Origin of the sequence: Halodesulfurarchaeum sp., assembly GCF_036626455.1 — an archaeon.
Classification (GTDB): Archaea; Halobacteriota; Halobacteria; order Halobacteriales; family Halobacteriaceae; genus Halodesulfurarchaeum.
On record NZ_JAZKRK010000013.1, the window covers coordinates 1 to 53,017 of the forward strand.

Annotated in this window: 48 protein-coding genes and 1 tRNA gene; 27 read left to right on the top strand and 22 right to left on the bottom strand. The window is 60.2% G+C overall.

From position 1 onward, the window contains the following. Window positions 1-449 precede the first annotated feature (449 nt). The 3 genes from V5A26_RS05645 to V5A26_RS05655 are packed head-to-tail and all read left to right on the top strand — an operon-like array spanning window position 450 to window position 4,383. Window positions 450-1,553, top strand: coding sequence for a thiamine ABC transporter substrate-binding protein (locus V5A26_RS05645; RefSeq protein ID WP_332320629.1), 1,104 nt, complete (start codon window positions 450-452; stop codon window positions 1,551-1,553). A 20-nt stretch (window positions 1,554-1,573) separates the two neighbouring features. Next, entirely contained in the window at window positions 1,574-3,355 is a 1,782-nt protein-coding gene (locus tag V5A26_RS05650; RefSeq protein WP_332320628.1) for an ABC transporter permease, read from the top strand. Beyond that, window positions 3,352-4,383, top strand: coding sequence for an ABC transporter ATP-binding protein (locus V5A26_RS05655; protein WP_332320627.1), 1,032 nt, complete (start codon window positions 3,352-3,354; stop codon window positions 4,381-4,383). Before V5A26_RS05650 ends, V5A26_RS05655 begins: the two co-directional genes overlap by 4 nt. A 14-nt stretch (window positions 4,384-4,397) precedes the next feature. Here the strand turns inward: V5A26_RS05655 and V5A26_RS05660 are convergent, their stop codons facing one another. Together V5A26_RS05660 and V5A26_RS05665 are read right to left on the bottom strand one after the other, a co-directional pair. Beyond that, a complete protein-coding gene (locus V5A26_RS05660) occupies window positions 4,398-5,072 on the bottom strand; it encodes a class I SAM-dependent methyltransferase (protein ID WP_332320626.1) in 675 nt (224 codons plus the stop codon). 63 nt (window positions 5,073-5,135) lie between these two features. After that, window positions 5,136-5,735, bottom strand: a complete 600-nt coding sequence (locus V5A26_RS05665; RefSeq protein ID WP_332320625.1) for a hypothetical protein — start codon at window positions 5,733-5,735, stop codon at window positions 5,136-5,138. A gap of 100 nt (window positions 5,736-5,835) precedes the next feature. Between V5A26_RS05665 and V5A26_RS05670 the strand changes: the two genes are divergently transcribed. Both V5A26_RS05670 and V5A26_RS05675 read left to right on the top strand, forming a co-directional pair. Then, the gene (locus V5A26_RS05670; RefSeq protein WP_332320624.1) at window positions 5,836-6,123 is read left to right on the top strand and encodes a hypothetical protein; all 288 of its coding nucleotides are present in this window, start codon (window positions 5,836-5,838) and stop codon (window positions 6,121-6,123) included. Between the two features lie 63 nt (window positions 6,124-6,186). After that, window positions 6,187-6,771, top strand: coding sequence for a DUF7090 family protein (locus tag V5A26_RS05675; protein ID WP_332320623.1), 585 nt, complete (start codon window positions 6,187-6,189; stop codon window positions 6,769-6,771). Between the two features lie 39 nt (window positions 6,772-6,810). On the opposite strand, the gene V5A26_RS05680 is transcribed toward V5A26_RS05675, so the two are convergent. Genes V5A26_RS05680 through V5A26_RS05690 form a run of 3 tightly spaced genes read right to left on the bottom strand, consistent with a single transcriptional unit; the run spans window position 6,811 to window position 8,634 of the window. Next, window positions 6,811-7,593, bottom strand: coding sequence for a Zn-ribbon domain-containing protein (locus V5A26_RS05680; RefSeq protein ID WP_332320622.1), 783 nt, complete (start codon window positions 7,591-7,593; stop codon window positions 6,811-6,813). 2 nt (window positions 7,594-7,595) lie between these two features. Next, window positions 7,596-7,985 carry a DUF2073 domain-containing protein gene (locus V5A26_RS05685; RefSeq protein WP_332320632.1) on the bottom strand — a complete coding sequence of 130 codons (390 nt, stop codon included), beginning with the start codon at window positions 7,983-7,985 and terminating at the stop codon, window positions 7,596-7,598. Window positions 7,986-7,989: 4 nt separating this feature from the next. Next, complete coding sequence (locus V5A26_RS05690; RefSeq protein ID WP_332320621.1) at window positions 7,990-8,634, bottom strand: Era-like GTP-binding protein; 645 nt, start codon at window positions 8,632-8,634, stop codon at window positions 7,990-7,992. A 1,070-nt stretch (window positions 8,635-9,704) separates the two neighbouring features. On the opposite strand from V5A26_RS05690, the gene V5A26_RS05695 reads away from it, so the two are divergent. From V5A26_RS05695 to V5A26_RS05705, 3 genes are all read left to right on the top strand, one after another. Beyond that, a complete protein-coding gene (locus V5A26_RS05695) occupies window positions 9,705-11,189 on the top strand; it encodes a Cdc6/Cdc18 family protein (RefSeq protein WP_332320620.1) in 1,485 nt (494 codons plus the stop codon). A gap of 134 nt (window positions 11,190-11,323) precedes the next feature. Beyond that, on the top strand, window positions 11,324-11,701 hold the full coding sequence (locus tag V5A26_RS05700; protein ID WP_332320619.1) for a helix-turn-helix domain-containing protein: 378 nt from the start codon (window positions 11,324-11,326) through the stop codon (window positions 11,699-11,701). Continuing rightward, window positions 11,698-11,973, top strand: coding sequence for a DUF7521 family protein (locus tag V5A26_RS05705; protein WP_332320618.1), 276 nt, complete (start codon window positions 11,698-11,700; stop codon window positions 11,971-11,973). The genes V5A26_RS05700 and V5A26_RS05705 overlap by 4 nt, the downstream gene beginning before the upstream one ends. Before the next feature lie 87 nt (window positions 11,974-12,060). Here V5A26_RS05705 and V5A26_RS05710 read toward each other — a convergent pair whose 3' ends face one another. Continuing rightward, a complete protein-coding gene (locus V5A26_RS05710; RefSeq protein WP_332320617.1) occupies window positions 12,061-13,134 on the bottom strand; it encodes a S26 family signal peptidase in 1,074 nt (357 codons plus the stop codon). A gap of 58 nt (window positions 13,135-13,192) precedes the next feature. Here V5A26_RS05710 and V5A26_RS05715 point away from each other — a divergent pair, with 58 nt between their 5' ends. The 3 genes from V5A26_RS05715 to V5A26_RS05725 all read left to right on the top strand — a co-directional run bounded on the left by V5A26_RS05715 (window position 13,193) and on the right by V5A26_RS05725 (window position 16,800). Then, window positions 13,193-14,722: a DNA-directed DNA polymerase II small subunit gene (locus tag V5A26_RS05715; protein WP_332320616.1), complete on the top strand. Its 1,530-nt coding sequence runs from the start codon at window positions 13,193-13,195 to the stop codon at window positions 14,720-14,722. Between the two features lie 127 nt (window positions 14,723-14,849). Further along, window positions 14,850-16,028 carry an aspartate kinase gene (locus tag V5A26_RS05720; protein WP_332320615.1) on the top strand — a complete coding sequence of 393 codons (1,179 nt, stop codon included), beginning with the start codon at window positions 14,850-14,852 and terminating at the stop codon, window positions 16,026-16,028. Between the two features lies 1 nt (window position 16,029). Beyond that, on the top strand, window positions 16,030-16,800 hold the full coding sequence (locus tag V5A26_RS05725; RefSeq protein WP_332320614.1) for a lipoate--protein ligase family protein: 771 nt from the start codon (window positions 16,030-16,032) through the stop codon (window positions 16,798-16,800). On the opposite strand, the gene lipA is transcribed toward V5A26_RS05725, so the two are convergent. Next, complete coding sequence (gene lipA, locus V5A26_RS05730; protein ID WP_332320613.1) at window positions 16,773-17,693, bottom strand: lipoyl synthase; 921 nt, start codon at window positions 17,691-17,693, stop codon at window positions 16,773-16,775. The two genes, V5A26_RS05725 and lipA, sit on opposite strands and share 28 nt — an antisense overlap. Before the next feature lie 151 nt (window positions 17,694-17,844). On the opposite strand from lipA, the gene V5A26_RS05735 reads away from it, so the two are divergent. Continuing rightward, window positions 17,845-19,185, top strand: coding sequence for a tryptophanase (locus V5A26_RS05735; protein WP_332320612.1), 1,341 nt, complete (start codon window positions 17,845-17,847; stop codon window positions 19,183-19,185). Between the two features lie 18 nt (window positions 19,186-19,203). Here V5A26_RS05735 and V5A26_RS05740 read toward each other — a convergent pair whose 3' ends face one another. Both V5A26_RS05740 and V5A26_RS05745 read right to left on the bottom strand, forming a co-directional pair. Continuing rightward, window positions 19,204-19,863, bottom strand: a complete 660-nt coding sequence (locus V5A26_RS05740; RefSeq protein WP_332320611.1) for a metallophosphoesterase family protein — start codon at window positions 19,861-19,863, stop codon at window positions 19,204-19,206. A gap of 32 nt (window positions 19,864-19,895) precedes the next feature. Beyond that, window positions 19,896-20,468, bottom strand: a complete 573-nt coding sequence (locus V5A26_RS05745) for an IMP cyclohydrolase (protein ID WP_332320610.1) — start codon at window positions 20,466-20,468, stop codon at window positions 19,896-19,898. Between the two features lie 105 nt (window positions 20,469-20,573). On the opposite strand from V5A26_RS05745, the gene V5A26_RS05750 reads away from it, so the two are divergent. Together V5A26_RS05750 and V5A26_RS05755 are read left to right on the top strand one after the other, a co-directional pair. After that, window positions 20,574-20,646: transfer RNA gene (locus V5A26_RS05750), tRNA-Gln, on the top strand. Between the two features lie 241 nt (window positions 20,647-20,887). Continuing rightward, window positions 20,888-21,556: a helix-turn-helix domain-containing protein gene (locus V5A26_RS05755; RefSeq protein ID WP_332320609.1), complete on the top strand. Its 669-nt coding sequence runs from the start codon at window positions 20,888-20,890 to the stop codon at window positions 21,554-21,556. A gap of 166 nt (window positions 21,557-21,722) precedes the next feature. On the opposite strand, the gene V5A26_RS05760 is transcribed toward V5A26_RS05755, so the two are convergent. Together V5A26_RS05760 and V5A26_RS05765 are read right to left on the bottom strand one after the other, a co-directional pair. Then, a complete protein-coding gene (locus tag V5A26_RS05760) occupies window positions 21,723-23,318 on the bottom strand; it encodes a Na+/H+ antiporter NhaC family protein (RefSeq protein ID WP_332320608.1) in 1,596 nt (531 codons plus the stop codon). Between the two features lie 103 nt (window positions 23,319-23,421). Beyond that, window positions 23,422-25,632 carry an APC family permease gene (locus V5A26_RS05765; RefSeq protein ID WP_332320607.1) on the bottom strand — a complete coding sequence of 737 codons (2,211 nt, stop codon included), beginning with the start codon at window positions 25,630-25,632 and terminating at the stop codon, window positions 23,422-23,424. Between the two features lie 332 nt (window positions 25,633-25,964). Here V5A26_RS05765 and V5A26_RS05770 point away from each other — a divergent pair, with 332 nt between their 5' ends. Further along, the gene (locus V5A26_RS05770) at window positions 25,965-26,435 is read left to right on the top strand and encodes an Lrp/AsnC family transcriptional regulator (protein WP_332320606.1); all 471 of its coding nucleotides are present in this window, start codon (window positions 25,965-25,967) and stop codon (window positions 26,433-26,435) included. A gap of 65 nt (window positions 26,436-26,500) precedes the next feature. Here V5A26_RS05770 and V5A26_RS05775 read toward each other — a convergent pair whose 3' ends face one another. Both V5A26_RS05775 and V5A26_RS05780 read right to left on the bottom strand, forming a co-directional pair. After that, complete coding sequence (locus tag V5A26_RS05775; protein WP_332320605.1) at window positions 26,501-27,052, bottom strand: DsrE/DsrF/DrsH-like family protein; 552 nt, start codon at window positions 27,050-27,052, stop codon at window positions 26,501-26,503. A 364-nt stretch (window positions 27,053-27,416) separates the two neighbouring features. Next, window positions 27,417-27,965, bottom strand: coding sequence for a hypothetical protein (locus V5A26_RS05780; protein ID WP_332320604.1), 549 nt, complete (start codon window positions 27,963-27,965; stop codon window positions 27,417-27,419). A 151-nt stretch (window positions 27,966-28,116) separates the two neighbouring features. On the opposite strand from V5A26_RS05780, the gene V5A26_RS05785 reads away from it, so the two are divergent. After that, window positions 28,117-29,289: an inorganic phosphate transporter gene (locus V5A26_RS05785; protein WP_332320603.1), complete on the top strand. Its 1,173-nt coding sequence runs from the start codon at window positions 28,117-28,119 to the stop codon at window positions 29,287-29,289. A 7-nt stretch (window positions 29,290-29,296) separates the two neighbouring features. Here the strand turns inward: V5A26_RS05785 and V5A26_RS05790 are convergent, their stop codons facing one another. Together V5A26_RS05790 and V5A26_RS05795 are read right to left on the bottom strand one after the other, a co-directional pair. Beyond that, entirely contained in the window at window positions 29,297-30,493 is a 1,197-nt protein-coding gene (locus V5A26_RS05790) for an inorganic phosphate transporter (protein WP_332320602.1), read from the bottom strand. Continuing rightward, window positions 30,490-31,380: a universal stress protein gene (locus tag V5A26_RS05795; RefSeq protein ID WP_332320601.1), complete on the bottom strand. Its 891-nt coding sequence runs from the start codon at window positions 31,378-31,380 to the stop codon at window positions 30,490-30,492. The genes V5A26_RS05790 and V5A26_RS05795 overlap by 4 nt, the downstream gene beginning before the upstream one ends. Window positions 31,381-31,519: 139 nt before the next feature. Between V5A26_RS05795 and trpB the strand changes: the two genes are divergently transcribed. From trpB to V5A26_RS05815, 4 genes are all read left to right on the top strand, one after another. Then, complete coding sequence (gene trpB, locus V5A26_RS05800; protein WP_332320600.1) at window positions 31,520-32,671, top strand: tryptophan synthase subunit beta; 1,152 nt, start codon at window positions 31,520-31,522, stop codon at window positions 32,669-32,671. Window positions 32,672-32,774: 103 nt separating this feature from the next. After that, entirely contained in the window at window positions 32,775-33,863 is a 1,089-nt protein-coding gene (locus tag V5A26_RS05805) for an NADH:flavin oxidoreductase/NADH oxidase (RefSeq protein ID WP_332320599.1), read from the top strand. Between the two features lie 42 nt (window positions 33,864-33,905). Beyond that, window positions 33,906-34,901, top strand: coding sequence for a thymidylate synthase (gene thyA, locus V5A26_RS05810; RefSeq protein WP_332320598.1), 996 nt, complete (start codon window positions 33,906-33,908; stop codon window positions 34,899-34,901). Next, on the top strand, window positions 34,898-35,386 hold the full coding sequence (locus V5A26_RS05815) for a dihydrofolate reductase (RefSeq protein WP_332320597.1): 489 nt from the start codon (window positions 34,898-34,900) through the stop codon (window positions 35,384-35,386). Before thyA ends, V5A26_RS05815 begins: the two co-directional genes overlap by 4 nt. A gap of 60 nt (window positions 35,387-35,446) precedes the next feature. On the opposite strand, the gene V5A26_RS05820 is transcribed toward V5A26_RS05815, so the two are convergent. After that, entirely contained in the window at window positions 35,447-35,647 is a 201-nt protein-coding gene (locus V5A26_RS05820) for a ferredoxin (RefSeq protein WP_332320596.1), read from the bottom strand. Window positions 35,648-36,222: 575 nt separating this feature from the next. Here V5A26_RS05820 and V5A26_RS05825 point away from each other — a divergent pair. From V5A26_RS05825 to pdo, 3 genes are all read left to right on the top strand, one after another. After that, entirely contained in the window at window positions 36,223-37,803 is a 1,581-nt protein-coding gene (locus V5A26_RS05825; protein ID WP_332320595.1) for a spermidine synthase, read from the top strand. Window positions 37,804-37,952: 149 nt separating this feature from the next. Beyond that, window positions 37,953-39,227 carry a hydroxymethylglutaryl-CoA reductase, degradative gene (locus V5A26_RS05830; protein ID WP_332320594.1) on the top strand — a complete coding sequence of 425 codons (1,275 nt, stop codon included), beginning with the start codon at window positions 37,953-37,955 and terminating at the stop codon, window positions 39,225-39,227. A gap of 224 nt (window positions 39,228-39,451) precedes the next feature. After that, a complete protein-coding gene (gene pdo, locus V5A26_RS05835; RefSeq protein ID WP_332320593.1) occupies window positions 39,452-40,093 on the top strand; it encodes a protein disulfide oxidoreductase in 642 nt (213 codons plus the stop codon). A 407-nt stretch (window positions 40,094-40,500) separates the two neighbouring features. Here pdo and cgi121 read toward each other — a convergent pair whose 3' ends face one another. Both cgi121 and V5A26_RS05845 read right to left on the bottom strand, forming a co-directional pair. Next, the gene (gene cgi121 / locus V5A26_RS05840; RefSeq protein ID WP_332320592.1) at window positions 40,501-41,031 is read right to left on the bottom strand and encodes a KEOPS complex subunit Cgi121; all 531 of its coding nucleotides are present in this window, start codon (window positions 41,029-41,031) and stop codon (window positions 40,501-40,503) included. After that, a complete protein-coding gene (locus V5A26_RS05845; RefSeq protein ID WP_332320591.1) occupies window positions 41,028-43,313 on the bottom strand; it encodes an ATP-dependent DNA helicase in 2,286 nt (761 codons plus the stop codon). Before V5A26_RS05845 ends, cgi121 begins: the two co-directional genes overlap by 4 nt. A 119-nt stretch (window positions 43,314-43,432) precedes the next feature. Here V5A26_RS05845 and V5A26_RS05850 point away from each other — a divergent pair, with 119 nt between their 5' ends. Both V5A26_RS05850 and V5A26_RS05855 read left to right on the top strand, forming a co-directional pair. Beyond that, entirely contained in the window at window positions 43,433-44,098 is a 666-nt protein-coding gene (locus V5A26_RS05850) for an Sjogren's syndrome/scleroderma autoantigen 1 family protein (protein WP_332320590.1), read from the top strand. 1 nt (window position 44,099) lies between these two features. Further along, on the top strand, window positions 44,100-44,504 hold the full coding sequence (locus V5A26_RS05855; protein WP_332320589.1) for a universal stress protein: 405 nt from the start codon (window positions 44,100-44,102) through the stop codon (window positions 44,502-44,504). Window positions 44,505-44,514: 10 nt separating this feature from the next. On the opposite strand, the gene V5A26_RS05860 is transcribed toward V5A26_RS05855, so the two are convergent. The 4 genes from V5A26_RS05860 to V5A26_RS05875 are packed head-to-tail and all read right to left on the bottom strand — an operon-like array spanning window position 44,515 to window position 50,151. Beyond that, window positions 44,515-46,965, bottom strand: a complete 2,451-nt coding sequence (locus V5A26_RS05860) for a DEAD/DEAH box helicase (protein ID WP_332320588.1) — start codon at window positions 46,963-46,965, stop codon at window positions 44,515-44,517. Window positions 46,966-47,009: 44 nt separating this feature from the next. Then, window positions 47,010-47,570, bottom strand: a complete 561-nt coding sequence (locus tag V5A26_RS05865) for a dolichol kinase (protein ID WP_332320587.1) — start codon at window positions 47,568-47,570, stop codon at window positions 47,010-47,012. Continuing rightward, window positions 47,567-49,306, bottom strand: a complete 1,740-nt coding sequence (gene glyS / locus V5A26_RS05870) for a glycine--tRNA ligase (RefSeq protein ID WP_332320586.1) — start codon at window positions 49,304-49,306, stop codon at window positions 47,567-47,569. Before glyS ends, V5A26_RS05865 begins: the two co-directional genes overlap by 4 nt. Further along, window positions 49,303-50,151: a CBS domain-containing protein gene (locus tag V5A26_RS05875; protein WP_332320585.1), complete on the bottom strand. Its 849-nt coding sequence runs from the start codon at window positions 50,149-50,151 to the stop codon at window positions 49,303-49,305. Before V5A26_RS05875 ends, glyS begins: the two co-directional genes overlap by 4 nt. 183 nt (window positions 50,152-50,334) lie before the next feature. On the opposite strand from V5A26_RS05875, the gene V5A26_RS05880 reads away from it, so the two are divergent. Next, complete coding sequence (locus V5A26_RS05880; RefSeq protein WP_332320584.1) at window positions 50,335-52,170, top strand: ABC transporter substrate-binding protein; 1,836 nt, start codon at window positions 50,335-50,337, stop codon at window positions 52,168-52,170. A 284-nt stretch (window positions 52,171-52,454) separates the two neighbouring features. Continuing rightward, the coding region (locus V5A26_RS05885) for an ABC transporter permease (RefSeq protein WP_332322265.1) at window positions 52,455-53,017 on the top strand (563 nt) is incomplete at its 3' end.

A 53,017-nucleotide genomic window follows, 5' to 3' on the forward strand; every position in this document is an offset into this window, starting at 1 on the left:
ACTCGAAACCTTCGACCAGTGCCTCGATGGCCTCCGATTGGTCGCCAGCGGGGTCAAAGGGGGCGTCCACCCGAAACGGCCGGTCCAGTTCGGGCCGGTCTGGGGCGAGTGGGCCTGCCGTATCGCTCATTACCTGGATTTAGACGCCCAGTAATTTACATCCGGCCCAAGCGGAGATTCCGCTGAGTGTTTATCGTAGCGAGCAGGTGACACGGCGAGACACGGCCACAGTGTGCCACGCCACCGGGAATCCCAGCGGCCGAGGATTCGCCAGCAGTCTGCGATGACTGGCCGGAGTTGCCTCGCTATTTTCGGGCTGTGGCCGGCGGTTCACTCACATGGGCTGGGTTGGGCCGGTTGTCCCTGATAAACAATGGGCCCGGAGGTTTGCCGGCAGCGAGTCGCTCCCAACGTGTGACTTTTGTACCACCGGGTAAAACAACCTGGTAATGAAACGACGAACGTTTCTCAGATCCGCCGGTGCGGCCGGTGTTGCGGCCTTTGCAGGCTGTGCTGGGCCCAGCGCTGACACAAATAGGACGACGACAGGAACGACAAGCGGGAGTGATGCCCTGTCTGGGACACTTAGTGTCGCCACCTACGAACCCTTCATCGACGCCCCCAGCGTGAGCCCAGGCAATTGGATCAAAGAGCACTTCGAATCGACCTACCCCAATGCGACAATCGAATGGCTCACACCGGATTCGGAACTCAATCACTTCGTCCAGCAAAAACAATCAGGGGTCGGCGTGTCCGCAGATGTCTACGTCGGCGTCAACGCCGACGATCTGGTCCGGGTCGACGAACAGTTGGGCGACACGGCGCTCTTTGACCCGATTGCGAGTGGGCAACTCTCGAACGGCGATTCGGTCATCGAGGACTTGCGTTTTGATCCGGGCGGGCGGGCGATCCCCTTCGACACGGGATTCATCAGTCTGGTCTACGATGCAGGAGCAATCGAAACCCCGGAAACCTTCGCGGATTTAACCCGGCCCGAATTCGAGGACACGTTGCTCCTCCAAAACGCCCAGACGAGCGATCCCGGTCGGGCGTTCCTCCTTTGGACGATCGCGAACCAGGGCGAAGCCGAATATCTGGACTATTGGCAGTCCCTCGTTGACAATGGAGCGCAAATCCTTGGGGACTGGAACGCGGCGTATACGGCCTACTCGAACGAGGAACGGCCGGCAGTCGTCTCCTACTCGACCGACCAGGTCTATGCCCATCGGAATGACCAGGATATGGAACGCCATCAGATCGGCTTCCTGAACGACCAGGGCTACGCCGTGCCTGAGGGAATGGCCCGCTTTGCCGACGCGGAGAATCCGGAATTGGCCACCGCCTTCATCGACTTCATGCTCTCGGCGGCGGTTCAGTCCGAGATCCCAGTTCGGAACGTCGCGTTCCCGGCGACGACAACCGCCGATCCGCCGGCAGACTTCCAGGAATACGCATATCGACCGCCGGAAACGGTAACCCACACCTACGACGACCTCGTCGGGTCGCTGGATAGTTGGGTCGAAACCTGGGCCCAACAGATCGCAAGTGGGTAAGACAGGTGGCCAAATCAGGGATGTCCCGAGCGGTCGACCGACTGCCGACGTGGTCAGGCGAGTACCTGTTGCCAGCAGCGGTAGTCTCGAGCGCGGCCATTCTTCTGGTAATGTTTTACTACCCCATCGGGACCGTGTTCGCCCAAGCATTGGGTGGAACGGTCGAGGGGACGGGGCCGATTGTTGCGGTACTCGGTTCGGAGTTCTACCTTGGAGCGGCAAGTGACATCTTTGCTCGTCCCGGGGCCGTTCCAGGCGGTATTCTCGACTGGGTGCGGGCCGGCTTTCCATCGATCGAGTTCGGGCTCATCGGATTTACCGTCTACCAGGCCCTGCTCTCGACTGTTGCGAGCCTCGCCCTCGGCCTTCCAGGTGCGTATCTTCTCTCCCAATACTCGTTTCCGGGCCGGGACACGCTCCGCTCGCTCACGATGCTTCCCTTCGTCCTGCCCTCTATTATGGTGGCGATCGGCTTCGTTGCCATGTTCGGGGACCAGGGAGTGTTGAACGACGCCCTCGGACTCCTGGGCCTTGGCTCGGTTTCGCCGATGTACACTCTGGAAATCATCGTCCTGGCCCACGCGTTTTACAACGCACCACTCGTCACGCGCATCGTCACTGCGGCGTGGGAGGGCATTGACCGTCGGATGCTCGAAACCGCTCGTGGGCTGGGGGCCGGGCCGATCCGCTCGTTTCTCGACGTCACCCTCCCCCAACTCCTTCCGGCAATCCTGACCGGAGCCCTGCTCACGTTTCTCTTCACGTTCATGTCTTTCCCCATCGTGCTGGCTCTCGGGGGGTTGCAACTGGCCACCGTGGAAGTCTGGCTGTACGCCCACGTCCAGCAACTCGAACTGGCACAGGCCGCTGGCCTGGCCGTCGTCGAGACGGTGATTACACTCTCGTTGACCTACGCCTACCTCCGATACGAGAGCGGCCAGGGCGGTCTCTCCGGGCTTGGTCGCGGGCCGGACCGAAAACCGCTCTTCGGCTCGCTTCGGGACCCCAAACGGATCGGATTACTGGCCTACGGTATGATCGTGGTGGTGGTCTTCCTTGGCCCGCTTTTGAGCATGATCATCGAGAGTGTGACCGGGCCGTCAGGGCTCACGATTGAGCACTACAGCTTCCTCCTCGAACGGCAACTCACCGGCGCCCCGTTCCAGGTCAAGCCCCTGCCAGCGATCGTCAACTCCCTGTTCTTTGGCGCTGCGACCTTGCTGGTTGCCGTGCCCATGGGAGTGACAGTGGCCGTCATCGAATCGAAGCGGTTCGTCGGCAGTCGGGTGTTAGATGCAGTGCTCATGGCCCCGCTTGCGGTCAGTGGGATCGTTCTCGGACTGGGATTACTCCAGGGGGTCGTGTTCGGAACGGAACTGCTGGGGCATCGGATTGCCGTGACCGGACCAGTCGCAATTGTGGCGGCACACGCGGTGGCCGCCTACCCGTTCGTCGCTCGAACCGTGTCCCCACTGCTCCAGCGAGTCGATCAGCGACTCCTCGAATCCGCCCGCGTGCTGGGAGCTACTCGAGCGCGCGTGCGGATGGACATCGAAGTCCCGCTAATCGTCCCCGGAATCGTCGCCGGGGCGGCACTGACCTTCGCAATCAGCATCGGGGAATTCGATTCGACGGTCATCTTGGCTGAAGGCAGTGCGAGTTACACGATGCCCGTCGCTGTCGAGCGGTACTTGGGAAACCGAACCCTCGGTCCGGCCACGGCTATGGGAACCGTTCTGCTCGCCGTGACCGCAGGGAGTTTCGTCGTTATCGACCGCGTCGGGGGCTGGTGGGAGCCATGACGGCCCTCGAACTGCGAAACGTCTCGAAGACCTTTGCTGGCGAACAGGCACTCGATTCGGTGTCACTCGCCGTCGAAGACGGGGAGTTTTTCACCCTGGTCGGCCCCTCCGGCTGTGGGAAAACGACGACACTCCGGCTTATTGCCGGGCTCACAGAACCCAGTGCTGGCACCGTCAGGATCGGTGGCAAACCGATGGCCGGAGTTCCGCCAGAGGACCGAAACGTCGGAATCGTGTTCCAGAACTATGCCCTGTTCCCACACATGACCGTCGCGGAGAACGTCGCGTATGGGCTGAAGTTTCACGATCCACCTCGTGGCGTCTCGACTGTCGACCGGGTCCAGGAACTCCTCGAACTCGTCGATCTGGCAGCCATGGGCGATCGAGAGCCAGAAACTCTTTCAGGGGGGCAACAACAGCGGGTGGCGCTGGCTCGCGCCCTGGCACCAGGCCCTGAACTCCTACTTTTGGACGAGCCGATGAGCGCACTCGACGCGCGTCTCAGAGACCGACTGCGGCGAACTGTTCGTGAAATTCAGTCTGAGTTGGGCATCACGACGATATACGTAACTCACGATCAATCCGAGGCGCTTGCGGTGAGCGAGCGAATCGCCGTCATGAACGCCGGTCGGGTCGAACAAGTTGGCAACCCCGAGGCCGTGTATCGGGAGCCAGCAAACCGGTTTGTCGCCTCATTCGTCGGTGACAATAACCTCTTCGAGGTGCAATCGGTGACGCGGAGCGTGGCAACTGTCGAAGGTGGTGCAGAGATCGCGGTCGGGGAGGAGGTGGACCCGGGAGATATCCTTGCTGTCAGACCCGAAGCGATGCATCTGGGATCGGACGACACCGTCCTGGAGCCTCGGCTGGAGAGCGTGGAGTTTCAGGGAACCGGCTACACCCTTCACTGCCGCCTGGGAACCCGGGACTTGCTCGTGAAAACTGCTGGACCCCCGACAGAACCGATGCAAGTTGGATTTTCAACCGGGGCGGTGCAGGTGCTGCGAGAGGTCGAACCGGAGCGATAAGGACCGACGCCTCCTCAGGGAACAACACCAACGGTAAGAAGCGTGCCGTAGGTTCGGTAGCGTTCGACCATCGCCGCTCGGGTGTCAAACGATTCGGTCGGGAACTCCTCGGCCGGCGGGATCTCGACCTCTCGGTCCGGGATATTGTCCTGGGCGGCAACGTGTAAACCCGCCCGTTCGAAGGCCTGGCGGTATTCATCGCGGCTCAAACGGGACATCGGAACCTCGATGAACGCTTCCCATTCGTGGGAGTGAACGTTCTCCTCGTAAAAGTCGACGGCGCAGTAAAAGGTCCCTCTTGGTCGGAGGACGCGCTTGAGTTCCGTGAGGACCGAATCGATGTCGGCGTAATAGATCGCTTCCATCGAGAAGGCGTGGTCGAGGGAGTTCGATTCGAAGGGGAGTGATTCGAAGTCACCCCTGAGAAACGCGATCGAACTGTCCTCCGTGTATCCCGCTGCATTGGTCACCATTTCGACGGAGGCGTCAATCCCGTACCCGCGGCCGATCGAACGCTCTCGGAGCGCCCGGAGGGCGTACCCGCTCCCGGTTCCCAGATCCAACACGGCATCGCCGTCCTCGACGGGCATCCGCGAGAGCGCTTCCTTGGCGGTGTGCCAATGACGTTCCTCCATCCCCCTGTCACGGCCGTCCGCAGCCCACGCGTCGAATTTTTCCCGTACACTCATATCGAACCACCGCCAGTCATGCCACAAACCAATCGGGCCAGCAAGAAAACCGCTCCGCCCGATTTATCGATCAGCGTCCTCCGGGTCCTCTCCGCCATCCGAATCCAACGGGAAAGCCAGGTCGGAGTCCTCCGACCCGCCATCGGCCGGAACGGGTCCGGAGCGAGTCGAGTCGCGTGCGGGCGTTCGAGACCGTGATTGCCATCCCTGTTCGGTTCTTGTACCCGAACGGTTCGATTTGGGAGTTGTAATTCCATCCAGGAGCGCTGCAAAAACTACGACGATAGCACTACCATAACCGAGGAAGAGTGTCGTTCCCAGCAGCCCGTCGAAGGACACTGAGGCGGGTTGCAGCCCGCCCGTGAGAAATGATAAGACGACAGTTCCGCCCGCTAGCAGTCCCCCGCCAACGGCGAGTCGTTTTGCCCGGCGGTTGCCGGTGGTCGTCCATGTCGCTCCGATGAAGACGATTGGCGGGACTAGGGCCCCAATCCCGACGGCGATGGATTGGGCCGATTTAAGTGGCGTGCCGACACGCACCAAGATTTCAGTCAGGAATCCAGCTCCACCCACAGCGAGTACGGTTGTGCCCGCGAGGAGCAAAGCGACTGCGCTCCCCGTTCGAAACAGTCGCCTCGTTCCGGTCGATTCCCGGGTCGGCATTCGTAGGTGTCAGTAGCCGGAGGGGGGCCAAATAACCCCGTGTCAGCGTCAGACAGGTGTCTGACGCAATTTTAATTGGGTTTGGGTCAGATGGAGCAGTATGGCATCGGCGGTCAAGTTGTCCGTCCGAACCGGGATCGTCGGGTCCTGGGCCGTCCTCTTCGGCGGCACACTTGTTTTGGGCTTAAATTGGGTTCTGGGCCTTATAAGTGCCAATGGAAGCAATTCCGTCCCGCTGGCCGCTGCCGGATTCCCCATCGTGGCGCTCGCGGAAACGGCACTGATCAACGTCTACAACGGAAGTGCATTCACCGTCTTGATCGGGGTATTGCTCGTTACCGCCGGATGGTATCAGTTGCTTCGATTGTCAGCCACTGACCCGGTCTGAGTTGGTATAAGTAAACCCCTGACAGAGGCTAGTGCTTACAAGGCATCGACGGGTCTCAACGGTATGGACTACGCGCTCGAAATCGAAGGGGCACCACAAACTGTGCCAGCGGGGACGTCGATCCTGCTGGAACACCCCAGTATCGGCGGATCCGATCCCATCGACACGGGGTTTCTCTCGGCGGGTTCGGAGCCGGCACTTGTGGTTTCCACCCGTACCACAGCCCGCGAAGTCGCCGAGAAACTCGACCATTATGGTGTCGATCCCAGGCAAATACACATCCTTGATGCGGTGAGCATCGATCGGGGGTATTCACGACGGGATAAGCCGCGTGTTGAGTTCGTTCCTTCTCCTGACGATGTCGACGGAATCGTAAAAGAAGTCCAACTGTTTTTCGAGCGCGACGACGGTGGGAGCCGGCTCAGTTTTGATTCGGTCTCGGAGCTTGCCTATTACGCGGGCGAATCAGCCGCCGTCGATGGGCTCGATCGACTCACGGAACTGCTTCGACAGCATGGAGCTATCGGGTTGTTTCACGTCTCCCCGGAAGTCCACGACTCGGCCATTCAGGAGGAATTCGAAGCAGCCTGTGACGGTTTAATTTCTCTCGACGAGTCCGGGTCCATCTCGGCGGATTTTGACTTCTGAAAACGGCCGGTCTGGTTATAAGCAAAACGAATACTCCGATTACGACCGATCGGGGCTGTCCGCACCGTCCCGCCACGTTTCCGGAACTTCGATCACGTATTTGCCGTCCTCCCGAAGGGCGACGATATGTTCCTCGCGATCGTACAGTTCCATCAAATTGAGTTCGTACTGGCCCGGTTCGACGATACGAATGCTTTCGAACTGATCGTTGAGTTCAGAGCGAAGAGTTTCGAGGTCGGTATTTGCCGCTTTATTCGGTTCTTCAGCCACCCGACCATCCTCTCGTGGGGGCTCTGTTGAGTCCGGGCTCGAACTAGCGGAACCAGTTTGGGTGTCAGTTTTCGATTTTCCCGGCTGGCGTTCTGAGTCAGTGGGACGTGTTCCAGTTGTCGACCCTCCCGAGTGAAGTTCGGAAACATCCGCGACCTCACCCCTAGCAGACGCCTGGGCCCTGTCTTCGAGCGACTCCGTGTCTGTGGACCCAGTTTCGATAGTCTGTTTTTCTGAGGAATCAGTTTCGGCCGACTGTTCGGACCGTTCCGCCTCCAGTTCGCTCGGTGTGTCATCCGTGGTCTCGCCCTTGTCTTGGTGGGCTGATACGTATTCACGAACGGTCGAGGCCGCTCGACCCATACGACCAGTCACCGAATCCTCCGAAACTGGGGGTTCAGGTGGCTCCGTTGCCTCGGGTTCGTAATCTTTCGGATCGGCCCCTTCGGGAATGTACTGAAACGTGTTCCCACCACAGTTCGGACACCCTGAAAGCATCTCCTTCGAACCGTCGGGAAACGTCGACTGACAGGACGTACATTGGTGGGGCATCGCTATTTCCCCGAAATGAGTGCGCGAATGAGGGTGTCGTCTTTCTGGAGCGAGTGGATCTGATTGGCCGGTCCGATGACGGTAAGTTTCGCATTCGACGGTTCGGATCCGATGAGTCGGGAGAGAAAGCCGCCTCCGGTGGCCGTTTGCTGGGGGAAACTCTCGATTTCGATCCCCGAGAAGTCATCGGGATTGATCTCCGTCATGGTCACTTCGATGAGTTTCGACTCCTCGTCCGGGGTCAGTCCCTCTTCGAGGATGACGATGTTCCCGGATCTGACGTCGTCCAGGATCATCCGGATCTTTTCCATCGAAGTCTTATCGTGCATGCGCTGGCCCGAGATCAACTCGATTTCAACCCCGTCTGCCGAATCGTGTTCGATTCCTGCCATCATGTCACCCGAAGTACGCGGCGATCTTGTCGTAGACTTCGTCCATGTTGTCCCCCTCCAACGCGGAGAGCGGCACCGTCTCGTGCTGGGGGAACGCGTTTTCGATGCGATTGATCTGGGCCTCATCGAGATCGATCTTGTTCGCGAAAATCAGGACCGGCAGGTCCCGGGATTCGATGATACCGATAAGCATCGTATTGACCTGGGTAAACGGGTCCTCAACGGAGTCAAGGACATAGATAACCCCATCGACGTCTTCGCGAAGCCAGTGCATCGCTTCCGCGACACCCTCAGTGGCTTCCCGGGAGCGGCGCACAGCTTCGTCTTTTTCGATATCGTGCTCGAGGAATTCGGTGTAATCGACTTTCGTCGTCACGCCTGGAGTGTCGACAATGTCGATGGTCACCGTCTGGCCGTTTCGCTCGATCTCCACGTTTTCTTTTCGTCGAGCTCGTCGAGTCTCGTGCGGGATGCGGGATTCCGGTCCGATTGCATCGCCGGTCCAATCCCGGGCGATCCGATTGGCAAGTGTCGTTTTGCCAGCGTTCGGTGGTCCATAGATACCGATTCGTTTCGGCTCAGCATCGCTCGCGAACAACGTGTTCGCAACCTGCGAAATACTGTTGCGCAAACTTCCGAGCAGTCCCATTTATGGCCCCTCTTGTACGTCCCGAGGTTTGAAGTCTCCGGACACGCCTATTGCTTAGGGGCCATCCTCTTAAGTGCATGTATGGATTGAGTAGCCGAACAAAACAAACGATAAACCTGTTGAGTGGAGATCGCTACTTTAAGTGATCGTTGTGAGAGTTTGTAACCCACTGTCCTTCCTCCGAGCCAAATCGAACACTCGATTGTAACAACATGGATAATACGTTGTTATTGTCACAAGGACACAGATGCCCAGTGGTATTTTTGATTTAATATGGCAGCTGCAACACAAAATATGAAAAGAAAACCGTGGGATAAAACCGTTATCGGAGTCAAAACGTCCGTTTTGTATAACGAAATAGAGAATGTTTCTTGATTTTCTCTTAACGTTCCACCCCCAACCCCTTGGTTTCCACTGGAAACCAAAACTAACACAAATAAACAACAACCCACAAACAAATAACACAAAAACCCAACATGTAAAAAATACACAATAGTTTATGGTGGAGTTTGACCTAGTTTACGGTTACTGTTATTCAAGACTATACATAAAACTTTTTGTTTTGATGAACGGGTTGTGGTGACGGTGTTTTTCGTCTCCAGTTGAAACAAAGGGGTGGGGGGCTAGTACTGTATGAACTGGCACCAATCCACAAAACAAATCGGGTTGTTAATTATCGCTTACGGAACAATAAAAACAAATACCTCCCGCTTTCACATTTGAGTCCCGACTCACTGAAACAAATCATAATCCAACTCCAAATTGTTCACACCTGGATCACTACTCAGCCTACAACCACATCCCAAGTTATCACTCGTGCATCGAACACCGCTCTCGTATCAATCGACACGGTTTGCCCGGTTTCTGAGCCACGGTGTTTTCCAAAACAACACACTCTGGGCTGTATGGACCGATAGTTTTTTATCTATCCCACACCCCCGGTTTCATCTGCATCAACTGCACAGGGGAGGACCCATTTCGCACACTTCAAATCCATATTTACGGGGTTACAGCCGATCTGATGGGGGGTATGGATTCCTGTCGCACTTGAACCGAAGGGGCCGTTTCACATGGTAGAGGACACCCACGCACCCGATAATGTCGGGACCGAACGCGATTTCGAAGTCGAGCTTGACGAGGTACTGGAAACAGAAACAGAGACCGACCAGGGGTTGTTCGATGACCTCCTCTCGGGGAAACCGATTTTCGAGAACAAGGAAGTCCTCCGTCCATCCTATACTCCCCATGAACTCCCCCACCGGAACGACCAGATCAACAAGATGGCAACGATCCTCGTGGCTGCCCTCCGGGGGGAAACACCGTCTAATATCCTCATTTACGGGAAAACCGGGACCGGGAAGACCGCGAGCGCGAAGTACGTGAGCCAGGAACTCGAGAAAACCTCCGAGAAATACGACGTCCCGTGTCGGGTCGAGTACATCAACTGTGAAGTAACGGACACGCAGTATCGAGTCCTCGCACAGTTGGCAAACACCTTTATCGAGCGGAACCAGGACTACGTCGAAAACAGATTGGTGGACTTACGGGACCTCGAAGACCGGGTGATAGCCGATTCAACAGCTCTGGAGGAGACCGAATACGATTCGAAGGCGGATCTGGAAGCCGAAATCAGGAATCTCGAAGCGGACCGCGAAGAGATGAAACCTGTCCCGATGACAGGGTGGCCCACAGACCGGGTCTACACCACCTTTTTCGAGGCCGTCGATTACGTCGAACGGGTTGCTGTCATCATGCTCGACGAGATCGACAAACTAGTCGAGAAAAGTGGGGACGACGTTCTCTATAATCTGTCGCGGATGAACTCCTCATTGGATAACTCCCGGGTTTCGATTATTGGGATATCGAACGACCTGAAATTTACCGATTTCCTCGATCCGCGCGTGAAATCCAGTCTAGGCGAGGAAGAAATCGTGTTCCCGCCCTACGACGCAAATCAACTTCGGGATATTCTCACACACAGGGCGGAGGTGGCGTTCAAGGCTGAGGTCCTTTCGGAGGACGTCATTCCACTCTGTGCTGCCTTTGCAGCCCAGGAACACGGCGACGCGCGACGCGCCCTCGATCTACTGCGCACGGCCGGGGAACTGGGCGAACGCGAACAAATCTCGGAAATCACCGAAGAACACGTTCGGAAGGCCCAGGACAAGATCGAACTCGATCGTGTCGTGGAAGTCGTTCGAACTCTCCCGACCCAATCAAAACTGGTGCTTTACGCGATCGTGCTTCACGAGAAAAACGATGTTCGGAACATCAACACTGGTGAAGTGTACAACATCTACAAGCGGCTCTGTACGGAGATCGAAGCCGACGTGTTAACCCAGCGTCGGGTGACTGATCTGATCAGCGAACTCGACATGCTCGGGATCGTCAACGCGGTCGTGGTGAGCAAAGGACGATACGGGCGGACCAAAGAGATCAGCCTCTCGGTCCCCGTCGAGGAGACCGAAACCGTTCTGCAGGCTGACTCGCGGATCGGTGACGTGGGTGACGTCTCGCCGTTCCTCCAGGCCCGATTCGACGGAGACCACGGATGAGTAAATCCGAAATCGCTCGATATTGCCAGCCAGACGGTCTCCGCGAGCGCTAATGGACGGTTACCCGACCCTCAGGACCAGGGTGGTCGAAAAGCCGACGGAGTTATTACCGTGACACCACCACCCTCTTATTGATGGTAGCTGGTCCGTTGGGAGGTGTCGAAGACCCCGATTCCCAAGCGATATTCGACGCCTTGGAGGACAGCGACTGCCGTCGGATCATCGAGCACCTCGAGGAACCACAAACGGCAAAAGAACTTTCTGAGGACTGTGATCTGCCGCTCTCGACGACGTACCGCAAACTGGATATTCTCACAGAGGCTTCGCTTCTCTCCGAGCGGACAGTCATTCAATCCGACGGGCATCACTCGACACAATACGAAATGGCCTTCGAACAGGTAGCGGTACATCTAAACGAGGAGCACGAACTCACCGTCGGCATACACCGAGAGGCAGAATCTACTGACGAACGTCTCGAGTCGTTATGGGCGGAGGTACGCCGCGAAACATGAGCGAAATCACTGGGCTTGTTGTCGTATTGAAATCCATCACCGTCGTGCTTGGGGGGTTGATTACGTTGTTCGCCTACCGGGCGTATCGGAGGACGAACGCCATCCCGTTGCGATGGCTTTCGATCGGGTTTGCGACGATTACCCTCGGCGCGATGCTTGGTGGGTTCATCGACCAATTGTTGGTGATGACCCGGGAGTGGGCGCTCGTCATGGAAAGCAGCCTCGCCGTCGTGGGCTTTGCAGTCATCCTCTATTCGTTATACGTGAAGTAGGGCAATCCTGCCGTATCCGGGTAATACCTCCCATTTGTCTTTGTTGGCGGGCCTCCAGTCAAATCTCTGGAGCCAAATGGCTCCGGGTCACACCGCTGGAAGGGCACCGGCCGTAACACTCAATCCAGGCAGTTCCAGTTCCGAGGCTGCAAGCCGGATCCACCCGACCCACGGGATTCGAACGGTCGCTGTTCCGCGGACCCATTCAGGCTCGACGACTGTGCTAATGCCCCGCTCCTGGTCGTAGTAGTTGTTCGTAGTAGGGTTGTCACCCTTCGTAATGAACCCCTCGGACGGGGCCGGGCAGGCGCCCAATTCGGCGCAAGAGTCCGCCTGGATTACGTCTGGATCGGCTCGGTCGTACCAGTTCTCGCCTGCTTCGACGTAGAGATGGGCCCGGTGGATAATTGGGGTGGCCGAATCAGACCCATAGGGTTGATAGACGATGACGTCCCCTGGGCCACCGAATCGGTTGTAGTCCTGTTCCGCGCCAGTTTCTGCAGTTACGATACCCGTTCCCCCCGCGTTGTATTCGGGAGATAGCCGGTCTTCGGCCATCACCAACACGAGATCACCTTTCTGGAGATGTGGGTCCATACTATTACTCTCCACGGCAACAAGCGGGGGCCACACGCCGCTGATCGCAAAGAGCAGGAATCCGACAGCGAAGACGATAAGGATGCTGACCAGCGTATCTCGCAGGAAGGCGATCCACTGGGAATCGGTGTCTCTGAACCAGTTGAAGGCAGGTCCCACTCCAGCTCGGGGATCGGGGTCCCCGTTTGAGTGATGTGTCTTGGGCCGGTCCGGTTCCCTTTCGGCTTCGAACCGGTCGGTATCCTCGACCCCGTCTGTGTTCTCGGCCTCGTCGGGCACGCCTGTTGATTTAGTGATGAACCCCCGTTCTGCGGGGGTCTGTGGTGACGGTTCCTGGTCTGACTGGAAGGGAGCCTGATCGCCTAAATCGAATGGTTCCTCGCTCTCGGGCGAGTCGACATCCTCGTCGGGACCGGACGAATTGGCCCCATCGTCACGATCTGGGGAGTCGACATTCTCGTCAGGACCGGACGAATTGGCTCCATCGTCACGATCTGGCGAGTCGACATCCTCGTCACCACCCATGCCCCGCACTACTGCGGTTTCCCGTTTTAAAGTTCGCATGGGCAACCGGCCACCTGTAGTCGCTATCCTTTTGGGCGACTCACCCGTCACTCAGTGCGTGCCACGATCCTTACCGGTACGGATCGTCAAACGGCTGACTGCAGCTGGCCTGAACGCCGATCGGGAAGCGGTCACGCTGCTAGCCGGGGCTGGGGATCCTGCACAGGCGGTCGAGGCGGTTCTCGATCGGATCGACCAGGAGGCCGTCACCGTGACGACAGCTGATGTCAGGCCCGTCCTGGACGACGACCGAGTGCGGACAGATACCAATGTTTCAACTGGAGGGCAAAATGGCAATAATCAAACGACAGAGGCGGATTCTACAGCAGAAATAAAGGGGGTGAAAACAACAGAATCGACGTCGTCCCGAGCGGAGCGTGATCCCGACTCGCCGAGTGTCTCTGAGGACGTGACCGGCGCGAGTACGGGGACGGGGGTCTACGAGGACTTCGTGGCCGTGTTTCGGGATCGGTACGACCGCCTGTCCTCGATCTTACGCGGGCGTGTCAACCACCGGCCGACCGACGCCCTCGAATCGATGGCGGGAGGCGCTGACGGGGCCCTCATTGGTCTGGTGACAGACGTCCGCTCGACCCGGAACGGCCATCACCTCGTCGAACTCGAGGACACGAACGGAACCTTTCCGATCCTCGTGATGAAGGACCGCCCCTTTGCTGACGCGGTGGACGAACTCCTCCTGGACGAAGTCATTGCCGTGGAAGGGACCCTGTCCGACGATTCGAGTATTTTGTTCGCGAATACCATCCACTTCCCCGACGTGCCCCGAACGTTTGACCCGTCGACTGCGGATCGCCACGTCCAGGCCGCACTTGTGAGCGACCTCCACGTCGGCAGCCAGGAGTTCCTGAATGGGGCCTGGTCGAGGTTCACCGATTGGCTGCATACCGCCGCGGCCGACCCCGTCGAATATCTCCTCATCGCCGGTGACATGGTCGAAGGTGTCGGCGTCTATCCCGATCAGGATGAGGAACTCGACGTCGTGGACATTTTCGAACAGTATGAGCGCTTTGCCGAGCACCTCAAAGCAGTGCCCGGGGACATGGAAATCGTGATGATCCCCGGAAACCACGACGCGGTTCGGTTGGCCGAACCACAGCCGGCGTTTGATTCTGAGCTTCGGGAAATCATGTCCGCCCACGACGCGACGATCACCGGTAACCCTTCGATGGTCACGATAGAGGGCGTATCCGTACTCATGTACCACGGGGTGTCACTGGACGAACTGGTCGCGGAACTGCCCCTCGAATCGGTCAGCTACGAGCACCCCGCCCAGGCCATGGCCCAGTTGCTGAAAAAGCGCCATCTCGCACCGAAGTTTGGTGGGGAAAACCGGATTGCGCCGGAGAAACGCGATTACCTCCTCATCGAGGACGTACCGGACGTCCTCCATTCGGGCCACGTCCACAAACTCGGGGTAGATGCCTATCACAAGGTTCGCCTGGTCAACTCAGGCTGTTTCCAGGGCCAGACGGCCTTCCAGCGCAGTGTCAACATCACGCCGGATACCGGAACGGTTCCGATACTCGACCTCGACACCCTGGATGTGACTGTTCGGAAATTCACGTGAATTGTCACAGCTAGGGACCGATTTCCAGCCACCAATGGTCGCTTCGGCGGTCGAAGGACACAGTTATCATCGATGACGCGTTATTCGGGGCTATGCACCTCTCTATCACATCTCGGGGGCAATTGGTATGCGGGTAGTCACCAAGTTTGGGGGCACGAGTCTCGGCAGTGGCGAACGCATCGACCGGGCGGCCGACTCCATCGCGAAGGTGGCTGACGCCGGTCACGAGATCGCGGTCGTCGCGAGCGCAATGGGGGATAGGACGGACGATCTGCTTGATGCGATCGAGTTTGACGCGACCGACCGGGACGAAGCCGAAATCGTATCGATGGGCGAACGGACGAGTGTTCGTCTCCTCAAAGCTGCATTGACTGCTCAGGACATCGACTCGGTGTTTCTCGAACCGGGCGATTCCGGCTGGCCGATCGTCACGAACGATATCGGGGAAGTGCTCCCCGAGGAAACCCGAAAGCGGTCAAAAAAACTTGCTGACAAACTCGGAGAGACGGTGCCGATTCTGACTGGCTTTCTCGCCCAAGATCTGGATGGCAACATGACAACCCTCGGTCGGGGTGGGAGCGACACGACGGCGGTCATGCTTGGGCAGTACATGACCGCCGATCAGGTGGTCATCGTGACCGACGTCGAAGGTGTCATGACTGGGGACCCGAACGTCGTCGAGGGTGCCCAAAACGTCGGCGAGATCACTGTTGACGAACTGCGGAACCTCTCCTTCCGTGGGGCGGAGGTGGTCGCACCGAGCGCATTGAGTTACAAAGACGAGGACCTCACGGTTCGGGTGATACACTACCAACACCGGAACATCCTCTCTGGCGGGACGACGATTGAGGGGCAGTTCGAACATATGGTGGACATGCGCGAGGACCCCCTTTCCTGTCTCACCGTTGCCGGTCGCGCTATCCGGAACACACCGGGCATTCTCCATACACTGTCTGGAGCGCTCTATGACGCCGGAATCAACGTCGACGCGGTCGCTTCGGGGATGGATTCGATCACCGTCTACGTCGACGAATCCGTCGCCGAGACCGCCGAAACCGTGCTGCACGACAAGATCATCAAAAACAACACCCTCTCGAGTGTGACTGTAACGGATAAAATCGCGGTTATCCGAGTTCTGGGCACCGAATTTCCCGATCAGCCTGGTGTCGTTGCCGGGATCGTCGACCCGCTTGCCGATGCCCACATCAACCTCGTCGACGTGATCACCTCCGCGACCTCGGTCGCGGCCTTCGTTCCCTGGGAAAACCGCGAGGCCGCTCTCGAAATCATTCAGGACGCCTTCTAATATGGAGTGGCGCCTCATCCGTTCTGGTCAGTTCGATGCCGCGACGAACATGGCTATTGACGAGGCGATTCAGGAGCGGATCGCAGCGGGCGCTGACTCCGTTATCCGATTATATCGCTGGGACCCGGCTGCGGTCAGCATCGGGTATTTCCAGCGACTCCGCGAAGAGGTTGATATCGAGACCTGCAAAGCCGAGGGCATCGACTACGTCAGGCGACGAACTGGCGGTGGAGCGGTCTTTCACGACCCCGAAGGCGAACTCACGTATTCGGTTATCGCGCCCGAGTCGGTGTATCCTGCGGATGTCGAAGCCAGCTATCGGGCGATCATCGGTCGGGTGATCGACGGATTCGAGCAGGTCGGGATCGACGCCGACTTCGCCCCGATCAATGACGTCGAGGTGGACGGACGGAAAATCTCCGGCAACGCGCAGACGAGGCGGGACGGGGTGCTCCTCCAGCATGGAACGCTGCTCTACGATCTCAACCCAGAACAGATGTTTTCCGCTCTCTCGGTCGACGCGGCGAAAATCTCCGAGAAACATCTCGAAAATGCCCGGGATCGGGTGGCGCCTGTTCGGTCTTTGGTCGACGCGTCACGCGCGGATCTCAAAGCGGCCATGATCGATGCCTTTACCAGCGACCGTTCGGTTCGAGCATCTGACTATCTTGACGCCGAACGTGAACGGGCAGCGGAACTTGCAACGAAAAAATACCGGACCGATGCGTGGAACTTCGACCGTGATCAGGGGTCGCTCACTGATCCCAACTGATCCGGTTCGAGCCCCGACTCCATCGCGTTCTCGACGAACAGTTCACCGGCCCGATAGGAGGACCGCACAGTCGGTGCCGAAGCGACATACTGGAAGCCAACCGATTCCCCGTACTCCTGGTAGCCTGCGAACTGCTGCGGTGGGACGTAGGATTCGACCGCGGGGTGATCATTCGAAGGGCGGAGATATTGGCCGATCGTCAGGAAGTCGACGGCTGCCCCGCGAAGATCGTCCATCGCCGCTTTCATCTCGGCTTCGTGCTCGCCGAATCCGACCATGAGTGAACTCTTTGTGAAGATCTCCGAATCGAGTTTCTTCACGCCTTCCAGGACTGACAGGGATTGATAGTAGGCCGCACGGGGATCACGAATCTCGCCCTGTAACCGTCGTATAGTCTCCAGATTGTGTCCGATAACGTCGGGGCCGGCGCGCACGATTTTCCGCAAGGCGGGTGTTGAGCCCGCGAAATCCGGGATGAGGACTTCGATTGTCGTTTCCGGTGTCACCTCTCGGATCGCTTCGATACAGGCCGCGAAATGGCCAGCTCCGCCATCCGGCAGGTCGTCGCGATCGACGGAGGTGACGACGACGTAATCGAGGTCGAGGTCGTCGACAGCCGCAGCGAGACGGTCCGGTTCGCCCGGATCCGGTGTGTCTGCAGCGGGTTTGCCACTCGGCACGTCACAGAAGTCACAGTTCCGGGTACAGGTGTCCCCAAGAATCATGAACGAAGCCGTCCGCTCCTGCGCCCAGCATTCCTCGCGGTTCGGACAGGACGCCTCCTCACAGACTGTCGTCAACGATTGGTCCTCGATGGTCTCAGAAACGGCGTGGTGTTGACGGTCCACGCCGGAGAGCGAATCACGAATCCACTCCGGCTTGGGCTGGGCCATGGCCCCGCTAATGTGGGCCCGAGTATAACTCCAGTGGAACTGGCAGAAGTGCGTTCTGTCGGACAACTCCGCTCGTCCTCGTCACAGGTCGCGCATTGTCGCACAGAAACCGCCAGGAACATGTTTGGGGCTCTCGCCCTGCGCCTTTGCTATGCGCTCGTATCTCTCCAAAATGGTGACGAGCACGCAACTCCCCGAACGGGAGGAGCGGGCCGAACATATCGCAGATGCCGGGTACAACGTCTTCAATCTGTCATCCAGTGACGTCTTCATCGATCTGCTGACTGACAGTGGGACCGGGACGATGAGCGACGAACAGTGGGCAGCGCTCTTTCGTGGTGACGAGGCCTACGCGGGCAGTTCGAGCTTCGAGGCCCTCGAGGATGCGGTGAAGTCCGTCATGGGATTTGAGCACGTCGTTCCCGCCCACCAGGGCCGCGGAGCGGAAAACGTCCTGTATGGCACCCTCTTCGAGTCAGATGACGTCGTGCCCAACAATACCCACTTCGACACGACCAGAGCCCACGTCGCCAATGCCGGTGCCGAACCGGTCGATTGTCCGGTCGATGGTGCGATGGACCCCGATGCGTCGGGTGATTTCAAGGGCAACCTCGACATCGACGCCGTCCGCTCGCTCGTCGAGGACCGGGGCGCAGCGTCCGTTCCCGCGATCATTCTGACGATAACGAACAACTCGGCCGCCGGCCAGCCGGTGAGCGTCGAAAACACCCGGAAAGCCAGCGATCTTGCTGACGAACTTGACGTCCCGCTGGTCATTGACGCATGCCGATTCGCCGAAAACGCGTACTTCGTGACTCAGCGCGAACCGGGATACGAGGACGCCACTGTCGCTGAGGTGGCTCGGGAACAGCTCTCCTACGCCGATGCCCTGGTCATGAGCGCGAAAAAAGACGGTATCACGAACATCGGTGGGTTCGTGGCCGTTCGCGACCCGGAACTGTTCGAGCGGGTCAAACAGCGGGCGATCCTCTATGAGGGGTTTTCGACATACGGGGGAATGGCGGGTCGGGACATCGAAGCGCTCGCGGTCGGGCTCCAGGAAGCGGTCGAGGACGAATACGTCGCCCAACGAATCGGGCAAACCCAGGAACTGGGCGAGCAACTCGCAGCGGCGGGTGCTCCGATTTACCAGCCTCTCGGGGGCCACGCGGTCTACCTCGATGCCGAAGCGCTCCTTTCCCATCTACCCCTCGCGAAGTATCCGGGACAGGCCCTCGTCGTCGAACTTTATCGTGAGGGTGGCGTTCGGGGCGTCGAACTTGGGAGTTTCGCCTTCCCCGACACCGATCGACCGGAACTGGTCCGACTCGCCTTGCCCCGGCGGACCTATCACCGGGAACATCTCGATCACATCGTCGAGACGGTCACGGCCGTCATGGAACATGCCGAGTCGGTGCCCGGGTACGAGGTGGTCTGGGAACCGCCGCGAAAGGAACTTCGCCACTTCTCGGCCGAACTCGAACCGGTGTGAGCCGGCCATTCGGTCCGCTTAGCGCCCGTCACGGAGCCGTTCTGCGGTTCGAAGCGGGAGATCTGCCTTGGCGACGGCTCGCTCGACGCGGCTGATATCGTAGGCCACCCGCCGCGTGTCGACCGCCAGCGCATCGAGATCCAACAGAGCATAGGCTGCATCGGGGTTTCCATCCCGTGGCTGTCCGACGCTGCCCGGGTTCAGCACGATCCCGTTGGCCGTCTCTTCGACGTGCTGAACATGCGTGTGACCGATCACCAGGACCGATTCGTCCCCGAGCAAATCCGGCCCGAACGCGTCCGGGTAGGTGTAGCGATCGGGATCCTCAGGATGACCGTGGACGATTTTGACCTGTCCGTCGAAGCGTGTGCGTTCTATCGGGAGGGATTCGAGATACGTCAATTGGGCCGAGGAAAGCTGCTCGCGCGCGTATAACACTCCTTCACGAGCCATTCGGTTCCCTCGGAAATTCTGATCGCTCGCGGCCATCCGGTCGTGGTTGCCCTGAATGCACGGGACATCCAGGTCCCTGATCGTCTCGACGGCGGCCGCGGGCCAGGGATTATAGCCCACGAGGTCCCCGGCACACACGAGTCCGTCCACTGGGGGCATATCCTCGAGGACTGCGTCGAGGGCAACCCGGTTGGCGTGGATGTCGGAAATGATCCCGATTTGCATACCAAGGTGTTCGAGGCCGAGCCGAATGTGGTTTACTTTGAATCCACTGTCGCGAGCTCAAAGCCGGACTCGGACAGTGTGACTCCTGTTGCGGCGACTGCATGCTCGAAGTCAGCTGTATAGGCCGTTTCCGCAGCCTCTTCGGCTGAATCGACGTCGAACGCATACGGTTCCGGGGCGTCTTTCTCGTAGGTCGCGACGAGGGTCGCCTCGGAGACCGATCGAACCAGTAACGCGTCGCGGCGGACGATGCCGACAAACGACGTCGCCCCGAGCACACCGGCGATTCGGGGCGTGTCGTAGTCGTCTTTTTCGTAATCCAGGGCGAAGAGACCGGAGACAAGAGCGTCCCGGGGCGGGTAGCCGAGATCGAGTTTCTCGGCGATCGGATCGACGTGTGAACCATTGCCAATAACCATTGCATTGCCCCCTGGCTTCACGCAGTTATATGAGATATAAGGGTTGTCCGTCTTCGGAGCGTCCGGGGTCGGGACGACTGTCACGGCATCGCCTCGGTTTACCATCGTGCGATTCGGAAAGGATCGGGAGGAGACCCGATACGCGGCGGTGTCGGGACCGACGACGATGAAGCGACCGATGTACATGCTCGGGAAAACTGCTATCAGGAGCAAAAGTGTAGCGAAACGGGGCGTGGCCGACTCGAACGCGGAACGGTTAAGGGCGCCCATCGAATATTCTCGACCGCGTACAGTCCCATGGGGTAGTGGCCAATCCTGTTGCCTTCTGGGGGCAACGACCCAAGTTCGAATCTTGGTGGGACTATTTGTCCGTTTGATTCGGAGACCGTTCTCCCAGCTCGGTTGCCCAGTTCGAGTGCCATGACTTCCCAGCTCGACTGAGCGGGTCCATTGATGATGTCCCAGCGGCCCGGTGGGTAAACCCATTTTCCAAAGTTGCGAAAAACGGCCTTGAGGAAAGGAGGCCGCCAGATCACTCTGTCAAACACCCCTGCAGAATGGGAGACGCACAAGGGTTTAACCCGGAAAAGGCACTATAGGCCGACATGGCTGTAATCGCGGAACTGGCCCTCCCACATCAGCAGTTCGAGTTGGGACGAATTTTGGCTTCGGGGCCGACGACCTTCATCGCCCTCGAAACCATCGTCCCGCTTGGCCAACGGTCGGTCCCCTTCTTTCGGGTCTACGACGAACGAGACTCTTTCGAGCGAACTGTCGGGGGCCACGATGCTGTCAACGAGATTCAAGTGGTCACCGAGACGGCTACCGAAACCCTCTACGCTCTCGACTGGGAGGTTTCTGGGGACACGTTTTTTGCCGGACTGATGGACGCTGAGGCGTCGGTACTGGGGGCCCAACAAGTCGAGGGCACCTGGGAGTTCGCGCTCAGGTTCCCCTTCCACGACGCACTCACCGAATTTCAGGACTACTGTGAGGAGATGGGGCTCCCGATCGAAACCGAGAGACTGTTCAACTCGACCCGCCCCGAAGCTGGCCCGTGGTACGGACTCACCCCGCCGCAACGCGAATCCCTCACCCGGGCGGCCGAAGCGGGATATTATTCGATCCCGAGAGAAATCTCGACGACTGAACTCGCTGCGGAGTTCGGGGTCTCGGATCAAGCGATGACCGAACGCCTTCGTCGTGGCATCGAAGCACTCGTCTTGAACACGCTTTCGGCCGGGGAGGCCATGACGGACGAAACAGCCGAGTGAATCAGTTTACTCCACCCGCCGACCAGGCCGGCCCAGCGCCCACGACCCTGATTTGAATCAGACTAACTGGTGGGGTGTCCGGACCCGCCTTGCGGGCCCCTGCAGACTCGAACAGTTCTCCGAATCGTTCTTCACGACTCGGTTCACCAATTGGATCGCCTTTGCTTCAATCGTCCATGGAATCAACAGCCGAGTCGGGCGGTGTCGGGGCGGGGTCAATAGACCGCCGGTTCGCGTCGATCGCCGAAAGGCCATACACCAGGCCGATCAGGACGAGTACGCCAACTCCAAGGAGGAGAACGGGCGAAAGTCGAGTGAATCCCCATACGATCATCAGGCCGGCGGCGACAAATGCGACCGTGACGGCGTAGTACAACTGCGTCCGAACGTGATCGATGAGGTCTGCCCCGGTGAAGGTCGCTGAGAGGACGGTCGTATCGGAGATCGGCGAGGTGTGGTCACCGAAGATCGCTCCCGAGAAGACCATGCCGACGACGACCGCGACCATGGTGTGCGTGCCCGCGAGTTCCCAGGCGACCGGGATGACGATTGGGGTCATGATGCTCATTGCGGCCCACGCGCTCCCCATCGCGAAGGCGACGAACCCGGTCACGAACAAGACGATGACGGGGAGGACTGCGGGCGAGAGCGTCTGGGTGGCCCACGCGGCAACGTATTCCCCGGTCCCGAGGGCGTTGGCGACGTTCCCGATCGACCAGGCGAGGACCAGAATCGTCACGGCGGTCAGCATGAGCGAGAAGCCGTCGATCGTGGCGTCCACACTTTCGCCCAATGACAGGTGGCCGTCGAACCAGCCGAGGAAATAGGTCGAGACCACCATTGCGAACGAACCGAAGATCAGTGCCATCGCGTAGTCGCCGCCCGTGAACATTTGCTGCAACGTGGCTCCCGGTTCATAGCCGCTCCATAGTGCGGAGCCGATGGTAACCAGGATGAGAACCCCGATCGGGAGGAAAAAGGATCGAAGCCGTGGATTATCGACGTTTGGCTCACCGAGTTCGGACGCGACGTCCTGCATCGGGCGGGCGTCCTCCCGGTTCACCAGTCCGGACGTTGCCGCCCGGTGTTCGGCCCCGAGCATCTCCCCGTAGTCCCGACCGGACAAGACGACGATTCCGACCATCACGATGGCGAGGATCGCATACATGTTGTAGGGAATTGACTGGAGGAACACCCCGAAGGCGTCAGGAATGGCGGCCGCAGCAAGGTCCGTCGCCTCGTAGCCGCTCTCTATCATGGAGAGTTGATAGGCAACCCAGGAGGAGATCCCCAACGTCGATACCGGGGCCGCTGTCGAGTCGACGATGTAGGAGAGTTTCTCCCGGGAGATTTGGAGGCGGTCGGAGACGTCTTTGACGCTACTCCCGACGATGGCGGTGTTGGCGTAGTCATCGAAGAACATCACGATCCCCAACAGCCAGGCGACGACCCCGACTTTGCGTTGGGTGTCGAGATGTTTGATGGTCCAGTCCCGAACGGCGTGAGAGCCACCGAGCCGCCAGATCATGGCGATGGCCGATCCCAGAAGCAGCAGGAAGATCATGACCTTTGCGTGGAAGGTGCTATCGCCGATGGCTTCAGCGATCCAGGTGAAGGTCTGGCCGACCCCGAGCCCCCCGGTCGCGATGACGCCCCCCATCCAGACGCCCAGGAACAACGAGAGGACGGCTTTCCGGGTAAGAATTGCTAATAGAATCGCGAACAACGGTGGAACGAGCGAAAGCGCGCCGAAATCTGCCATGGACCCGCGTTAATCCTGCAACGGGCTATAAGCTTCGAAGAGCGCAGAAGTTGTCGGCTGGACGGCAGCAAGGCCGCCCGATAGCCCGTGAGCAACACCGCCGTCAGAAGACCCGGTTCCCGATGAACCGCCGGACGAAACTGGGCCGCTCGCCGTTCGGCGTCACCAACACGCCGGTGGCGTCGGTCCCGGCGATGATCCGATCCGACGGCCGACCGAATATCGCGCCCCGGAGTTCGCGCGGCTCGCTCCCAGTGACCACCACGTCCGAGTCCTGCGTGCCCTCGATCAGGCCACTTGGGGCATTCTCCGCCTCGACTATTTCGATCGACACCGGCGTCGAAACCCGGCTTCCGACCTCCTCCAGGTGATCCCGCGTTGACCGTTGCTTCTGTTCGGTCGCCGACGGATCGAGCGCTGTCATGAGCTCGACTTCCGCGTCGTGCGCGTCAGCGATGGCGGCCGCCACGACCAGCTTTGTGGCGTCGCCACGACCGTAGTCGGTGAGTAGCGAGACCCGCGAGACGTTCTCGAGCCCCCGATCCTCGACCTCGAGGACATCACAATCCGTATGGCGTTTGATCCACCCTTCGTCGCTCCCGAACAGGGGGGCGTGGTGCTGCTCGCCCCGTCGCTCGAGGAGGATTCCGGCCATTCCGTGGTGATCGGCGTGATTGACAATGGCGTGTTTCGTGTCGTGGGAGGTGGCGGTGCCGTATTCGACCGGCACCTCGGCCGTCTCCTCGAAGGCTGCCATTCGTTTCTCGAAGGAATCGTCGCCGGATATCGTGCGGTCCCTGGCGGTCTCCAGCGGGACCTGGTCGGGCACTTCGTCGAAGCGGGTCGCCCGGATCGTGCCCCCTCGCTCCGTTGCGATCGCCTCGGCGACGGCCAAAAGCGTTGGCTCCCGTTCAGTAGGGGTGTTCTCTCTGACGGCCACGAGGATGTCGGAGCTACTCTCGTCCGCGAGGACCGCCTCGGTCTCGTCGATTGCTTCCTGGCCGAGCTGCCGCCGGATCGCGTCGGTCATTGCCCCCTCCCGCTCGATGTCACTCTGTGTGCGCACATAGGTGGAATACCAGACGAGTGAGCCCAGCACGATGACGACGGCCCCGGCCAAGGGGACCACTCCCATGAACGGGATCAACACGATTCCGCCCACGATCCCGAATAGCTGTGGAATCGGGTAGAACGGCGTGTGAAAGCTCGGCTCGTAACCGGGGAGATCAGCCTCCCGGAAGGCGATGAGCGCGACGTTAATGAGAACGAACACGAGTATTTTAAAAGCACTCGCCAGTTTCGCGATCTCCTGAATCGGGACGAAGGCGACCATGAAGAGCAATATCCCGCCCGTGATCGTGATCGCCTGAACGGGTGTTCCGAATCGCTCGCTCACCTCGGCAAACGAGGGTGGTGCGAGGCTGTCCCGGCTCATCGCGAGGGGATATCGCGAGGAGGACAGAATCCCAGCGTTCGCCGTGCTGATGAGCGCAATGACGGCGGCGATCACGACGATGATGACTCCACCGGATGCGAGTGTTTCCTCCGCGGCCAACGCCATCGGGATGTTCGATCCCAGCATGTCTTCGGCCGGGACCACTCCGACCATGACGATGACCAGGGCCACGTACAAAAGCGTCGTAAACGCGAGCGACCCCAATATCCCGAGTGGGATGTTCCGGTCGGGATTCTCGATCTCTTCGGCGACGGATGCCACTTTCGTCACCCCGGCAAACGAGACGTACACAAACCCGGTTGCAGCGAGCAACCCTCCGATTCCGCTTCCGAAAAAGTTCCCGTAGTTTGCCGGATTGACAGCCGTGGCGCTGCCCGCCGCGAACCACGTGAGTGCCCCGAGCATGACCACGACGATGGCTACCTGCAACCGTCCGGTTTGCTTGACACCGACAATGTTGATCACGATAAGGACGAACCCGGCCACGAGCGCAACCGGCTTCACCGGCAGATCGAAGAGCAAGACGAGGTAGGGTGCGCCACCGATGAGTGCGAGTGCCCCCTTGAACGTCAACGAAAACCAGGTACCGACGCCGGCGATCGTGCCCAGCAGCGGCCCCATCCCGCGCTCGATGTAGAGATACGTGCCCCCGGATTCCGGCATCGCTGTCGCCATCTCGGACTTGCTGAGCGCGGCTGGTAGGACGAGGAGACCAGCGAGCAGGTAGGCCAGGATGACCGCCGGTCCGGCCATTTTCAGGGCCAAGCCCGGCAGGATGAAGATCCCACTCCCTACCATCGCACCGATACTGATCGCGAGGACGGCCGGTAACCCCAGGTCCCGTTCGAGTTCCTTCATTCGAACCGGTCACCTCGAACGGAAAGACGACGCTTGTGCTGGCTTCCCGGCAGACGCACGATTCGGTTCGTATTCGGCTCAGACATCATGGGGCCTGATTATGGGGATGATTTACAGCAGATTCCGAGAGACACCCACCGTTCACCCCCGACTTATCGACGATTCCTCATAAAGTACCGGATTGTATGACCAATCTGCCAGAAAATTACCGATATTTTGCAAAAAGTGTCTGCAACACGATTGGCCTGGTCCCCTGACAGCCCTCGTTAATGGCTGGCCAGTCAGCCCGACCGGAGCAACACTAATATGACCGACCTTAGGAAGAACAGGTAATGACCGATGGGGCGCTCGATACGATCGACCGGCAGATTTTAGCGGCACTGCAGGGGAAGGCGAGACATACGTCCTCGAGCGAGGTGGCCGAACAGCTCGACATTTCGGCGAGTACCGTTCGCTCGCGGCTCTCGAAACTCGAAGATAGGGGTATAATTCGGGGATACTACATCGACATCGATTACGACGCGGCGGGATACCCGCTGTATACGAAAATCATCTGTACAGCTCCGGTCGCGGAGCGTGACGCGATTGCGAAACAAGCCCAGGATATCCGCGGTGTCACTGCCGTTCGGGAGGTCATGACGGGGGAGCGAAACGTCTACGTGAACGCGATCGGGACCGATCACGACGATCTGAACCGCATCAGCACCGAACTGGACGAACTCGGCCTGCAGGTGGTCGACGAACAACTCGTCCGGGACGAGTACATTTGTGCGGAGACCGGCTTGCTGGAAACATCGGAGTAAGTGACGGGAGGGGAACAAAACGTCCCGAAAACCCGAATTACGGAATCAAACGACCAGAACCCGAGTTACACTAACAGTTGCACGTCGGATTTTGCCATCTCGCGCAGCGCGTGTGCGGCGCCAACGCCAGTCTCGACACCGTCGATGAACTCCTCGTCGTCGTATTCCATCAGGTCCATCGTCATCTGACAGGCCTGGAAGTTCACGCCGTTGTCGAGGCCACGCTGCACCAGCTCGGGAACCGTCTCGGTCCCGACATCGTCGATGTTGTCTCGCATCATCTTTGCCGTCATACGGTCCATGCCGGGGAGCATGGCGACGATGTTCGGGACGGGCATGCTGGGATTGCCCACAGAGGACATCTTGAGGTTTTTGTGGTTCTCCTCGTGGAGCATGTCGAGGCCCCAGAACGTGGAGAAGACCGTGACCTCCCAGCCGAAGGCTGCGGCCATCGGGCCCAGAATGAGCACCGGGTAGGCCATGTCGAGGGTCCCTTTGGTGGCGATGATGACCATCCGGGTTGGCCCCTCGTCGTCGTGTCCGTGGTCGTCAACTTGTGCTTCGAGTTCGGTGATCCGCTCCTGAAGATCTTCGATGGTAGGTTCGTCAGTGGACATGTTCTGTGGGATGTTCGAGGTGACCTGGGTGTGGATCCTGTGTGGGATCGAACCGGCCCCTGTCTTGAATACAGTCTACAACTTCGCAATGGATTGCATAAAAGCGCATGGCCGATTTTCCGACTCTGGGAGCGTCTACGAAATTCCTTTCCGTTCATCTGGTTCAGTGTCGGACGGCTGCAATGGGAAGTATAGTGAGTAGTGCACGAAAAGCACACACAGGCGAAAACGGTCTTTTCGGGACGGATATCGTCACTTCTCGCTGGCACTCTGTGTGGGCTGTCAGCACCATTGTAATCGTTTTGGCCCACTATCGCCACCGATTCGGATCTCCATCGCCCTGAATTCAGTCGGGTCAGTCACTCTACTCCTCGTCAGTCTCGGATTCCTCGGCACGGGTATCCGTTTTTTCTTCAGGAGTCTCCGTCTCCTCGGACTCCACCACCTTGTCCATTACTTCCCCGACTTCCTCGCTGACTGTGTCTTCGACTTCCTCGCTGACCCGTACCTCCACTTCCTCGGCGACGTCCTCGCCGACTTCCTCGCTGACTTTCTCTTCGACTTGTTTGGCGACCTCGTCTATTTCATCGTTGATGGTCTCCTCGACGGTCTCGCCGACCTCCTCACTGACTTTCTCCTCGACTTGTTTGGAGACGTCGTCCATTTCCTGGTTGATGGTTTCTTCGACCTCCGCGGTCACGCTTTGCTCGACCTCTTGGGCGACATCTTTGGTCATCCAGTCCGGATCGAAGCGGGCCATCTTCCACCCGATGTGGACCACGTAGGAGGCAAGGACCCCGAGTCCGAAGGCGATTCCGACGATCGTTTCGACCACGAGTATGAGCGCGATTGCGATGAAAATCAAGATCCCGTAGGTGAGGTCGATGACGAAGTCGACCCGGTTCGGATTCATACCGATCTCACCCCATGAGCTGGCTGCTTGACGATTCTCTCCTGCATACACTCTGATTTGGGGCCCAGACACAAAACTATCGTCTCGATGTACTGAACCGAACAATCGTGGATGACACACCGCTTAAGATAGTTCGGGGCGATGTCTCTGTATGATCGAACTCCTTCTTTTCCTGGGAATTGTGGTTTCGCTGTTCGTCGGTTTCAACATCGGCGGGGCGACGACGGGGCCTGCCTTTGGCCCTGCTGTTGGTTCGAACGCGATCTCAAAGACCGGCGCCGCAGTGCTCATGTCCGGGTTTTTCTTCATCGGTGCGTGGACGATCGGACGGCGTGTCGTCGCGACGCTGGGTGAGGAACTCATCACGGATACGGGGGTGTTTACCATCGAAACGAGCATCGTCGTGCTCTTCTTCATCGGGGGCGCGCTGTTCGTCGGGAACTACTTCGGCGTCCCGGCCTCGACCTCGATGACTGCGGTGGGGGCGATCGCTGGACTTGGGGTTGCGACTGGGGAACTAGACTGGGCGGTGATGGGCGAGATCGCGGTCTGGTGGATCGTCGCCCCGATCGTCGGCTTTTGGGTGTCCGGAATGATCGGTCGATATCTGTACCCGCGGATCAACCGCTGGGTGGCGATCGACAACACGCCAGGAACGCTGATCGAAATCGATCGCTCCGGAACGCTCCCTTCGGTTTCCATGGGTCCCAATACAACCCAACGGGAGCTATACGGGGGAATCGTCGTCATCGCTATCGGGAGTCTGATGGCTTTTTCCTCCGGTACGTCGAACATCGCCAACGCCATCGCCCCACTCGTGGGTGCCGGTGTCGACATGAATATGATGATTATTCTGGGGGGTATCGCGGTCGCCGTGGGGGCATTCACCATCGCCCGGCGAACCCTGGACACGCTTGGCAGCGATATTACTGATCTGCCACTTACGGCGGCGATCATTGTGGCAATCGTCTCCTCGGCGATTGTGACCGGGCTCTCGGCGATCGGCATTCCCGCGTCCTTCGTGATCATTGCGACCATGTCGATCGTCGGGCTCGGGTGGGGGCGGGCGACCCGACCGGCGACGATTCCCGACGTGGTTCACGGGGAAAGGACTGAAGGGGTCTCAGTTGGCGCCCTCGCCGCTGAGGAACCGGGCGATGAATTGCCAGCGATCGGTGAGGAGGATCCCGAAGACATCCCATCGGCGGCTGATCTGTTCGATCCATCGACAACCGGGCGTGTGGTCGTCATGCAAAACGTGGTTCCCTTACTCTCGACGGTGGGGGCCTACGCCACGTTTACGATTCTGTTCACGTTCCTCTGATAACGAGTTAGGCCCCGAAAATTACGTGTAGAGCGGTATTGACAGCGTATCCGGTCACGACTGAGGTCCCGAGTGTGATGAGCCAGAAGCTGACTGTCACTCCGATTTTGCGTCGGGACACTCCGGCCGACCCGGCTGCCAGGCCACCGCCGATCACGCCCGAAATGATGATGTTATTGAACGAGACTGGAATGCCCAGCGCGATCGCTGTCTGCGCGATGAGAAACCCAGGGACGAGCGCGGCGATCGATCGTCGGGCGCCGAGTTGGGCGTACTCCCTGGAGGTCGCCTGGAGGAGTCGCGGGGCGCCCATCCAGGCTCCGGCCAGGATCCCGATCGCTCCGATGGCAAGCAACACGAAGCCGGGAAGGCCGAGTTCGACGCCGTAGAGATATTCCAGTGGGCCCGTTGCGAGCCCGACCTGACTGCCACCACTCGAGAACGCGACGACGCTGCCAATGACGACGAGAAACGTGCTCACTCCTTGTTCGACCGAGGCCTGTGTCCGGCGCCTGATGAAGACAAAGCCGACGAGGGCAAAGCCAACAGTCGTGAGAACCACCATCGGGTCGATTCCGGCGATTGACGATGTGGGAAGCTGCCAGGCGACGAAACGAGCCACTGAATTCTGCGTGACTGTCGGCGGGCCGGGAATCACTCCAAGTTCGATGTTTGCAAGCACACCCGAGACCAGGCCTGCGAGCACCGGAATGCTGACCGCATCCGGGATGTCCTCCCGGCGGAGCAATGTGGCGGTAATATAAGCCAGTCCCCCCGACACTGGCGGAACCATGAGCCAGAACAAACCGATCCCCTGAAGGGTCCCGATACTCGGGTCCCCACCCAGCGAAATCCCGACCCCGACCATCGCGCCGGTGGTTGCAAACGCCGCGGGGACTGGATAGCCGGAGAAGATCCCGATGGCCATGAACGTCGCCGCAGTGAGGAGACCGGCCGTCGCTGCCAGGGGCGTTATCGCCACCCCGTCAATGAGTCCCGTCCCGATGGTTTTCGAGATGCTACCGCCCTGTAGCACCGCTCCGGCGCCAGCCAACAGCCCGATGAGTAACGCTGCCCGCATCGTCGAAATGGCGTTGGCACCGATCGCGGGAGCAAAGGGTGGCGAGTTGCTGTTCGCGCCCAGCGTCCAGGCGGTGAAAATGCCAATAAGGGTCGCCAGTCCGACGAGTCCCCAGGCGGTCACTTTTTCCCACTAAGCATGGCCTGAAGGCGTCCGAGAACTCCTATTGTTCCATGCTCCCCTCGTGCGATGAGTACTGTTTTGTCGGTCCGATTGACGACGTGTCGCGGGACGGACCCGACGAGTCGCCCGCGTAACACGCCCTTCCGTGTCGCTCCGAAGACGACGACATCGTGCGCCTCGGCCGCATCAACGATTGCATCCTCGATACTGTCGGCCATTTCGACGTGCGTTTCGACGTCCATCGAGTCGCCAAGCACGCCCTCGAACGTTTCAACGCCTTCTTCGACGAAGGACTGAGCCGACTCCCTATCGGTCTCTGCACGTCCCACCGAAAACACTGTTAGCTGGGCCTGGTTCTCCGTGGCGATCGCACCGCCAGCAGTCACTGCTGCCCGGACGTGAGGACCGCCGGCCACCGGGACGAGAACCGACCCAACTCCCCCTGCCTCCCGGCCTATTCGCTCGGCATACACGTCGGTTGGGGCCCGCTCGAAGACAGCATCAACTGTCGTCCCAAGCAGCGCGTCGGATCGACTCGGCTCGCTGTCCCAACCGATGACCAACGCTGTGGGATCGGTCCGTTTCACGGCTGAGACCACTCCTTTTGCGACTGTCCGGGCAACGACTAGATCTCGGACGATTTCGACGCCCTCCGGTTTCGGGGCCTGGTCCAGCAGTTCGTGACTGTCGGCGGCGAACTCCTCGATAATCGTCTCGTCCGAAAACATGCCAAACGGCGAATCTCGCGACTTGACTTCGACAGTCATCAGTCTCACCCGCCCTGTTCGCTGGCGGGCGAGGTCCGCCGCCGTTCGAACGAGTTGAGGAACGTGCTCCGGTTCCGCAACAGCCACCAGTACGTCCCCTTCCGGTCCCCGCTCAGACATATGGAACGATACGGTCCAATATCGGATAAGCGTTCGCGGCCAGTCACGGCGATTCAGCCGCTTCCAGCACTCCGAAACAGATGCACGACTATGTGCAGCAGTGAACACATATTTGGCACTCGGCGTGTTCCTCTGGACTATGCCCGACGGACGATTCGAGGAATACGGCGGTCGACACGTCCCAGAACCGCTCGAGGAGCCACTGCAGCAACTCGCGATGGCCTACGACGAGATCCGGGAGGACCCGGACTTTCAGGCGGAACTGGCCCACCTTCGAGCGGAATTTGCCGGCCGTCCGACGCCGCTCTACCACGCCGAAACCCTCAGCGAGCAATACGGTGTCGAGATCTATCTCAAACGGGAGGACCTCTTGCATGGCGGCGCCCACAAAATCAACAACGCCCTTGGTCAGGGCCTGCTCGCGGTCCGAGCCGACAAGGACCGCCTCATCGCTGAGACCGGGGCTGGTCAACACGGCGTCGCAACCGCGATGGTTGGGGCCGCACTTGGCCTGGACACAGAGGTATACATGGGCAAGACGGACGCAAACCGACAGCGGATGAACGTCTTCCGGATGCGGTTGCTCGGGGCCGAGGTCAACGAGGTCACGACCGGCGATGCGGGGCTGGCCGAGGCCGTCGACGCGGCTCTCGAGGATTTCGCCCACAATATCGACGATACCCATTATCTCGTCGGGAGTGCTGTCGGTCCTGACCCCTTCCCTCGGATGGTTCGGGACTTCCAGTCCGTGATCGGGACGGAGGCTCGCGAGCAGTTCCAGGACCGGGTGGGCGAACTGCCGGATGCCGCTGTTGCCTGTGTCGGTGGCGGGTCGAACGCGATCGGCCTCTTCCACGCTTTCCGGGACGATGACGTTGCCTTCTATGGTGCTGAGGGTGGCGGCGAGGGAAGCGATTCGAACCGCCACGCGGCCCCACTGGCCGCTGGTGAGGATGGGACACTCCACGGGATGGCAACTCGAGTTCTGGACGAGGACACCGAGGTCCACTCCGTCTCAGCGGGCCTGGACTATCCAGGAGTAGGTCCCGAGCACGCGATGTTCCGGGCAATCGGTCGCGCAGAGTACCAGGCTGTCGAGGACGACGCCGCACTCGAGGCCTTCCGGAGGCTTTCGGAGACGGAGGGAATTATTCCCGCGCTCGAATCGAGCCACGCTATCGCACTGGCGGCCGATATCGCTGACGAGCACGACACGATCCTGATCAACCTCTCGGGCCGCGGTGACAAGGACATGGACATCGCGGCCGAGGCTTTCGACTTCGAGGGCTGATCGACGCGTTCGGGCTCTCTGGCTGAGGGGGTGGACTTCGAGCAACGGCTAATCACCTGTTTTGGACCGAACGATTATCCCCGACTCGCACCCAGTTTTGGGTATGTCCACAGGAGTGTTCTCTTCGCTCTCGCTTCGCTCGGTGACTGCTCGGAACCGAATCGCGATGTCCCCGATGTGCCAGTATTCGGCCGGGACCGATGGCTTCGCGACCGACTGGCATCGCGTCCACTACGGCTCGCGCGCTGTCGGTGGGGCCGGACTGGTCATCGTGGAGGCCACCGCTGTTGAACCGCGCGGCCGGATCTCGCCCCACGATCTCGGGCTCTGGTCCGACGCCCACTCCGACGCACTCGCCCCGATCGCGGAGTTCGTCGCGGACCAGGGCGCTGTCCCGGCGATTCAACTCGCCCATGCCGGTCGAAAAGCATCGACGGCTCGTCCCTGGGAGGGGTCAAATCCGCTTCAACCCGACGACGGCTGGTCGGTGGTTGCGCCAAGTGACCAGCCATTTCCCTATGCCGAGGCGGACGCGCCGCCGACGGAGCGACTCACCCCTGCCGATATCGACGACCTCGTCACGTCATTCGGGGAGGCCGCTACCCGGGCGGTTGATGCCGGGTTCGAAGCGGTGGAGATTCACGGTGCCCACGGGTATCTCATCCACGAATTCCTCTCTCCGGTCACGAATCAGCGCACAGATGCCTACGGCGGGGACTTCGAGGGACGGACCCGGCTCGTTCGGGAGGTTTACGAGGCCGTTCGGAACGCCGTGGGCGAGTCGGTCCCGGTCTTCCTTCGGGTCTCAGGCACCGACTGGCTGCCCGACCGGGATTCCTGGACGATCGAACAGACCGTCAGGCTGGGATCGGCGTTGGCTGCGAAGGGCTTGGACTTTCTCGACGTGAGCAGCGGCGGTATTCATCCAGACCAGACGATCTCGTATGCGGGTCCGAACTATCAGGTCGCGCTTGCCGAACAGGTCCGCGAGGAGACGGACGTGCCGGCGGTGGGGACAGTCGGCCAGATCCAGACACCCGAACAGGCCGAGGCCATCGTCAGAAACGATCGGAGTGACGTCGCCATCGTGGGGCGGAAGTTCCTTAACGACCCGTACTTCCCGCTTCGGGCGGCCCAAACCCTGTACGACGCCGAAGCGGAGATCCCCGTCCAGTACCAGCGGGGCTGGTAACCCCCTGAACGTTTATGCCGCCGCCACGCCCGAGATCGTACCATGGAGCAGTATCTCGACCTCGTCGACCGAGTCCTTCGGACGGGGACCTACGAGGAAAACCGGACGGGTGTCGACACGCTCGCTGGCTTTTCCCATCACTACACGGTAGACCTCCAGACAGGGTTCCCCTTGCTCACGACCAAAGACCTCTCGGGAGGTCGGTGGAACTCGCTTGTGCACGAACTGGTCTGGTATCTCTCCGGCGAGGAACATATTCGCAAGCTCCGGGAGGAAACCGGCATTTGGGACGCCTGGGCCGATGAAGAAGGGCGTCTGGATACCGCTTACGGTCGCTTCTGGCGGCGCTATCCCGTTCCAGACGAAGACGCTCGACTCCCGGGGGAGTCCTGGCCGGACTCCGACAGCGCCTACCTGAACGATGAGGGTACCTTCGATCAGATTGCTTACGTCCTCGATGGCCTCCGGAACAACCCACGGAGTCGGCGATTGGTTGTCAACGCTTGGCACCCTGCAAATGCCGCCGATTCGACGTTGCCGCCCTGTCACTACACCTTCGCTTTCTCTGTCCAGAACGGCCGACTGAACACCCACCTCCAGCAACGCTCCGGCGACATCGCTCTGGGTATTCCCTTCAACATCGCCTCATACGCCTTGTTGACCCATGCTGTCGCTCAACAGGTCGGTTTGCCGGTCGGGGAGTTCGGTCACAGCGTCGTCGACGCGCACATCTATCTTGGGGACGGAGACCGGGGCGCGTGGTACAAAGACGCGATTCCGGACCTCCGTGAGCGCCTCTCGGCCGTCGAGGAACCCGCCGATTACGCCGCAGTGAGGGACTGGGTTGAGGAGTCCGCACCTCCCGACCCGGAGGGGTACGACCACGTGCCGGGCCTCCTTACCCAACTGACACGGTCACCCAGAGAACGACCGGAAATCGAGGTGGCTGACCGCCCGTTGTCCGAACTCGAAGCCGAGGATATCACGTTACGTGACTACGATCCGGCACCGGCGCTGTCTTTTGCGGTGGCCGAATGAACATCGCTATCGTCGTCGCTGTCGCACAGAACGGCGTGATAGGGGACGAGAAATCGATTCCGTGGCAGTATCCCGAGGACCTTGCGTACTTCAAAACCCTCACTGTAGGCCATCCGGTGATCATGGGGCGGCGCACCTACGAGGCGATTACGAAGCGGCTCGGCGAACCGCTCCCAGATCGGCTGAACATCGTTCTCTCCTCCCAGGACCTCGATCTCCCAGACGGTGCCGTTCAGGCGGGCAGTATCGAGGCGGCGCTGGAGGTCGCGGCGGAAACGGGGTCAGAAATCGCATACGTGATCGGCGGAGCATCGGTCTACGAACAGGTTCTGCCACGGACCGACCGCCTTCATGTGACCGAAATCCCGGAATCGCCACCTGGCGATACCCATTTCCCGGAGTGGGACCGCTCGGAGTGGGAGGAAGTCGAGCGTGAGGAACGCGGCGAGTTGGTGTTTCGAACCTACGAGCGGATTAGCAAGTAGCGCGGTCGAGGGCGCCGTCGCTGTCGATTGTGGCTGAGAAAACACGAACTACCGGATGCGTTACTCGGAGACGGTGATCGCATCGACCGGGCAGGCCTCGGCGCCTTCCCGGGCACGATCCACTACGTCGCCTTCGACTTCTTCCATCCCGTCGACCACGTAGGCAAAGCCATCGTCGCCCATTTCGTAGATGTCGGGATGCATCGATGCACAAACCTGATCGCCGATACAGAGGTCTTGATCGATTTCAACTGTCGCCATGATGGTAGTACCCAGTTTTCGGATTGTGACTTCTCTTATTTAAGACACCCTATCTTCTCGCCGACTTGGGTGACAAAATCACACAAACGTTCGGGGCCGAAACTCCGGTCTGGACCTCCTAACTAACGGTTCGCACGGGACAAGTGCCCTTGTCGGAGCCGAGACCCTATTCCACGGCGAAAACTCGAGTCTGGCCCGCTAAATGGTTCGCTGAAGTGGAACCAGTCAAGGGGGTGGGTTCACGGTCGGGGAACCCGCCGAAACCGCGCCAGTCAGGCTACTCTCAGCCCAGGAACGGGCATCTCGACCGGAAGAGCAGTACAAAATCACCAGATGTCATCGGGGTGATGACGGAAAAGGTGGCAAAGAACCAATTATCGTTGACCCGTGCGCACATCGATGCCGGGTCAACACATCTGCGGATATTTCAATATCTCCAGTTGAAACAAAGGGGTGTTCGGTCGACGGGTGGTGGTTTTGGCGTCGCTCGACCGACACCGATTGCCAGTACGGTACAACCGGCATGGGAGCCGTCAGTGACAACCGTTTTGGCCGCTGTCTCTCCTACCCCTGCTATGGACGGCTTCGACCGACTCAACGGATACCGCCCTGAGAAGCCGGCGCTCGCGGTTTTGGTCTCCGGAGTCGCGAGTATGGGACTAGAGATTCTCGCAGGGCGGATGATTGCCCCCGAATTCGGAAGTTCGATCTACACCTGGGGGAGCATTATCGGTGTCTTTCTTGCTGCGCTCAGTCTGGGATACGCCCGCGGTGGACGCCGAGCCCCCCGCCACGCTCGAATTTCGACGTTGCAGACTCTCTTACTCTGGACGACGGTCTATGTCGCGTTTCTCCTCTTTGCCGGGGAGTTTCTGATCCGCCAGAGCGGGACCCTCCCGATTCCGGCCCGGTATAGCTCGCTTGTCCCGGTGACAGTCCTCTTTGGCCCACCGACCTACCTCCTGGGGTTCATCAGCCCATACGCCGCCGAACTCTCGACGGCCGAAAGTACAGGGGAAGCCTCGGGTCGGGTCTACGCTCTTGGGACTATCGGGAGTATTGGCGGCGCCTTCGGGACCACGTACGTCCTGATTCCGACCCTCTCGATCGATTGGATCGGGTTGTTCTTTGGGGGGATTCTGCTGTTCACGGCCGCATGGCTTGCCTGGCCGGACCGGTCTCTCCGGAGCGTGCTTCGTATCGCCCTCGTCGTCGCCCTCCTGATCGGAGCGGTCGTGGCCCCCTCGTTCGGGATGGTCCTCTCCGGGAATACGGTCTACGAGACCCAGACCGCCTATCAGGACCTGCGAGTCGCCGACCAGGACGGCGTTCGCACCCTCTATCTCGATGGTGTCTCCCACAGTGCGCTCGATCTTTCGGATCCGGACCGGCACGTCTTCACGTACACGCGTTACTTCCACCTGCCGCTGCTCTACACCGAAGACGTCGAAAACGTCCTGTTCATCGGCGGTGGTGGATTCACCGGGCCGAAAATCTTCGCCGACAGGTACGACGTCGATGTCGACGTGGTCGAGATCGATCCGGCGGTTGTGAGTGCTGCTGAGGAGTACTTCGGGCTCGAACCGGGCCCGAACCTGTCGGTCCACACGATGGACGGCCGGCAGTACCTCCGCGAAACGGACACCGAGTACGACGTCATCATCCTCGATGCCTATCGACGGGATACGGTCCCATTTCACCTCACTACGACCGAGTTTTTCGACCTCGCGGGAGACCGGCTTGACTCGGATGGCGTGTTGCTCGCGAACATCATCTCGGCACCGAGTGGGCCGGGAGCGGACTTTTTCAGAGCCGAGTACCGGACGATGGAGACCAGTTTCGCCGACGTCACCGCGTTCCGAACGGCCAAACCAGGGGTGGTGCAGAACATCGAGATTTTGGCAACCACCCAATCTCACTCACTAACGACAGAAGAGCTCCGCGAGCGAGCGGAGACCCGCCCGATTGGCTACGAACTCGATGACGCGTTGGACCGTCGAATCGACACTGTTCGAACAGACGACGTCCCGATCCTCCGGGACAATGACGCGCCCGTTGATGCCCTTCTGGACCCGATGCTTGGCCAACGGTACGTGGTCGAATCGGGGGCGTCTGGCAGTCCCACGAACGAGACTATGTCGACAGCAGCTCCCTGATCCGGCGAGTGAGCATGATAACCGCCGTTGATCCGGCGATTGGGCACGACAACAGCCGTTGATTCGGCGAGTGGGCAGTACCGCCGGCGCCGTGTCGCAGCGTTTGCCATCAGGGAGGTTTTTTAGTCGTACCCACCGTCCCATGTTCCATGGACTCGCGCATTTCCGGGTTTTACAAGCTCCCGGTCGCAAAACGACGAGCGGAAATCGCTGAACGGGCCGACCTTTCCGAGGAGGCCGTCGAAGCGATTGGCGGCACAGGTCTGACGGAGGACCTGGCAGACACCGTCAGCGAGAACGTCATCGGGACCCTCGAATACCCGATCTCGGTCGCGACGAACTTCCGGATCGACGGCGAGGACCGCTTGATTCCGATGGCCATCGAGGAGACGAGTGTGGTGGCCGCCGCCTCGTATGCGGCCCGGATGACTCGGACCGAAGGCGGATTCGAAACCGACGTCGATGCGCCTCGGATGATCGCCCAGATTCAGGCGGTCGACGTGACGGACCCGCAGGCCGCTCGGATGCGGATTCTCAAGGAACAGGACCGACTGAAGGAACTGGCTGACGAGCAAGACCCCACACTCGTGAAGTTCGGTGGCGGCTGTGAGGACATCGAGGTGCGAATCGTTGACAGCCCAAACGGACAGATGGTCGTAACTCATCTCATCGTGAACGTCCAGGACGCGATGGGGGGCAATGCGGTCAATACGATGGCCGAGGCGCTGGCCCCGGAAATCGAGGAGTTGACTGGCGGGGACGTCGAAATGCGGATCCTTTCGAATCTGGCGGACCGACGGCTTGCCCGTGCGACCTGTACGATCCCGCCCGAAGAACTCGCCGACGAGGACAGTGAATTCACCGGCGAGGAAGTGCGTGATCGGATCGTCGACGCCTGGGCGTTCGCGATGGGAGACCCCTACCGGGCGGCGACTCACAATAAGGGCATTATGAACGGTATCGACGCGGTCACGACGGCCACGTTCAACGACTGGCGGGCAATGGAGGCTGGCGCACACGCGTACGCGGCCCAAGATGGGTACGATTCCCTGACTAGCTACGAGGTCGACGGGGACGGGAACCTCGCTTGCAGTATCGAACTCCCGATTCAGGTTGGGACTGTGGGTGGCGCAACAGGCCTGCAGCCGGTGGCCCAGGCCGCGATGGAGATCCTTGACGTCGATTCAGCCCCGGAGATGTCCGGCGTCCTCGCCTCGGTTGGCCTCGCCCAGAACGTGGCCGCGCTTCGGGCCCTCGTGAGCGAGGGTATCCAGCAGGGCCATATGCAATTGCACGCGCAGAACATCGCGATACAGGCCGGTGCCGAGGGCGACCAGATCGACGAGGTCGCAGAACGGATGATCGAAGAAGAGACAATCGGCCAAAGCGATGCCGAGCAATTCCTCTCGGAACTCGAAGAGTAACAATCACACGGGCTGTGGGCAGCGGTTCACTTGGGGCCAGTATTCAAACGAAGCGCAATACCGATATGGAAATGTGTGTCAATCATACCCACGTAATTAGTTCTCATACACGAGAAAGGCGGCCAGTAACCCCGGAAGGTCCCGTTTGTCGGCACCGACACCCTCACTTGGGTCCGTCCCAGCACAACACATATTAATACCTGGGGCGGTAGTGTTGAACCAAGATGGCAATACTCTCCGACGAGAACCGTGACGACGTCAAGGAAGTCTTCGAGCAGATGGACACGGAACTTACCGCACACGTCTTCACAGCCGACAACTGTGAGTACTGCGATGAGACCGTCGAACTCAACGAGGAACTCGCGGAACTCACCGATCTCTACACCGTCGAGGTCCACGATATGAACAGCGAGGCGGCCGAGGACTGGAACGCGACGAAGTACGACAATGCGCCGGTCACCGTGCTGACCGACGGCGAGATCCGTGGAGTCCGGTACTACGGTATCCCGTCCGGTCAGGAGTTCGGCGCCTACGTTCGTGACATTGTCGCCGTTTCCACCGGCGAGAGTGGCCTGGACGAAGACATCAAGACGGAACTGGCCGAAATCGACGAGCCGGTGAACATCAAGGTCTTCGTCACGCTGACCTGCCCGCACTGCCCGCAGGCAGTGGAGACCGCACACAAGTTCGCGATCGAAAATCCGAACATCACCTCCGAGATGGTCGAGTCCCAGGAGTTCATGGAACTCTCCCAGGAGTTCGGTGTCCGCGGGGTCCCGCAAGTCAACATCAACGACGAAGCCAGCGAATTCACGGGCGCTCAACCGCCCCAGCAGTTCCTCGATCAGGTCAAGGCCGCTCTGTAAGGCGAGTCAGACAGTCCAACCGCTTCTTCCACTGCATCACGACGCCGAACCGTCAGACCATTGTCTGACACACGCGGGCTTCGTTTCAACTGGAACATCCCTGGTTCCGGCGGGAATGGCCACATGTGCCGCCAACAGTGCCATTTTGAGGTACATAAACCCCTGTTGCAAAACCACATGACGTCACCGCGATGGGAACCCCTCCATTTCGACTGGAACAGCTGACACACCATACCCACTTGGGACGTGACTGGCTGTCTGGGAGATTCGACTCGAAACGATTACCAACCGGGTACGCGGAAATCAGTATCAACCACTGTCGCTCTCTCCGGGCCCGAGAGATTTGCCAGCCAGCTTTCGGACCTGTCAGGGGGCAACCTGGTTTCGGTGCTGTCTGGGAACCAGGCTTACTTTTCGACGTCCAGCAGTGCAACCCGCTCGCGGACCAGGTCGCCAAGGTCACCTGTCGTTGCCGCTCGCTCCGCCGGAGTGATCTCGAAGTATTCGGTGAGCGCCGATTCCTCTGGCTCGACTGGACCGGGATCAAGCTGTTCACGGACGGCCCCAACCGCTGCGTCGGCTCGGTCCCCTTCGAGCAAGACGATCACGGACTGCTCCCCGGTCCTGAGCCCGAGGGTCATCGCCTCGTCGATCTGACGGCGCCCGGCGGCATACAAGAGGACTTCGACGGCGAGTTCGTCGGCGACGTTTTCACCCCGCCTCATCGACCGCTTTGCGTGATCGAGTGCCGCCTGGAGGTGCGCCTCGCCGGCAATGTACCGGGCGTCAAAGGCCTGGAGCAGCACGTCGTACTCCTCACTGATGGTCCGGAAGGTGGACAGAACCGATTCGAGGGAGTCAAAGGCGCCCCGCGTTTCGGCACGGTGCTCCTCGCTGTCACCGTCACCGATCCAAACCCGGCCGGTCACGGTCTTCATTCGAATTCACCCAGGTTGGCCTGGGTCCCGTCGGCCTGTTGCCCCCCGTCGGCCCGGTCGCTATGGCTCTGAATCTGCCCCCTCTCGCCGGCTGAACCACCCGTGTCCGACCCTGTCGACTCGACGTCTTCGAGACCCGGATCGGGATGGCCGGCACTTTCCAGGACCTTTTCAGTGGTTTTTCGCCGCCCCTTCAGTGCCCCGAGCACACGACTCTTGTCCGCGTGCCGCAGGTCCTCGCGAGTTTCGAAGTCGGCGTCGTAGAGCCGACGGGCCCGTTTGCGGCCGACGTGACGAATCCCGACCAGATCGAGGAGCTCCGAGCGAATTCCGTGCTCCACCCGGATCCGGGCCTCACGGATTTTGGGCGCGGAGCTCAGGTCGAGTTCCCCGGCCAGTCGTTCGGCCGCTTGCAGGAGCCATTCGGTGGTTTCGACCTTGCCCCGGATGTCGCCCGGACCGACGCCGTAGCGCTCGGTGATCCGGTCTTCGTCGAGTTCCTGTGCCCAGTCTTCGAGGAGTTTGGCAGTCTTCAACGCCGAGAGCCAGTCCTCGAACTCGCCTTCGGCGAACTCCGAGGGCGTCTTACCGAGCAGTTCTGGCTCGCGCTCGTAGGCGATCTCGGTGTAGGTCGAGGCATCACCGGACTTCAGATAGAGTTCGTACATGTCCGGTGTGCGGCTCACGAGATGATAGAGCCCGAGCGGTGCTGGATCCCCAGATCCCGCCCGGAGCCCGTCGATGATGATCGCCGCGGACATCGGATCGAGATAGAGTTGGGAGACCAGATGGCCCGCTGGGGTGGCGCTCAAATCCGGTCCGTCCCGAACAAGAAACTCGTTTGCGACGAGGTAGTCCAGCACGTCTTCGGTCACGCGCTCGAGCCGGGACGGGTCGTCCGTCTGAGAGGCATACAGCGTCTCGCCCAGGAACTCGAGCAGCCCGTCATGGGTGTGAACGAAGCCTGTCGCGACCGTCGAGAGCACGTGGGCGCGAAGTGCTGGCTCGGCGGCAAGCTTCGACCGGACCGGTTCCGGCTCGGCGTAGATATAGCGGTCGAACAGCTCCTCCAGTTCATCGTGAGAGTTCGCGAGCAGGACGGCCTCTCCGTGTGGGTCTCGGCCAGGGCGGCCGGCCCGGCCGAACATCTGGTGGACTTCTAACGTCGAAAGCGGGGCCATCCCGCCCGTCGAGCCATCATAGCGTCGCCAGTCACGAACCACGACCCTGCGACTCGGTGTGTTTACTCCGGCGGCGAGGGTTGGCGTGGCTGCGACGGCCCGGATCAGCCGGTCCCGAAACGCGTCCTCGATGAGAGTCCGGTGGTTCCGAGCGAGTCCGGCATGGTGAAAGGCCGCGCCGTTCTCCACCGCCGCTGCCAGGTCCTCGCTCGTTTCAGTGTCACTCACTGACCGGATTTCCGCGGCTAACTCCTGGAGTGAGTCCCGGTCCGCGGCCGAAAGGTCCTGTTCTGTCACGTCTCCCAACCGTCGAGCCGCCGCTTCGGCGTTTCGCCGGGAGTTGACGAACACCAGGGCCGAGCCCTCCTCCTCGATGGTGTCATTGACAAGGGCTTCGGTCTGGTCGTTCGAGCCGGTCGGGAGTTCCGTGGTCGTCCCATCGTCGAGGTGCAACGCGTCGCCGTAGTGCACCCCGGTCCGGAGTTCGATCGGTCGCCAGTCCGAGTCGACGAGCGAGGCGTCGAGCCACTCGGCGATTTCGTCGGCGTTGCCGATGGTCGCCGAAAGGGCGATCACCTGGAGGTCGGGCACTCGCGAGCGGAGTTTCGCCAGCGTTACTTCCAGGGTCGGGCCCCGGGTCCGGTCGTCGACCAGATGGACCTCGTCGGCCACGACCGCGCCGAGGTCCGTGATCCACTCTGCTCCGTTTCGGATGAGCGAGTCGACTTTTTCGGAGGTCGCGACGACGATGTCGGCGTTTCCGAGCCAGTCTCCGTCGCTTTCGTAGTTGCCCGTCGAGACCGCCACGTCGAGATCGAACTGCTGGAGGGCCTCGAACTCGGCGGCTTTCTCGCTTGCCAGGGCCCGTAGCGGAACGATGTATAAGGCCATTCCCTCTGTCTCCCCGATGGCTGAGAGCATTCCGAGTTGCGCGACGAGTGTCTTCCCGCTCGCGGTCGGCACGCTCGCGACGACGCTTTCGCCGTCGAGAACGCCGGCCTCGACGGCCGCGGCCTGGGGCGGATAGAGCTCTTCGATGCCGGACTCGGCGAAGTGCTCGGCCACCCCGTCTGGTAGCCCCGACAGGTCCCTGATCTGCATCGGGCGAAGGTAGTCCGTCCCCGGATAAAAACTGCCGGGCTCGGCGATTCTGGGCAGATCGGAGGTCAGGCATGGCTCAGCCACGCAATTTTAACCCTCCCGGCCCGACGCATAGAACAATGAGCGAGAACTTCGATAAGGAAGCCGAACGGGAACGGCTTCGCGAGAAATACGAGTCTGACTCGGCGGATCGGGAGGTTACCGAGCGCATGAGCCAACTGTTGCTCCAGGGGGCGACGATGACGAACAAGCACTGTGACACCTGTGGATCGCCCATTTTCCGGTACCAGGGCCAGGAGTTCTGTCCGACCTGTCAGGCCGAGGCTCAGGGTGGCGAGAAAGCAGACGCCCAACACGGTGGGGAAACGGGCGCCCAGGATGGTGAGGAAGCGACTGCCCAGGACGGTGACACGGCAACAGCCGAGCAGCCCACTTCGGTGGACCAGGCCGGTTCGACCGACCAACGAGCCGACCCTGAATCTGTTTCCGGGTCAGCCTCATCGGTTCAGACCGATCCCGCCGCGCACAAATCGGTGGGCGCGGCGTCGACCGGCACAGCCGAACTGGGCGGAGCACAGCAGACCCAGGCAACCCAGCCAGCCACCGAATCAGGCGGTGTATCGGTGACTGGGTCCCAACAGACAGCGGCCGAAACGTCCCTCTCGGAGACGATCGTGTCCCTTTCCAACCGGGCCCGGGAGAGCGAGGATCCCCACCAGGCCAAGGCACTCCTTGAAGCCGCTCGGGAGGCCGCAGAGACACTCGCTACGCTTCACGGCCGGTAAGATGGCAATCGATCATATCCTGGTCCCGATCGACGGCACCGACGTGGGATTTCGAGCCCTCTCCTTTGGTTTAGACCTCGCTGCGCCGTTCAATGCTCGGCTTGATGCGGTCCATATCACCACAGAGGAGCCCGAAGCAACTGCTCCCGTCCTTGGCCGGACCCAACGGATTCTCGACACGGCCGACGTCGAGACGTCACTCGAAGTCTCGCCCGAACTCGATCTCGATTTCCGGCCGGCTGATCGGTTGGGCAAGGACATCCTCGATCTGGTCGCCGAGCGGGGGTACGACCATGTGGTGATGGGCCACGAGGAGCCCCCGGGCCCAGTGGAGCGGGCCATCCTGGGAAGCGCCGCCGAAACCGTCCTGCGAAGCGAACGTGTCACGCTGACTGTGGTTCCGTAATCGACCGGTCCTACTGGGAATTGTAGTCGCTTCCGACGACCTCCCGGATCCGTTCGGCTGTTACCTCACCGACTCCCGCGACCGATTGGAGTGTTTCCTCGTCCGCGGTCAGGACCGCCTCGACGCTGCCCAACGCGTCCAGCAACGATCGGGCCGTAATGGGACCGATATCCGCGATGGAGGCGACCACGTACTCCTGCTGCTCGCGGAGTGTTTTGGCGGCCGACTCACCGTGCACGCTCACCGCTCGGTCTTGCTCTTCCTGCTCCCGGGTGGCGATGGTTTCGAGCAGGCTCGCCGTGTCGGACTCGTCCCGGGTAAAGAGGACGGAAATCCCGAAATCGACGGCCAAGCTGGCGAGGGCGCCCCGGATGGCGTTCGGGTGGACATTCCGCTCGCTGTAGAGATCTCCCTCGCCTTCGATCAGCAACACCGGTCGCCCGTAGTGACGGGTGAGGTCCCCGACCTGGTCGAAGAGTGCTCGATCCCCGTCTAGGAGCGTCGAGAGGAAATCGGCGATTGTCTTGCGCTCGACGGCCACCCGGTCCGAGAGCACGTAGTCCCCGACTTCGAGCGTTTCCAAACGAGTTTCGACGCCACCGCTCGTTGAAAGGGTCCGGGCGATGCTTGCGTCGAGTTCGCGCTGGTCGACGACAATTTCGACGTGGTCGTTCGCACCAGCCTCGGCGACGAGTCCGGACTGGCGTTCGGCTGCTTCTTCGGCCGGATCGTCGTCCGATTCTGTGACTCCACGCTTTTCTTCGGCGTCGAAGTCACCGATTCCAGCCTGGTCCTCTCCAGAACCGTTTGTCGTGGCCGATGGGCCCGACTTGTCGGCTGCCGTGGGTCCGTCGCCCCCTGATTCCGAGGGCCCGTTGAAGGACTCAAGTTCGACCTGTCCGGCGAACTCGGCCTCGAGGTCCTCGGCGGCGTCCCTGAGCGATTCGAGTTCGGCGGCCATCTCCTCTTCGCGGCGCTTGGAGATCCAGTAGTAAGCCTCGTCGCGGGTGTCATCGGCCATCAAGACGACCACTTTGCCCTCGGTTTGCCGACCGGTCCGACCTTTGCGCTGAATCGACCGGATCGCGTTCGGGACGGGTTCGAAAAAGCAGACCAGATCGACTTCTGGGACGTCCAGTCCCTCCTCGGCAACCGACGTCGAGACCAGTACCTCGAACTCGCCCGCCCGAAACGCTTCGAGGACACTCGTCTGTTCGGTCTGGGTCATGCCCGAGGACCCTTCCTTGTCACCCTGACCGACGAACCGTTCGACCTCGAAGCCCTCCGAGAGGAACTCCGTGAGCGCCTCGGCGGTGTCCCGAGACTCGGTGAAGATGATCACCCGTTCGCCGCCTTTGATCCCCAGGGTTTCAGCGAGGAGGATTCGGACCCGTCGGAACTTCGGGTGCAAATCCTCGAAGTTCTGGGCCATGGTCATCGCTCGACGTATCTCTGGGTCCGAGACGAACCGTTGGCTGGCCTTCGAGGCTCCCGAGGAGCGAGCGGCGTTGCGCTGGCGATCGAAGTAGCGCTCGAGGGCGTCGACACTCTGGGTTTCGACCAACTCGACGGCCCGCTTTACCTTCATGATCTCGGCATGGACGGACATTCCCTCGTAGCCGGTCGAGTCGTCCCGGTCGATCAACCGCTGGAGCTTCGCCCGGATCTCGTGGAGGTCCCGCTGGGAGATCTGTGGATCCGTCGAGTTTGTCACCCCCAGGTCCGCCAGGGTTTTGAGTCGATCCGTGAGCACTCCCTGCAGTCGATCACGGATCTCCAGGACCTCCTCGGGGAGTTCGACCGTGATCCACTCGATATCTGTGTTGTGCGTGTATTCGGCCACGTCTGGGTCGGACTCGGTCTTTACTGCCACCCCCTGGAGTCCCAGGTTGGCCATCACCGTTCTGATCGCCTCCTCGTCGTCACCGGGAGAGGCGCTCATTCCAGTTACCAACGGGTCCCTGGCGGCCTCGTAATAGCGCTCGGCGATATAGGAATACGGGTAGTCCCCGGTCGCTCGGTGGCACTCGTCGAACGTCAGGTGGACGACGTTCGAGAGGTCGATCCGATTACCCAGCAGATCGTTTTCCACGACTTGCGGGGTGGCAACGATGACCCGTGCGTCCGCGAAGAGTTCGGCTCGATTTTCCGGCCGGGTTTCGCCCGTGAAAACGACGACCTGGTCGTCGGGAATCACGAGTGATTCTCGATAGAAGGCCGCATGCTGCTCCACGAGGGGTTTGGTTGGGGCCAGGAGGACGGCCTTTGTGTCAGAATCGTCCGCAAGTCGGTCCGCTGTTACCCGGAGACTCACCGCTGTCTTCCCGAGTCCGGTGGGCAGGGAGACGAGCGTATGGGCTGAGCCGGCCGCCTCGACCAGATCGCTCTGGTAGGGCCGGTCTTCGATCGTTCCCGCCTCGATCAGCGGGTGGTCCACGGAGTCCGTCCGTCCTGCAGCCATCTTTCGATAAATTGTTCGGTCTGGCGGTTAAGGGTTCGTGTCTCTCAGACGAGGATCAGTCCAGCCTGCATCGCTGCCGCGGCGACCACCGGGATCGTGAGGTTGTCGTCGATGACGTAGCCGGCGATCGTCGGTTTGACGCCGTCAGCCACCGTTGCCCCACTCGCACCCAGTACTGCTGGGACTGGTGGAACGAGCAGGAGGCCGGCAATGCCGAGACAAACGCCGAAGGTAGCAAGGAGAACATAGCCCTGCTTCACCTCGAGGCTCCCACTGGAGAGGATCCCGCTGATGGGGTCCCCGATGGTCAGCATGAGGAGGGCCGGGACTGCCACGAGCGGTTGGAACACGAACACCGTGATCGTCGCGCCCACGAGTGCAAGCGCGTATCCGGCCGGCCAGTTGGCTTCGTAATCCCGCGTGAATCGCTCGTAGACCCACAAGTCGAGGTAGCCGGACAATCTGAGCCCTTCGAGGACGGTGGCGACGGTCATAGCGATGGCCACAACGCCCTGGACCTGCGGCCAGGTGAGCACGTCGAGGACGTAAAACAGCGGAACGGTACTCCCGCTAGCATGGACAAGCCGACGCCCAGGTTCGCTCACAGCTGATCAAACGCCAACTCGCCGTCCTGGAGCGCAGCGAGGGTCGCAGCCAGTTCATCGATGCCCACTCTGACCTGGTCGGTCGTGTCCCGATCCCGAACCGTCACCGTTCCATCGTCCAGACTTTCGTAGTCCACCGTGACACAGTACGGGGTTCCGATCTCGTCCTGGCGGCGGTAGCGACGCCCGATTGCCCCCGAGTCGTCGTACGTCACCGACAGGCCGACCGCCCGTAAGTCGGCAGCGAGATTTCGGGCTTGCTCGCCCAGACCGTCCTTGTCCATCAAGGGGAAGACGCCGACAAGGGTTGGCGCCATTTCGGGCGGCAGGCGAAGCACGGTGCGCTCCTCGCCATCGATCTCGTCTTCGTCGTAGGCGTGAACCAGAATCGTGTATACGGTCCTGTCGATGCCCATGGAGGGCTCGATCACGTGGGGGGTGATCTGCTCGCCTCGTTCGGTGACCTCCTCGACCGCGAATCCGGTCTGTTCGGTCGGGATTTCGACGGTCTCACCGTCCACTTCGACGGCGACGGTCTCGCCCTCGAAGGCCCTCTGGTCAGTTTCGGCGAGGTCTTCCAGGGCTGCAGCGATGTCTGCGGCCTGGGAGCCGTACTCGGGGCCCAGCGCAGCCATGTCCGGTTCCACGCTGGCTCGCTCCACGGTCCGGGGTTCGTCGTACTCCGAGAAGACCCTGTACCGTTCGTCGGTGTGGGCCTCGTGGTGACTGAGGTCGTAGGTGCCCCGATTGGCGATGCCAGCAAGTTCGATCCACTCTGGATCCTGGCCCGGGCCGCTCACGTCGGCTTCGGCGTCCCAGCAGTCCCGTGCGTAGTGAGCGCGTTCGGCCGCTTGATGCTGTCTGAACCGCACTCGATCGAGATCGATGCCGATCCGGTCGTACCACGCTGTGGCCACGCCCACGTAATAGCCGACCCAATCGTCGGCGATCGGGCCTGATTCGACGGCCGCTCCGATTGTTTGGAACGACGGCTCGCCGTCTGCGGTCTGCGCTTCGGCGCTGAAAAGTGGGGCTTCGACGTCGGCGACGCTCTCGAGGTCCGGTTCGTCCTCGTCGGGATCGAAGAACAACTCGAGTTCGGCCTGATTGAACTCCCGGGTTCGGACGATGGCGTTTCGCGGGCTGATCTCGTTGCGGTAGGCCCGGCCGATCTGGGCGACGCCGAACGGTAACTCTCCCCGGGCGTACTCCCTGAGCCGGGGGAAGTCCACGAAGATCCCCTGTGCGGTCTCCGGTCGCAGGTAGCCCCGGTTCGTCGATCCGGGACCGATTGCCGTCTCGAACATCAGATTGAATTGCTCGACCGGTTCTTCAGCGAGTGGGGCGCCACAACTTGGACAGGTGATGCCGTGCTCGGCCAGGAGTCCCTCTATCTCTTTGGCCGTGTAGCTCTCGGCTTCTGCGATGTCCGTCTGGCCTTCGACGAGGTGGTCGGCCCGGTGGCTCTGTTCACACGCCGGGCACTCCACCAACAGGTCGTCGAAGCCGTCCAGGTGACCCGAGGCCTCGAAGACGGCTTCGGGCATGATCGTCGGGGCGTCGATTTCGTCGTGGCCTTCGCGGGTCGCCCAGCGCTCCCGCCAGGCGGACTCGACTGTGGCCTTGAGCGTGGCGCCGTGCGGACCGTAGGTGTAAAACCCCGAGACGCCGCCGTAGGCCGATCCCGTCTGGAAGAAGAAGCCGCGTCGCTTTGCGAGTTCGGCCAGGGCTTTCATATGCCCGCGAGCAGATCGATGTCCCGGACGATGCCGGCGAGTTCGTCCCCGCGCTGGAGCGGGACCTGTTCGATGTCGTTGTCAAGGAGCACTCCGGCGACCTCTTTAGCGGTCCGACTGCTGTTGACGGTGACGAGGCCGTCGCTCATGTACTCCCGAACGGGCTCGTTCGGCAGTTCGACGTCTCGGGTTGGAAGATAGCGGTTGCCAACGGCTTTGATTCCCTCCCACATCCACTCATCGTCCTGGTTGGCGATACTGTCGCCTGTTGCGTCTTCGCCTTCGACCACCTGGGCGACGTCAATGAGGTCGACTTCAGTGATAATGCCGCCCATCTCACCGTCGTCGTCGAGAGCGATCGCATAGGGCACGTTCGCGAAGGCAATCTCTCGTTCGGCGACGGTGAGTGGCGTCCCAACGTAGACGGTGTTCACGTCGGGGCTCGCTAGCTCCCCGACCTCGATGTTGCCGTCGGCGTCCCCGTCGGCGATGGCACGGACGATATCCGTGACGGTGATCATACCCTCCAAACTCCCGCCGTTGACGACCGGGATTCGGCGTTGCTCGGTTTCGACGATGGTTTCGGCGACCTCGTGGAGTGTGGCGTCTTTCGAGGTCGTGGGGACGTCCTCCATCAGGATCGCTAACTGATCCTCGTTCGGTCGTTTGATCAGGTCTTCCCGGGAAACAAGTCCGCGGTACCGCTCTCCGTCCTCGGTTTCTTTGACGACCGGAACCGAGGAGAACGACCGCTCCTGGAGGTACTCCAGGACATCGTCTCTGGTCCCGGGGAGCGAGACCGTTATTACGTCGGCCCGGGGTGTCATCGCGTCGGCAACCTTCATGTGACCGGTTTACAGGATGGGGGCATATGTAGGCTACGACACTGGCTGGCCGAAACTCGGCCTCCTCAACTCGTCTACCACTTAAAATAGGGGCTGACGGGAATACCTAGTGCCCACTGGGTCGCTGATTTACCCGCCCTGACACCAATTTTTATAACGCTTCACAATATTGGTCCTCTTGGTATGCCAAACAGCCGCAAACTCAATCGGCGCCGTTTCCTCGAAGCAACCGGGGCTGCCGCCCTGACTGCCAGCATGGCAGGCTGTGCTGAGGATGGTGGCGAAGGTGAGCAAACCACGACCGAAGAAGGCGAAGGCGAATATACCCCATCGGACACGTATCCGTACGGAGCCAACGAGACGAACGTCGAGGAGGCCAAGGCGGTGATGGAGGAAGCTGGGTACGGACCGGACAACCGGTTCGAACTCGACTGGGTCCAGTACCAGAGCCCGGCCTGGGAGGAGATGGCCAATACGATCCGCTCACGCCTTGACTCCGCCTATATCGACATGAACATCAGCGACGCGGACTTCGGGGCTCTCCTCAACCAGACTGAAAAGGGCGAGCACATGGCCTACACGCTCGGCTGGATCGCTGATTATCCCGCCGCGCAGAACTTCCTGCAGCTGATCGACCCGGAGAACACGATTTATGACGCGGAGGGGTACACACCGAACGGCTCTCGACTGTTTTGGTCCGAAGACGCGATGGGCGACGACCGGATTCGGGAGTATATGACTGCGCAGTTCGACCGAATCCAGAACAACCCACAAAACACCGAAGAAGCCCAGGAGATCCGGAACGACGCGGGCATTAAAATGGAGAAGGCCATGTGGGATTCCGCTGGTTTGATTCCCATCTACCATCGAGTCGACCAGCTGTTCTGGTACGACCATGTCGACTACGACGCGCCGGGAGGAATGGGCCCCTCGCGTTCAAAGGAGAACATCGCCGTGAACGATCTCGGCGGTAAAGAAACGTTTAACGGCATTTCAGCGACCTTCAATTCATTGGACCCGATTGCTTCGGGTAATACGGCGAGTGGCGGGAAGGTCATGAATATGTTCGACGCGCCGATGAATTACCACAATGGAACGACCGACGTGCGCTCGCTACTCGTCGAGGATTACTCCGTAAGCGACGACGCGACGGAGTTCGAATTCACGCTCAAAGAGGGCATGCAGTTCCACGGAGATTACGGCGAAATTACCGCTGACGACCTGGTATACTCGATTCAGCGACTGGTGGAGTCACCGAACTCGACGAATACCTACTTCCCACTCAGCGTGCTGGCCATCGACCACGAGAAGGACGAGGACGGAAACGTGGTTCCGGGGTCGACCGCCATCGAAAAGACCGGAACGTACTCCTTCAAAATCACGCTCCAGAACCCGTTCGCCCATACGCTCTCGGTCCTCGCCTATTCCGCTTTCTCCGCAGTTCCTGAGGGGATTGTCGCTGACATTGAAGGGTACGAGGATGGCGATATGGTCTGGGAGGATTTCTCGACGAATCCAGTCGGTAGTGGCCCATTCGTCTTCGAAGAGTGGCAGTCCGGAAACGGAGGCGTGTTCCGGGCCTCGAAATTCGAGGACTACCATGGTCCCGAGCCAGTCATGGACGAGCTCCATGACTCCATTATCACCGAGCCAACTGCCTCATACAACTATTTCCTCAACGAAAATGCCGACGTGTCCGGCATCCCGACCGAGCAGTACGATCCGGACAAGGTCACCATCGAGGAAGAGGAAGGCAGTCAGTCCTTTGGGACCTACGGTCCGATTGGAGACGGGAAGACGGTCAATATGTCAGCGACCCCATCGATCAATACCTTCTTCGTCGGTTTCAACATGGAGAAGGTGCCAAAGCCGGTCCGGCAGGCGATGGCGTACGTAATCAACCACGAACAGTTCATCGCTAACGTTTTCAAAGGCCGTGGCGAGGAGGGATTCCACCTCACGCCGCCTGCAGCCTTCCCCAGCGGAGCGAGTACCTACTACGAATACATCCCGGAATAAGCGACCTCTCTCAGGACTGCATTTTTCTTCGCTGTCGTAATATACTTAACCTGGCCCAAGATATAATTTGTATTCAATAATGTTTCATCAGGGAAGCCGACCCGTGAAGAACTCGCAAGGTTTCCTGAGCCCCTTCACCATCTTTTCGACACCGTTCTCGCATCCATACTTGCGGTGGCGATACCGACGAAAGAACGGGAGTATAGCCAAAAACATCCGCAAGTCGATCTGGCCGAGTTGGCGGACCGAGACCACCTTTTTTCTGACGATTCAAATCTAGACGCATGAACCGGCTGCTCTATCTCTTCAAACGGCTGGCGCTTGGCGTTCCGGTGATGCTGTTCGGTCTCACTATCGCCTTCATGGTGATGTATCTCGGTCCGATCGACCCGGTGCTGACGATTCTGGGACGGGACGCCGAACCGATGGCCGCTGAACAGCTTCGGATCCAGCTCGGCCTCATTTATCCAGATGGAACACCAGTCCCTCTTTGGGACCAGTACCGGAAGGTCTTACAGGATCTCATAACGTTTAATTTCGGCCAGTCTTGGACGATCCAGCGGGGCACGGGCGTCGGCGAACTCCTCATTGGTCGAATGCCGGCGACTGTCTGGATGGGCTTCTGGTCGGTCGTCATCGCACTCTTGTTTGGCATCCCGATTGGCCTCTTTGCCGGCCTTCGGGCAAACACCTGGTCTGATTACTTCGCCTCCGGATTTGGAATCATCTGGCGGGCGATGCCCAACTTTTGGCTGGCGGTCATGATCGCCGGCATCCTTTCTGCGGGCGGGGCGCTGCAAGGGTACCGAAACTGGTGGATCCAAACTGACGTAATCGGAACGCCGGC

Excerpts from the sequence above, each read along its gene's own strand:
- V5A26_RS05645 (WP_332320629.1), top strand. The coding sequence starts at position 450 with ATGAAACGACGAACGTTTCTCAGATCCGCCGGTGCGGCCGGTGTTGCG.
- V5A26_RS05650 (WP_332320628.1), top strand. The coding sequence starts at position 1,574 with ATGTCCCGAGCGGTCGACCGACTGCCGACGTGGTCAGGCGAGTACCTG.
- V5A26_RS05655 (WP_332320627.1), top strand. The coding sequence starts at position 3,352 with ATGACGGCCCTCGAACTGCGAAACGTCTCGAAGACCTTTGCTGGCGAA.
- V5A26_RS05660 (WP_332320626.1), bottom strand. The coding sequence starts at position 5,072 with ATGAGTGTACGGGAAAAATTCGACGCGTGGGCTGCGGACGGCCGTGAC.
- V5A26_RS05665 (WP_332320625.1), bottom strand. The coding sequence starts at position 5,735 with ATGCCGACCCGGGAATCGACCGGAACGAGGCGACTGTTTCGAACGGGG.
- V5A26_RS05670 (WP_332320624.1), top strand. The coding sequence starts at position 5,836 with ATGGCATCGGCGGTCAAGTTGTCCGTCCGAACCGGGATCGTCGGGTCC.
- V5A26_RS05675 (WP_332320623.1), top strand. The coding sequence starts at position 6,187 with ATGGACTACGCGCTCGAAATCGAAGGGGCACCACAAACTGTGCCAGCG.
- V5A26_RS05680 (WP_332320622.1), bottom strand. The coding sequence starts at position 7,593 with ATGCCCCACCAATGTACGTCCTGTCAGTCGACGTTTCCCGACGGTTCG.
- V5A26_RS05685 (WP_332320632.1), bottom strand. The coding sequence starts at position 7,985 with ATGGCAGGAATCGAACACGATTCGGCAGACGGGGTTGAAATCGAGTTG.
- V5A26_RS05690 (WP_332320621.1), bottom strand. The coding sequence starts at position 8,634 with ATGGGACTGCTCGGAAGTTTGCGCAACAGTATTTCGCAGGTTGCGAAC.
- V5A26_RS05695 (WP_332320620.1), top strand. The coding sequence starts at position 9,705 with ATGGTAGAGGACACCCACGCACCCGATAATGTCGGGACCGAACGCGAT.
- V5A26_RS05700 (WP_332320619.1), top strand. The coding sequence starts at position 11,324 with ATGGTAGCTGGTCCGTTGGGAGGTGTCGAAGACCCCGATTCCCAAGCG.
- V5A26_RS05705 (WP_332320618.1), top strand. The coding sequence starts at position 11,698 with ATGAGCGAAATCACTGGGCTTGTTGTCGTATTGAAATCCATCACCGTC.
- V5A26_RS05710 (WP_332320617.1), bottom strand. The coding sequence starts at position 13,134 with ATGCGAACTTTAAAACGGGAAACCGCAGTAGTGCGGGGCATGGGTGGT.
- V5A26_RS05720 (WP_332320615.1), top strand. The coding sequence starts at position 14,850 with ATGCGGGTAGTCACCAAGTTTGGGGGCACGAGTCTCGGCAGTGGCGAA.
- V5A26_RS05725 (WP_332320614.1), top strand. The coding sequence starts at position 16,030 with ATGGAGTGGCGCCTCATCCGTTCTGGTCAGTTCGATGCCGCGACGAAC.
- lipA (WP_332320613.1), bottom strand. The coding sequence starts at position 17,693 with ATGGCCCAGCCCAAGCCGGAGTGGATTCGTGATTCGCTCTCCGGCGTG.
- V5A26_RS05735 (WP_332320612.1), top strand. The coding sequence starts at position 17,845 with ATGCGCTCGTATCTCTCCAAAATGGTGACGAGCACGCAACTCCCCGAA.
- V5A26_RS05740 (WP_332320611.1), bottom strand. The coding sequence starts at position 19,863 with ATGCAAATCGGGATCATTTCCGACATCCACGCCAACCGGGTTGCCCTC.
- V5A26_RS05745 (WP_332320610.1), bottom strand. The coding sequence starts at position 20,468 with ATGTACATCGGTCGCTTCATCGTCGTCGGTCCCGACACCGCCGCGTAT.
- V5A26_RS05755 (WP_332320609.1), top strand. The coding sequence starts at position 20,888 with ATGGCTGTAATCGCGGAACTGGCCCTCCCACATCAGCAGTTCGAGTTG.
- V5A26_RS05760 (WP_332320608.1), bottom strand. The coding sequence starts at position 23,318 with ATGGCAGATTTCGGCGCGCTTTCGCTCGTTCCACCGTTGTTCGCGATT.
- V5A26_RS05765 (WP_332320607.1), bottom strand. The coding sequence starts at position 25,632 with ATGAAGGAACTCGAACGGGACCTGGGGTTACCGGCCGTCCTCGCGATC.
- V5A26_RS05770 (WP_332320606.1), top strand. The coding sequence starts at position 25,965 with ATGACCGATGGGGCGCTCGATACGATCGACCGGCAGATTTTAGCGGCA.
- V5A26_RS05775 (WP_332320605.1), bottom strand. The coding sequence starts at position 27,052 with ATGTCCACTGACGAACCTACCATCGAAGATCTTCAGGAGCGGATCACC.
- V5A26_RS05780 (WP_332320604.1), bottom strand. The coding sequence starts at position 27,965 with ATGAATCCGAACCGGGTCGACTTCGTCATCGACCTCACCTACGGGATC.
- V5A26_RS05785 (WP_332320603.1), top strand. The coding sequence starts at position 28,117 with ATGATCGAACTCCTTCTTTTCCTGGGAATTGTGGTTTCGCTGTTCGTC.
- V5A26_RS05795 (WP_332320601.1), bottom strand. The coding sequence starts at position 31,380 with ATGTCTGAGCGGGGACCGGAAGGGGACGTACTGGTGGCTGTTGCGGAA.
- trpB (WP_332320600.1), top strand. The coding sequence starts at position 31,520 with ATGCCCGACGGACGATTCGAGGAATACGGCGGTCGACACGTCCCAGAA.
- V5A26_RS05805 (WP_332320599.1), top strand. The coding sequence starts at position 32,775 with ATGTCCACAGGAGTGTTCTCTTCGCTCTCGCTTCGCTCGGTGACTGCT.
- thyA (WP_332320598.1), top strand. The coding sequence starts at position 33,906 with ATGGAGCAGTATCTCGACCTCGTCGACCGAGTCCTTCGGACGGGGACC.
- V5A26_RS05815 (WP_332320597.1), top strand. The coding sequence starts at position 34,898 with ATGAACATCGCTATCGTCGTCGCTGTCGCACAGAACGGCGTGATAGGG.
- V5A26_RS05820 (WP_332320596.1), bottom strand. The coding sequence starts at position 35,647 with ATGGCGACAGTTGAAATCGATCAAGACCTCTGTATCGGCGATCAGGTT.
- V5A26_RS05825 (WP_332320595.1), top strand. The coding sequence starts at position 36,223 with ATGGACGGCTTCGACCGACTCAACGGATACCGCCCTGAGAAGCCGGCG.
- V5A26_RS05830 (WP_332320594.1), top strand. The coding sequence starts at position 37,953 with ATGGACTCGCGCATTTCCGGGTTTTACAAGCTCCCGGTCGCAAAACGA.
- pdo (WP_332320593.1), top strand. The coding sequence starts at position 39,452 with ATGGCAATACTCTCCGACGAGAACCGTGACGACGTCAAGGAAGTCTTC.
- cgi121 (WP_332320592.1), bottom strand. The coding sequence starts at position 41,031 with ATGAAGACCGTGACCGGCCGGGTTTGGATCGGTGACGGTGACAGCGAG.
- V5A26_RS05845 (WP_332320591.1), bottom strand. The coding sequence starts at position 43,313 with ATGCAGATCAGGGACCTGTCGGGGCTACCAGACGGGGTGGCCGAGCAC.
- V5A26_RS05850 (WP_332320590.1), top strand. The coding sequence starts at position 43,433 with ATGAGCGAGAACTTCGATAAGGAAGCCGAACGGGAACGGCTTCGCGAG.
- V5A26_RS05855 (WP_332320589.1), top strand. The coding sequence starts at position 44,100 with ATGGCAATCGATCATATCCTGGTCCCGATCGACGGCACCGACGTGGGA.
- V5A26_RS05860 (WP_332320588.1), bottom strand. The coding sequence starts at position 46,965 with ATGGCTGCAGGACGGACGGACTCCGTGGACCACCCGCTGATCGAGGCG.
- glyS (WP_332320586.1), bottom strand. The coding sequence starts at position 49,306 with ATGAAAGCCCTGGCCGAACTCGCAAAGCGACGCGGCTTCTTCTTCCAG.
- V5A26_RS05875 (WP_332320585.1), bottom strand. The coding sequence starts at position 50,151 with ATGAAGGTTGCCGACGCGATGACACCCCGGGCCGACGTAATAACGGTC.
- V5A26_RS05880 (WP_332320584.1), top strand. The coding sequence starts at position 50,335 with ATGCCAAACAGCCGCAAACTCAATCGGCGCCGTTTCCTCGAAGCAACC.